The sequence below is a fragment of the Bacillus cereus group sp. MYBK227-1 genome, assembly GCF_051916325.1.
Lineage (GTDB): Bacteria > Bacillota > Bacilli > Bacillales > Bacillaceae_G > Bacillus_A > Bacillus_A cereus.
In genome coordinates this window covers 922,745-980,415 of sequence record NZ_JBQAGK010000002.1, presented here as the reverse complement: position 1 = coordinate 980,415, position 57,671 = coordinate 922,745, and the positions used below count along the sequence as shown (strand labels likewise).

The window sequence follows — 57,671 nt, the reverse complement described above, 5'->3', positions numbered from 1 at the left end:
TCTGATACTCCGGAAGTATGAATACAGTTCCTATTTCATACAAATTTTTAAGTACACCACCTGTACAACTATTAATCAATGTACTTGCTGGACCGATTTCGATTGTTCCAATGATTTTATCGTTACTTGTATCAATTGCTAATAAAAAGTAACGACCTTCTCCGTTACTATCAAAATCACTTTTCAAATACTGCTTTTTTGAGTTAATTTCATTTTCTATGTCATCCAATGATTGTGACAATCCTTCATTTTTGTATGTATTCGTAATAACGATACGGAAAAATAAATATAGTTCATCTACATCATTCAAATTCGGTCTTCTAACTGCAACGTTAATCATGAATTCAATCTCCAATCCTCATTATGCCATTGTTAATACAACACTTTATATAATCTATTCATCATTATTCTGCCAAAACCTGCATAAATCCAACAGTATAGAAAGCTCATTATAGATATTGATAAAATAATTTTTATATCCATAGTTGTATGAACAGCAGGACCAAGTACCGGAAAACGGAAAACATCGAGAACGATCATAATACCAATAAGTAGACAAGTTGCTGAAAAGGAAACAATCCAAATTCTCCTCTTTAATTTTAAAAAAGATACTCCTAAGGCTAGACCTAATAAGCCTGTAGTAAAAGGAAAGACAATTAGTTCACTGGGCTCAATAATAAATAATAGAAAAATAGTAAGAATATAAGAAAGTATTCCCTCACGAATAGAATAGAAAATAGCAAAAAAAATCGGTAATGTCGAAAATGGACTAATGAGCAAACCTATACCAGGAACTAAGTTTCCTGCTGCTTGAAACATGGTGGCCAATGTACTCATCAAAGCTGTAAGTACTAACTTATTCGCAAGGGACAATTTTCTTTTATGAACAAAACTCGTATCATGTTCTATCATCAGTTGATACCAATAACGTACAAACCGATTCATCAATATCTCCCCCTAAAGATGCCTCATTCATTACTTTCTATTTTATTCATACACTAGTGGTTTATGAGCTGCTTTCTACTTGTTATGAATTACTATATAATAAAAGAAAAGGCTTTTAGGGGGATAAATTGTGCGTTTTGAAACAAAATAAATTCCTTGGATTATTAAACTACGAGTGTGTATCGTATCAGGGAATAATTTCAAAAATGGTACCTTTATTAAAATCAGTTACTTTCATAGAACCGTAAACTCCTAAATATAATTTAGTTTGATTCAAATTTGTTCCTAAACTCATATAATAAGCTGCTTGCGTACCAAAATCATAATTGGTTTCAATAGCATGAAAGTCAGCGTGTTTACCGTCTGTACCTGCTCTAGTATAGGCTAAAACACCCTTAATTGGAGACTGAGATTCTCCTTTCTTGGCAAGGTCAGTAAAAACAACGCTACCTGTTAAATTTGGAATTGCATTTCCCATATATGGCTGAACTCCTGTAAGTGAAGTTCCTCCAAACTTATCTGTTCTAGAATCTTTATGAAAATAACTAAGTAGAGGCAGAATACGCTTGACTGAAGTTTGTATTGTTTCATCATAATAAACCATTGTTCTCTCATCCAAAGTCTGATTCTCAGAACAATGTCGTATAAAAGAAGTAGGTAAATCCCCTTCCCATCCTCGCCACCCAAAATTGATAACCCCATCTTGATTGGGAGTTAACCTCATAAAATGCATTTGAACAAGTTCTGTAACCGGTATAGGTTTATATTGAATAAATGAAAAAATAGACTCTACAATATCTTGTCCGACATTTCCGGCGTATTTGATATATTGATTATAAAACCTTTGAAATGAAATGCCGGTTATATTACGTACTCCTTTTGCAATTACTGTAAGTGTTTTTTGTATAGATAAAGGAAGTTCATTAAAGCGTGTAACTACAGGAGGGTTATTTATAAATGTATTTTTACTTACATCGATTTCAATTATTTTACCTGCTATTTCTAAATCATCTTGGCTTAAATTAAATGGATCATAACCTGACCCGCCATCTCCATTTGTAAAAACAAGTTTTCCAGTCTCAGGTGAAAAGTTTAAACTATTGACTCCGTTATGATTAAAAAATGGTCTTCTTACATTCAGTAATGTTCGTCGCTTTTGAGCTTGACCATTAGATTGTAAAGTCCATTCTTCTACTGTATCAATGTGATCATATTGCGTATTTCTATTAACCCACTTTAAATTTAGCGTTTTAGGGTCACAAGGATTCGGTTTAAATTGCTCAGAAAATGCACCTGGCCCTTGAGTTCCAGCTACTGAATAATGAAGATAAAATAACCCATTTTGATAAAATTGTGGATGGAACGCAAGTCCAAGCAATCCTCGTTCATCATAACCGCTACTAGAAACACCTTCTTCAAATGTACCTAATTTAATAATTAGGTGACGAATATCTAAAAATGTCTTTATAACTCCGTCCCCTATGTAAAAAATCTCTCCTAATTGAGTTGCGATAAATAGTCTTTCGGTCGATTCACCTGGAAGTATCGTTGTTTTCAATACAGTTGGTAAATTTACGTTATGAACAATGGGTCGTAAACTAACTTTAACTTTTGGCAATTAACTGTACACCCCTTTTTCTTCTTTTTTATAGAAGAATATGATTAGAGTAGTTCTGTTAGTATCAAATAAGTTATATTCCTTTTTATTACAATTTTGTATATAATATAATTATAAATAATCTGGGGGACGAACTATGATAATCGTACTACAAATCATCTTACCACTAATTTTCGCAGTCTATTTATTTACCCTCTATCGTAAAGGGACGCATGGATCAGCTTCATTCCTTTTCGCAGTCATGATAGGAATTTTCGGTTTAGAGAATATTTTTCAGCATGCTAGTCTAACAGATCATGCTATTTATCCATATTGGGGCAGTTTGAAGGCTGTTGTTATCGTTTTCGCAGTCGTATTTCTATTTAAAAAAGGTGGTTTAACAGGAAAATATTGATTTTTAATGCGTTACATATTTTCTTGTTAAATTGCTTTTATTTTACAAAAGAAAATATGTTTATGTAAAAACAAAAAGGAAGGTGTTAATATGTCCATAAATATTATCTCGATAGTATCTATAATAATTTGGATTGTGTTGATTACAGAACTAATAAAACCTTCAAAAGAACAGAATGGACGAAAAATAGTAATGTTATTAACTGCTGGTTGCGCATCAACATTTATTTTAACAGTTTCATTTATTCAAAATATCTCGTTTTGGAATTGATAGTGATATAACTAACAAAAATATGTATAAATAAAAAGATTAGGATTCACTCCTAATCTTTTTATTTTTTAAGGTAACACCACATGCCCAGCAAGCTAAGGTCTTGGAGTAGCCCCTAAACAAAATTTGAAATTTTTCTAAAGTTATTTATGTGAATTTAACTCGTTTTCAGGAACATATGTGGTCCTTTTACAATTTGAATTTCTTTTTAAGCTTCTTATATTTTCTGTACGAACGTCTAACAATGTTTAACATAAAATACGGTACTTTAATAGGGAAAGGAAATTTATATATGAAAGGAAAATAAAAGGTGAAATATGCCTTTTCTAGGTCTCTCCACTTACTATCTTCTTTTGTTTTTAAGAAATCAGATACATCGACTACATATCCCCTTCCTTTTTCCATCATCACATTTTTCCCGTGAACATCACAAGGAGTTAACCCTTGTTCCCTCGCATACTCTAAAGCCTCATTAATATCAAGTATTACTTGCTTAGGAATTTTAATCCCCTTATGAATAGCATCGTATAAGGTAATTTCTTTTAAACGTTTCAATACTATGAAATTTTCTCCTTTATATATAAGCTTTGAATAAGAAGGATGATCTCCAATTCTTTGGTATACTTCTGACTCTTTTTCAATTCCTTCTCCTTCTCGCACGTAAACTTTCACTACCCAATCTTTGTATTCTTTGTGCATGAATACTGCGGCATAATTACCTGTTCCTAAACACTTCCAAAGTCTAGGAATATCTTTAACTACTACAGGCTCGAATTCATCCTCACTTCTGATACTTACCTCTTTTAATAATTCGTCATTTATCAATCCCACAAAACTATTTATACTCATCATTCCCACTCCGCTTTTGCTAAAAGGGGGCCCACCCACATTTTAACGAAAATATACACTAAGCGAATTTTAGCATAAAACGAGTCATCTTTCTTCTTAAAATAAAAAGCTAACTCGTTTTATTTAAACTGTTAAATACTTAATATTTATTCCGTTATTCATAGCCAAAAACCGTACGATATAAAAATATTTCTAATTATTTTCATTTTTTCAGAGTCAACTGTATAGGGCTTTTCTTAGTACAAATTCTCTTCATTCATTACCCATGCCAAATCTATAAAACATTGTTTAGAAGTGTAGCAAAGGTTTGTTAATGGTTCAATTCTTGTTCTACTACTATCTTTGTTAGCTAAAACTTTTATTGTTTTAATAGTCTTTTGTTTAATTCCCACAATGCTGTTTTGTTGCTATCCCATTTCAAAAACGTTACTGCTTCCTCAAAGCATAACCATTTATAATTGAAGTGTTCTTTAGATAATGATATGTTTTTTGTAGGGACTTTAACTCCAAAAGAAAATTCTTTTATTACATAAACCTCTTCTCCCCAAAGGAATCCTCCAACTACATCTTCTACTGATAGTGAAGACACAGAATCTAATTGTATATATGGACATTCTCTTGTAATACGAGCCTCTTCAAACGCTTCCCGTTTTGCTGATTCAATAGGAATCTCACCGTCTTCTCCGCCACCAGCTATTCCTTGCCAATAACCATAATCACTTCGGTTAAAAATGGCATATTGAATAGAATCGGCAGTTTTTATATAAGGAAATATCAATACTTGATATGGCGCTCTCATTACTTAACCTCCTCTCGAAAATAAGTTTTAAATCAATATGAATAAAGAGCCGCCATCACAATTCTACATTATTAATGCAGGTTTATAATGTCGGCCCTCTATTTTTAAATAATTTTATTTTTCATAAACAGGCTTACTCTTAACAGAGGAAAAACTACTTATTCTCTGTCGAATTTGTTTAGCATGGTTTTTCCTAAATGTTAGCAGTACCCTATATTATTCAATTGCGCCAGCAACATCATAATCATTTAAATCTAATTCAATCGTTTGTCCGAGCGCTAGTTTAGCAAGTTCCGCTCCTAGATATGGACCAGCTGTTAAACCCGAAGCTCCTAATCCATTCGCAACGAGAATTCCTTCAAAGTTAGGTAGCGGTCCGATAACAGGTAAGAATCCTGGTGTAAATGGTCTGAATCCAACTCTCGTTTCAAGCATTGTAGCATTTTCTAAGCCAGGTGCAACTGTTAATGCCTTATGAAATACTTCATGTAAACCACCTGCTGTTACACGATGATCGAAACCAGTATCATTCTCATGTGTTGCACCAATCACGACATGCCCATTGTCAAACGTTAAAATATATTGATCGTTCGGTGGCATAACAACTGGCATATTTTCTGTTGCTGTATTCTCGATTTGCAGATGAACAATTTGTCCTTTTTGGAATGTAACTAAGAAATTAATTCCTAATGGTTTCAAGATTTCATTCGCCCATGCGCCTGCAGTTACAATAACCTTTTCCGCTAAAATTGTTTCATCGTTTACTGTAACTCCCGTAATATGATTTCCTTCACGGACTAATATAGCATCGCCTTTTATGAAAGTTGCACCATGTTTTTTCGCAGCACTTATTAATGCATTGCGTAATAATCTTCCATTTACTCGTGCAGCACCACTAATATGAACAGAACTATATTCGTCTGATAATGCTGGGAATAATTTTTTTGTTTCTTCAGCTGATAAGCGAGTTATTTCACCAATCTCCGGGGCATCTTCACGTCGTTTATAAGCTCGCTCTTCCATTTGATCTAACTTTTTCTCGTCAGTATGTAAACTAATTGCACCTACACAATTATATCCTGTGTCAGTTTCACCGTCTTCTTCTAATTGCTGAATTAACGAAGAATAGTAACGTGCACCGCCTTTAACGATTTTATACCATGCTTTATTACGGCGCTGTGATAGCCATGGACATACAATACCTGCTCCTGCATCGGTTGCTTGCCCTAATTGTTGGCGATCCACGATAGTAACATTCGCACCTGCCTTAGCAAGATGATAAGCAGTAGACGCTCCTAAAATTCCTGATCCAACTACAATATACGATTTCATTTCAAACACCTTTTCTCTTTTGCTAATTATATAAATATAAGAACATTCCTTAGTATAATGGAAGGAATGCTTTTTTCAATGTACTCATCACAATTAATTGTTGCAGCATTGTGACTTCCTTAATCATTATTTTTTCTTCTTACGGAATAATTCAATTGTTTTGTAGCCTTGTGAAAGGATTTCTATCATTTTCTCTAGACGTTTTTCACGTGTTTTTTCTTGTTTCACAGAAAAAAGATTACGTGCCCAATCTTTTTGGTATCCAGGCGTTAAACTTTGATAAAACTTAAGTTCATTCGGATGATTAGCTAATAATGCTTCAACATCTTTAATTCGATCTGCATAATCGGCAACACATTGACTCATAGCAGATGTTTTTGTTGTTTTTTTCTTTTCACGTTTTAAACCAACAACAGTAAAGACTTCATCCATACTTACCATTCGTGCAAATTTAATATCGCTTTCTCCCACATAACCATCTTCTCCAACGTTTAATGCCGGAAACATCTCATCACGGTGAATAAACGTACTATAACGAGCATTACCTTTTTTCGGATATGCGAAGAATACGTAACCTTTTTCAATTAGTAATTCTTCATTACTAATAATAAAATTCGTTTGTTTCACCATTTCATCAAGCGTTTCTACAAATATAAAGATAGCATCGTGTTCTTTTGAGAATGCAGTTTCTTTACCTGTAAAAATGTCATAATCACTTGGTTCGTTAATAACGACCATATTTGTATACTTATTAAGTTTCAATTTATCAATAACTGACATAATAATCTTCCTTTACATTCAAAATTCATTGTACATACTTTTTCGTACTGTTCTAGTGTATTATATGTATTAAGAAAATCAAACTTTAAATCGTATTATTCTGCTGCAAAAGAACATAATTCTTTACTAGATGGGGTGGTTTTATGCCATATGTAATCCGAGATGAAGGGCTAGTTTTACAAGGGGATGATGGAAAAGAACCAATTTTTCATACATATGAAGAAGCTGAGGAAACATTAAAAACATTAACTATACCGCAGTTTCCGAAACATATTAGAAGAAAACCATTTACACCAAAAATAATAAAGATAGCCGCTTCTGAATAAGAACCGGCTATCTTTATTATTCATAACTTAATAGCAAATAAAGTATATAAAAACTCTTTATATTGATCTTCTGTAATTTCACGCTTAGTTTTTTCCCCATGAATAATTTCGGTTAAACTTGTATTCGTTAATGAAATATGGCCAGAGTTCGTCAACTTTACTGCAATTGGTCCTTTATTAAAAATAGACTTCTCATCTTCTATCACTCTTCTTTGAACATCATTTACTACTATCTCATCAATAATATGTTTATAAAAAGCATGACAAACTTTCCATTCTCCAGCAGCATCTATTCTTTCTAAAACATAATTTCCTTTATTCGTATCTTTCCGTCTCACCCGGTACGAACCATTTTTTGAAGAAACCGACTCGCCAGTAAAAGGTACAGGAACAAGAGGTACTAACGAAGCTATACCTATATCAATTAAATACTGTACATTATCATAAGTTAAAATAATTGTTATATGGCCATCCTCAAGTGCCCATGCATTTATATCGTTTTTATACACCGTACCTAATGCCAGTTGTACATCATAGCCACAGTCTCTTAAGAAATAGTAAAAAAGAGTATTTAATTCGTAGCAAAGTCCACCACGGGAACTAGTTAAAATTTTCTTTCGTAAGTTTTCCAGAGAGATTTGATTCGTATTTCGTGCTATAACATCTAAATTCTCAAATGGTATAGTATGCGCAAACGAAAAGAGTATGGTAGGTAATTCTTCAAACGTTACATCATTACGTTTTTTAAGATTTAATCTTGTGAAAAGCTGATCTTGTAAACTTGTCATATTTAGCACCCCTTAAAAATTTATAAGTTTAAATAATATATGCTGATTGTAAATTTTAAGGGGCACTGTAACAATGTACATTTCATTTAACTGTACCGGTACAAAAATTACGATTCACGAGGTAAATTAATAGAAGGCGTCATTACAAATGTCTTTTCTGTAATTGCTTCTTTTTGTGGCAAATCAAAAGCTACGAATATAAATTTAATAGTTTATCTATAGGCAAATTATTACTATCACTTAAATCAACAAAATATTGAAGTTGCCACGTTTGGCTCTTTTTAGCTTGATTACTAACAGTGGTATCCCAAACAGGATAAATCCTCATTGCCATTTTCCCTGTTTGACTTTGTGTTCTCAATATTTTTTCTTTAAGAAGAATCTCTTTAGGAAAAATGAATTGCCCTAGTTTATTATCAGCAATACAAGTGATTACTAATAAATCAGGAGCAGCTTCATAAGAGAAAGCTCTATTTCGCATATTTTCATCTTTCTCCCAAAAAGAAACAAATTGACCAATTTTATTAGGTGTAACTTTTGATTTTCTAAAACGAATGGTTTTGTTATTTAAGTGGAATAAACATCCGGCATATTCTGCGTTTTGCTTTTCTTCTTTTAGATTCGTAATCATTAAGTTGTTAGGTTTGTAAACTATATTATTTAAATTTTGGATTATATTATTAAAATTGTTCAAAAAAACTCCCCCTTTATTCATCTCTTAGTTTACCACAAACATCAGTTCTTCTATATCGTATATAATTATGAACTAAGTGAAATGGGGGAATTTAGCAGGATATAATTATTACTTTAATGTACTTAGTTTTTCAATTGCTTGTTGTTCAGTTGCTAAGTAAAAAATGTCATTTCCTTTATTACATTCATAAATAAAATCTTTTAAGCTTTTACTAGTATACATAGAGAAATCTCCAACAATAGCAATCTTTACCTTATAGTTTATAAACTTTTGAAGGATATCACCCGCAACCCGTGTTTTTAGGTCAAAGAAATCTTCACTTATTAAAGATTTATGGATAATAATATGTTTCGCATCTACCTCATTTTGAACTGTTGCCATAGTATCTAATGCAGACTGAACATCCGATATTAATACCTTATCGTTTCTAATGACCGCAATATTGATTCCATCGATTACTACTTTCTTTATTTCCATAGTCCTCCCCCTTTATAATTTACACAGTATGAGTAAAATTGTTTTACAAAACTTCGTATTAATCATAGATTAAATTAGCCACAGCTATTAAAATGGCCTCTATTTTTTGTTGTAAATATCTATTTTTTATTACTAATACGGTCAATGAAATTAATGATAGTTTCTCTTTTTTTGTATTTTTAAATATATATATATGGAATTACTTTTACTTGTTATAAAAATATTGTGGAGTAACATAACTTAACAAACTATCCAAAGTGTTAATCTCGGCATACGGTTGTATTTTGGTAGTATTCTTGATCTTCTGAGGGTTAAACCACACACCTTTTATATTTACATTTTGAGGACCAGCAATATCCTTTTCTAAGTCATCCCCAACAAATAAAGTATTTTCCGGTTGTAAATTTAACTTATTTAATGCTAGTTCGAATATACGTTTATCAGGTTTACTAAATCCCACTTCTTCAGAAATAATGATTGTTTCAAAATACCTATTTAAATTCGTGTTAAATATTTTAGCTTTTTGCCTCTGAGTTGAGCCATTTGTTATAATTCCAACTTTAAAGTGCTTCTTTATTTGATTTAAGAAATGAATAGTATTTTGGTCTATTGAAAAACATCTAGGGAAATTATTATTCCAAAAATCTTGGATGTAATTGCGTGGCAATCTATACTTCGGCGTGAATTCATCAAACAATGATTCTAAAACTGTCGTTTTATTACTTATGCCATATTCTCTTTTATCGTATTCTTTGAATTTCTGTAACATGTTGCTTTTAGCCGCACCATCTACATTTTCATAACACTTTTCTAAAACAATTAAAAATAATGCCTCTACTGCTTTATCCCTATCAAGTAATGTATCATCTAAATCAAACAGCATCGCTTTATAACCCATCAAATCATTTCACAACCTTTCTAAATCTCTCCAAGTTTGTACCTTTAAACTTTTGGTTTAGCAAGAACATTGTTATGTAGTGATTAACGATTAAATAGAAACTAGATGAAAGAAATCCAAAGTTCTCGGCGCACACTCTAGTATTACGGTAGCTTCTTCTATATTGAAATTCCTTTTCCTCTTTTGGTAAAGAAGCAAAAGTATATTTTCGCGAATTTTAAGAAACTACATACAATTCACGTTATTATACATTAGTTTTTCGTAAATATTAATCGTACATCAATTCATACGATAAGTTTTTTAAAACAATTATTTCTCCATAAAAAAGTAATATAGCTAATAATATTTTTTAGTAGTAAACGTCCTATGAAGTTTACTACTGTATCTCCACATAAACTCCAGATAGTACGGCTATAATGACTACCAGAGGTGATATTATGAAAAACTATCATATTCTCGTGGTAGAGGACGATCAAGAAATTCAGGAATTAATTAAACAATTTTTAATGACACAGCATTATACAGTGGTAGTCGCTTCAGATGGACTAGAGGGTATGACACAATTTAATAAGCAATCATTTGATTTAATTCTTCTAGATGTCATGATGCCCAATCTTAATGGGTTTGAAGTTTCTAAAATGATTCGAAGTCAGTCAAACGTACCAATTATTATGCTAACTGCGTTGGAAGAAGAGGAAGATCAAATGAAAGGATTCGACCTTGGGATCGATGATTATATAACAAAGCCCTTTTCATTTCATGTTTTGATTAGACGAGTCGAAGCTGTACTTAGAAGAAGTTATGATAAAAATGTAAATAATCATTTGATATTTAAAGAAGTGCGTATCGATGTGGATGCATATAGAGTATATGTAAATGACGTTGAAATTATATTAACGACAAAAGAGTTTGAAATTCTACAACTACTATTTCAAAATGAGAGAAAAGTACTTACAAGAGAAAATATCGTAGAGAAGGTTTGGGGGTACGATTATTTTGGAGAAACACGAATAATTGATACACATATTAAAAATCTACGTAAAAAATTAGCTATCCCTTATATTAAAACAATAAAGGGTATTGGTTATAAAATTGATGAATAGTATTGTGAAACTCATGAAGATGAAGCAAATTACTTACAAACTCTTTATGACTACATCTCTCATTTTGTTATCCTTTGCAGTATTGATTTATTTAACTTTATACTTCTTTCTCCCTACGTTTTATGAGCAATATAAAACAGATCAACTTCAAACAGGGATAAACGAAATCATTGATAAATCTAAAAATCTTACGTTTCAAGATGCGATACCACTTTTTGATGAATACGCAAAAAAAAATAATGCGATGCTTTATCTTCAAAATAAAGAAGGAGTAATTATTTACTCTCCTTCATTTTCTTTTATTCAAAGTGGTACGCAAAAAACAGTAGTTACTAAAGCAACACGATTCGAGAATGCAAGTACCCTTAGCAATTCATATAACGCTACGAAACCAATTCAATTTCAAGATGGTAGTTTAACGCTTGTAGTGTTTGCTACATTTCAACCGATTGATGAAGCTTCACAGGTTTTAGTACGCTTTCTCCCCTATATTAGTATCATTGTGCTCGTTATTGGTATAGGGAGTGCTTATTTTTATTCCAGGTTTATTACAAAGCCACTTATTTATATTAATGAAGGTGCACAAAAGATGGCAAATTTAGATTTCTCCGAAAAAATTGAGGTTCGCTCTACAGATGAGTTAGGAGAATTATCTAATAGTTTGAATGACATGTCTATTAACTTGCAACAAGCTATGTTTGATTTAAAAAAAGCAAATGAACAATTAAAAAATGATATTGAAAAAGAAAGAGAAATAGAAACAAAACGCAGAGAGTTTTTTGCGATTGTAGCACATGAATTAAAGTCCCCTCTTACTGTAATGAAAGGATACTTAGAAGGAATGATATACAATATTGGCCCTTATCAAAATCGCGATCAATATTTAAAGAAGAATCATCAAATTATTGAAAGTATGGAACAATTAGTTCGTGAAATTTTAAGCGTATCGAAATTAGAACAACACACCTTCAAACTAAAAGTAGAGAAAGTTAATCTTTCAAAATTAATAGGGACAATTACAAAAGATCTCGAATTTTTTGCTTCTCAAAAAAACATCGAAATAATAAAAGAAATTGATTTTGGCCTTGCTATTTATACAGATTGTGCCCTTTTAGAAAAAGCATGTAAAAATATTGTCCATAATGCGGTTATGTATTCACCACATAATGAAAAAGTCTATATAAAGTTAAGTGAGGATTCTAAACAAAGTCAAATCGAAATGCAAATTATAAATACAGGTGTCAATATTAAAGATGAAGAGATACAACAAATTTTCAAACCATTTTATCGAATTGAAAAATCAAGGAATCGAAATACTGGAGGAAATGGTTTGGGGCTATATATTGTTAAACAAATTCTTGAAACGCTAGATATAAAGTATTCAATAAAAAATATGGAACATAGTGTACAATTTTGCATGAGTATTCCATTATCTAAACACAAAAACAAACAAACTCTCCTTTAAATAGGACGAGTTTGTTTGTTTTTGTGGTAAGTATAAACTTATTAACAGGTTTTTCGTTTAATGATATATATTGCTTCTTAAATGGTAATTATCATAAGTGGTGACAAACTGTATTCAATTTACATATTTATCTTTTACTATAACAGCAAAAACGAAATTCCGCTTAGCAGCAAATTAGATTCTCTTATTTGAGATGCATTTCATCTATGAAACTGAAAAGGAAGATGAAAAATGCATATTTCCCTCCATTTTTCAGATTAATTTAAAATTCTTTTATGGTAAGCTATATGTAAAGATTAAACTTAAAACATAAAGGATGATTCGTATGCAAATAAGGCCACAAGTAAGTGAATATAACTCCTATTATGCAACGTATACCAACTTGGTATCAGACGGAAATATCATACATATTCTAGAACAACAAATGAAGGAAACGAATCTCTTATTAAAGGAAATTTCTGATAGTGAGGGACTTTTCCGGTATGCTCCTACTAAATGGAGTATAAAAGAAGTAATGGGTCATATAGCAGATACAGAACGGATTATGGCGTATCGATTGCTATCTATCGCTCGAGGCGAGACAGCAGAACTTCCAGGCTATAATGATGATATGTATGTTCTTAGAGCTGCTTTTGATAAGCAATCTATGCAAGATCTTCTTGAGAATTTAATAGTTGTTCGCCAATCTACCCTGTATTTACTTAGAAGCTTAGATAAAGAAGCTTGGTCACAAAGAGGAAATGCGAATAATTCTGAAGTTACAGTTCGTGCATTAGCATACATCATTGCTGGTCATGAGCTTCATCATCTTCAAATTATAAAAGAACGTTACCTTGGTTCTGATGTATATCCAGCAACTTAATATTTGAAGAAAAAGAGTCCTATTTATGTAGGGCTCTTTTTCAGAATTTATAACGGATTAGCGCTTAGAACCATGGCAATTAAATGTCTTTATTTATAAAATTCACCACATAATATATATGTTATCCCCTCTTATTCTGTACATAATTTTATTTAGGCTGATATACTATAAACACAATAGTTCTGGAAAGGTGATGATATTATGTATGAACAACAAAATAATAGAGATAGAGATCAAAAAATGATGTTTTCTATGCAAGGAGTTCCCACAAATAAAATTAACATGAATCAATTACCTAAATGGATTAGTATTTTTGGCTATTGTGCCTTTGGTTGGATGATAGTATTTAGTTTAATTATGATTGTAGGTTTGATTCTACAATAACTATACAGATACACAGGTAAATGGGACAGCATTTAGATTATATATCTAGGTATTGTCCCGTTTTTTATGTGTAATTATCCCATGATAGGTAACCAATTATAATAAAAAGAACTTGTAGAATATCCTACAAGTTCTTTTAAAAATATTATTAAAACGGGAACGACAAACTATTTTAACATTCAGTACAGGGAGACCATTTTGATTATGGCTTGATTTTATTATAAATCAAATATAAGCTTTTGAAAGGTCTAGTTTTTGAAAAATATGTGAATTAAACAGCTACGATGTTTATATTAGATTTCATTTATGACTAACTTCTTCTTACTTAAATACACTGCACGATCTGATTTTTTAGCAACCTCCTGTGAGTGAGTCACAACAATAATGCATTTATTCTCTTTATGTGCAAGTTCTTGAAACAGTTCTATTATATCCATTGCGGTTTCCTCGTCGAGGTTTCCTGTCGGCTCATCTGCAATCAGTAAATCAACATTACAAGATAGTGCTCGAGCAATTGCTACACGCTGTTGTTGTCCACCGCTTAGTTGCAATACGTTTCGTTTCGCTTCAAGTTCTGTGAGTCCTACCCTCTTTAATAATTCTAATGCTCTTGCTGTTTTATTTTGCACTTTAACACCTGTAATTTCCATTGCTGTTAAGACATTTTGAAGAGCGGTCATATAGGTAATTAAGTTATAAGATTGGAAAATTACAGATACATTTTGATTACGGTATCGATCCAAACCAATTTTTCTAATATCTTTGCCATTATACAGTACATAACCATTTTTAGGGACATCCAGTCCACAACCTAAGCTCAGAGTTGTGGTTTTACCAGATCCAGATGGTCCTAAAATCGTGTAGAAATGTCCTTTTTGAAAAGAAAAGTTAACATTATCTAGTATCGCTACATTTTTCCCATTACTTTCATAATAATAATCCAAATTTTTAAACTGTAAAATCGTCTCCATATCGAGCCTCCTCATTCATCTTTTAAAAGAATTTGTTTTGGGTTTAAACGTAGAATAGATAATGCTGGAAGAAGCGTTGCTATTATAGCAATACCTAGTCCAATCCCCCCCATTTTCCCTACATCTTCTCCTGTTACACTTACATCAATTTTATCAATTGGATCTTCTTTTTGATTTTGTAGAGTACCACCAGGTCCAGCCATCATTACAGTACCATGTTGCGAGGTATCTGTTTCTTCGCTCGCAGTAGCAATTTCATTCGAAAGTAAATTATCCCCGATATATTGAGAAACTTTAGCTCCTGTTGTTATGGATAATCCAAATGCTAAAATAGCGACACATACTACTTCTACTACGAACTGTGCCATCAGTTTCCACTTTTTCTCTCCAATGGACAATAGAATTCCCATTTCTTTACGACGTCCTTTAATTGATAGCATAATGATTAATCCTAAAATAATCGCACCTGCAATCGATACAATATAAATAATCATTTGAGAAGTCGAAGAGATATTTTCGATAGGACCAATCATTTGCTTGTACAATGAATCATGCGCATCTAATTTATAATAATTAAAATCAATATTAGATTTTTTTGCTTCTTTTTTAAATGCATCAATATATTGTGGGTCATTCAAGAAATACACGACTTGAACACTACTTATACCTTGATCCACTTCTAATTTTTTCATAGTTGAATGTGGCATATATAGTTTATTAGCCGGATCCATTATAGGAGGAGCCTGTTGACTCATTGCTTGCTCATTGGTTTCGTAAATACCGATAATTTCAACCTCAAGGGTTTCCTTCTTATCCCCTGATTGTACTTTAACTTTGTCTCCTACTTTCAAATTGTTTAATTCCGCTAATCGTTTTTCCATTAAAGCTACATTCTGATCCTTCATTTGCTCTGTAATTGGTTTTCCATCAATGATTTTACTTTTTCCGTTTTTAAAGCTTTCTTGTAATGCAGTCTTGCGAACTCCCTCAATCATAAAAGAAGCATTCATATCTATTTCTGTACCAGAGCTTGAACCGCCTCGCACAGCCGCCATTCCCGCTTTACCTTCTTCTTTTCCTTCTGAAGCTCCTACTAGTTTAAGTCCATCAGAAATACCGAAAGTGTTAGCTATGTAATTATAGTCTTTTACATACTTGTACTTTGCTAATTGATCTGTTTCTTTTGTATCGAGCTGCGGCGGATTTGGCATTTCTCCAGTTTCCTTAGCTTTTTGACCTAATTTGTCGAAATCAAGACCTAAAGTAACATCTGCACCAAGTTTTTTTCTTGCAGCATCCGCTGCTTTTTTTGATGCATTTTGGATTGTGAAACCTGAAAGAACCAAATTTGTAACAATCAGAAAAACTGCCATCAAAATTAATGATGTTCCTATCCTTTTTTTCATACTGAGAATTGCTCGTTTCATAAAATTCATTTTTTCTTACCTCCTTGATATCTTGTATTCTATATAGGTTATCTAGAGTTTATATGGAGCTAATCGGTAGTTTAACTAGAGATATAAGGAGTTTATGTGTAGTTATTTACCTGTTTCAGAAAAGCTAGAACACAAATTCAAAAACGCAGCCGTTTTTGAATATTGGTAAGGAGTTATTCCGTTTAATAAATTTATATAAAAGAAAAGGTTAAGATTCATTTAATGTATGTAGCACAAAAAATATTTACTGTGTAATTTCTATACAATAAATATAGAGAAACCTATTTGGATATCTATAATAGGGATTTTAATATAGTTACTGTATCTCATACAAATCACGTCACTTTAAAAGGTGCATCTTTTAATACGAAAATAAGCAATTTAATATTCTCTTATATGAATAAGAATATTAAATTGCTTTTTAGATTTTAGTATAATTTATTTATAGTTTTATTTTATTGCAAGCTTTATAATATGATATGCAAATTTATCACCTACTATTAGGAAAAGAGAATATTTTATAATTAATTTACACCATAAATTTTGTCCATGTTTTAAACAATATGTATTTTGGAGGAGGTTAATTTGATTTTTTCAAAACTCATTGATCGGTACGCCTTATATGATTTACACAAAAAAAGAAGTGTAGCCTTTCAGTATACTTCCCTTTCTAACACTTCATTAAATATAAAGGACATAGAATCTTTTTATAAAGTAAAACCATCACATATTCATTTTGACATTAAGCATTCAAAACAGGAAAAGGAATACATGGCTGGGCAATTCAAATATAAAAGCTCAGTTCAATCCGGTGATTCACGCAACGACTCTGTAACTGGGGAATTATTCTTACATAAAAATGAAAATGCACCTCATATTATCTTTGTTCACGGTTGGAGAATGGATTCTAACGAACGTGTAAAAAAAATATTCCACGACCATATGACCAACCTGAAGTGGAATATGTATTATTTCACTCTACCCTATCATTTTGAAAGAAAACCCGATCAATCCTTATTCAGTGGAGAGTATATGGTAAGTGCAAATATTGAACGAACAGTACAAGCAACTAGACAAGCGATAGCTGATTTACGAGCTTTGATTAAATGGATTAAAGCAAATAAAAATGGTCCCCTGATTCTAATAGGGATTAGTTTAGGCGGATTTATTACTAACTTAACCTCTCTTGTTGAAGAAGAAATTGATGTGTTAGCATCCATTTTCTATGCAAATCGACTTTCTTATTCTATTTGGAATACAATTCCGGGTAAATTTATTAGAGAAGACTTGGAACATCATGGTGTTACGTATGATGATTTAATAGATTATTGGAAAATCACTGAACCGAGTCAAGCATTGCCAAAAGTAAAAAAAGAAAATATTTTATTAATTTCAGGTAAGCATGATCTATATGTGCATTCTGAGGATACAGACTACTTGTGGGAATCTTGGGAAAGACCTCCACGATATATTTATACATGCGGGCATGCCGGGATCGTTCTTAAACGTAAAAAAATTGCAACTGATACTATTGATTTTATTCAAAATCGATTGAACTCCCCACACTTATCAATGTCATGCCTTAAATCGCGAGATTACTAAGTACAAAATCTTATACTTGTATTGTTATATTTTTTACTAGTCACCTTTGTAAATCTTAGCCCCAAGCCTTACACGATTGAAAATAAAATAAATAACTAAGGAACTAATTTACCATATGGAAAAACATTGCTCAGCATTTTCACCAGTGGTCCCTGTATATGAAATATTACATACAAAAATCTTTATGTATTACGTTATTAATTTAAAAATAAATTATTCATCCATTAATCTATACCATCCATATTTACAGTTATGGATACCCTAATTACATATGAAAAAGAGAGAAGAACATTGGTTAGTTCTTCTCTCTTTGTTTATTTTTAAGATAACCATCTATAAAATTTTGCTTTTCATAATTCTTCATGAGTCTAGAAAAGAAATTTTTCTAATGTACATAATTACAACGACATTAAACCTCTTTGCTCTTAAATCCACTACTTGTATTATTGATTGCATGAAACTCCTTCTTGAGAAAGGTTTTAATTTCCGAATATTCTGTTGACCGTTATAACATATCCAATTTACAATTTAATTGTGGTGTTCTTTCACAATTAAACTACTTAGAATACACTTCATTTATTTGAAAACAATTACAAATAGAGGTGCTAAAATGAAAACTAGAGTAAATCCAGAATTATTACAAGGGTTAGAGATGTTTCCGGATCTCGATTTACGCCCAGAAAATTTGCAATCAATCAGAGAAGGAATAGCTCAAATGAGACCACCTACCGTTGTTGATGACTCTCTTTCTTTAACAGATAAAGTCATTGTTGGGCCTGATGATAATCTGTTACCATTACGAATTTATCGTCCAAAATCAAATCATGAATCTTTACCTGTCTTATTATGGATACATGGTGGAGGTTATATCTTAGGGTCTATAGATGATAACGATGATACTTGTATGAGGTTTGCAAAAGAAGCTAGCTGTGTGGTCGTGTCTGTAGACTACCGCTTAGCACCTGAACACCCTTACCCAGCACCAATTGAGGATTGTTATTCAGCTTTAAAATGGATTGCTGATAATGCAAAGTCATTAAACATTGATTCGAATCGAATTGGGGTTGCAGGAGTAAGCGCTGGCGGTGGACTAACAGCAGCATTATCATTATTAGCACGAGATCGAAAATATCCTTCAATTTGTTTACAAATGCCACTATATCCAATGATTGATGACAGAAATGATACACCTTCAGCGAATGAAATTAAAGAGGGATTTGTTTGGAACCAAAAGGCAAATGAAGCTGGCTGGAAAATGTATTTAGGAGAAATGTATGGAACGGATCAAATCCCTGCCTATGCAGCACCTTCTCGAGCTGAGGATTATAGTGACTTACCGTATACTTACACATTTGTTGGTCAATTAGATCCATTCCGCAGCGAAACATTAACCTATGTAAGCAAACTAGCACAAGCTGGTGTTGATGTGGAGTTTCATTTATATCCAAATGCCTATCACTGGTTTGAAGGGTTAAATCCAAATGCCGATGTATCTATTTATGCTGTGAACGAAATAGTACAAGCAATAAAGACTGGTTTCAAACGAGTATCCAAGGTTGAGGCTTAATCCCATTACAAGAGAAACACTTATAAATAGTATATATGTATTTATCATTTAAATATAATAGCCGATTCTAAATAAGAATCGGCTATTAATATGTAAAATCCGCCTAATATATCAAGGTTGAGAAACAGATATAAGATGTTTAGGCGATGTGTTTATTTCCTCTGCTAATGCTTTTATGTTCATCATGATTTGAAGTATTTCTTCTTTTGTTGTTCTTGGGTTGATAGAGCAAAGTCGAATTACTACTTTTTCTTTTAATTTAGTCGTACTTAGCATAGCAAATCCTCTTTGATTAATTTCTTCCACCAATTTTTTGTTTATTTCATGAATTGTATCTGTAGATGTTAGCTCACATGGAATATAACGAAAAGTAACAATTCCTAATTGGGCAGGTGTTACTACTTCCCAATCTTTTTCTTTCCTTAAAAACTCTTCAACTTGTTCAGCTAGCATAATGCCATGATCAATTGCCTCACGAAAAGCTGTAACTCCGAATGCTTTAAAAGAAAGCCATACCTTTAATGCTCTAAATCTACGAGAAAGTTCAATTCCACGCTCCCCAAAATTCACTTTTTCTTCTATATTAGTTTCTGTATCCTTAATATACTCTGGGATCATACGGAATGTTTCACTTAAATATTGGCTATTTCGAATAAGTACACAACCAACATCATAAGGCTGAAAAAGCCATTTATGCGGGTCTAACGTTAAAGAATCGGCACGATGAATTCCACTTAATAACTCCCTTCCTTTTTCACTGAGAATTGCTGCAGCCCCATAAGCCCCATCCACGTGTAGCCATATATCTTCATCACCACATACATCAGCCAATTCATCGAGGGAGTCCACCGCTCCGCAATTCGTTGTCCCTGCATTAGCAATAACACAGAATGGTTTTTTCCCTTTTAATCGATCTTCTTTTATTTGTTTTCTTAAAGTACTAACTGAAATTTTTAAGTCTTCATCTGTCTCAATTCGGCAAATTTGATGCTGTTTAAAACCTAATACTTTAAGTGCTCGATCTACAGAAAAATGAGTTTGGTTAGAAAAATAAACAATCGCATTTTCTATGTCATTATTTAGCTTGACCTGTCTCGCTACAGTAAGTGCAGTCAAATTAGCCATGGAACCACCACTGACAAATAATCCTTCAGCTGAATCAGGGAATCCTAGCATTGATTTTAACCAGTTAATTGTCGTTAATTCAATTTGTTCGGCACCTGCACCTACTATCCAAGCTGTAGGAAATACATTAAACCCACTTGCTAAAAAATCTGCTAATACACCAACATAATTATTAGGACCTGGCACAAAAGCCATAAAATGAGGATGATCCACATGAGTAATTTGATTAAACACATTGTTATTAAGAAAATGAAGTAATTCTTTTGGATTAGATCCGTTTTCCGGAATCGTTTCAATTAGCTTGTCTCTAAAAATATTACTATCAATCGTTTCTGAAACTGGTTTACTTTTTAAATGATTCATATGATCAACAATTAAGTCAACCGCTTGATATCCTAACTGACGCATTTCTTCGGCTGATAACTGTAATTTTTTTGTCATTTGATTTACTCCTATTCTATTTAAAAAGGCGAGTTCTTGCTCGCCTTTTCATTTTTTATAATTTGTAATCACAAATTGTTTGTATTGGATTTTGAAGAATCGTGTTGATTAACCCCTGGATGTGATTTAATATTTCCTGTATTTTCTCTGTTTCATATACCGTTTGATCATATCCAAACTTTATTGTAAGTCTTTCTTCAGGGAAGCACATAATTCCATACTTTACATGTGGCTCATCAACAACTTCGTAATCCGTGATAGCAAAATGTCTGTTTTCATTTGAAGAAAAGATTGCTGGATTAGTTGGATAGTTTTCAAAAACCCAAAGATGGTCAGTCAACTCAGTTTTTAATTCACTTTGCTTTTGTATATCAACAAATGAATAGTATGCATACTCATTACATTTCAATGTCTCTAGTTGTACCTTTTGCAGGAAGTCCACAAAAGATTGCGTTTCTGTCCATGCTAATCGGATAGGCAAAACATTTGTGAACAGACCGAACATATTTTCAATTCCTTCTACTTCGGGAGGTCTGACTGATACTAGGTTAGGCAATACTACTTCTCTCGTTCCGTTGAATTTGCCAAGCAATATTCCCCATACAGCTAGTAATGCCGTATTCATAGTTATATTATTTTTAGTTACAAATGTTTGTAACTGATCAGTCAAATCCTTGTCTAATGTTAAATCCATAAAAGTGAAGTTTAACCCTTCACTTTTAGATGGGACTTTCTTTTTAGGAATACTAATTTTCTGATTGTATCCTGATAAATAATCTCGCCAAAAATGACGTGCTTTCTCATGATCTTGTGCCAAAGTCCAATCTATAAATGTTTCAAAAGGTTTTACCATGGGTAACCCCGCCGTAGTTCCGGCATTTGTAGTTTCGTAGAGCTGGAATAATTCGTCTATCAAAATGCTGACGCTCCAACCATCACATAATAGATGATGGGAACTCCAAATTACTTTATGCTCGTTATTACCTAGTTGGAATATACAGAGACGTGTCATAAGTTCATCATTTTTAAATCCTCGACTTAAATTTTCATTCATCCACTGTTTTAGGAATTCTTGCTGTTCTTGTTTCGTCATCTCAATCAAGTTTTTTATTTCTGAATTTATTTGAACATCATATAGAACAGCTTGCCAAGGTTTTGCTTGTTCATCTTGCACAATTATTGTTCTTAAAGAATCATGACGATCAACTAATTGTTGGAAACACTGAATAAAGAGTTTAATATCCAGCTCCCCCTCAAGTGCCCAAATTGTTTGTTCAAAATATGCATTTGTATCAGGTTCATTCGTAGCATGCTCATAAATAACTTCCTGGAAAGGTGCTAACGGGTAAATACGTTCTATTTTTATATCCGGCATTTTTTCTTGTATTTTGTTAAGTGTATGTTGATTAAGTTGTTTATCTTTAACATTTAGTAATGTAGCTTTATTATCGTTCATTATGTTTACATCATTTGTTTGTGAACTTGAAAACTGGTCTAGCTTTTTAACAAATTGAACCATGTCCCTTAATATAGGAAATGAAAATATATTTTTTGGTTCAAGCTCGAATCCTTGTCGATACAGTCTGACGGACACTTGAATCGCTTTTATCGAATCTCCACCTAAGGCGAAGAAATGATCATTTACTCCAACTTGATCTATTTTGAGTACTTCTTGCCAAATACTAGTTAATATTTTTTCCATTTCAGTTTTTGGGGCAATAAATACTTCATTTTTTTGTTTCTCCGGAGTAGGGAGCGCTTTTCTATCTAATTTCCCGTTTGGAGTCAGGGGTAATTGGTCCAAATAAACAAAATAAGAAGGAATCATATAATCTGGCAAGTGATCTTGCAAATGCTTTCGTAGTTCTGTTGTACTAATATTTTGCTCAGTTACCACATATGCAACTAAAAATTTTATTCCGTTCTCATCTGTTTGATCAATTACGACAGCATGTTCGACTTGTTTATAAGTTAGAAGACAATGAGAGATTTCTTCTAACTCTACTCGATATCCCTGAATTTTCACTTGGTAATCTTGGCGGCCTAAAAATTCAATATATCCCTCAGAATGCATTTTTCCACAATCCCCTGTTTTATATATAAGACCAAAATCAGGATGTGACACAAACGCTTCATTTGTTTTCTTTTCATCATTTAAATATCCTTTAGCAAGGCCCACTCCCCCGATATATAAATCTCCAATTACACCAACAGGGCACATTTTCTTTTCATAGTTCAACACATAATACGTTTGGTTTGCCAAGGGCATCCCGTATGGAATACTATTCCAATGTGATTCCACCTGTTTGACCGGATAATAAATTGACCAAATCGATGCTTCTGTTGCCCCTCCTAGTGAGACTACTTCTGCAATCGGAAAATGTCGTTTTATTTTTTCTGGTAAAGAAAGCGGAATCCAATCTCCACTATGTAAAACTAAACGTAAAGAAGGATATTCAAAATGAGAACCTACTTGCTCCAATGCCAAATCCATGATTGCAGGCACTGTATTCCAAATTGTAATCCCTCTACGTTCGACAGTGCGGATTAATTCTTGCATGTCTCTCGGATCACGAATCATTACTAACATTGCACCTGTGCTTAAAGCTCCGAAAATATCGTATACAGATAGGTCAAAACACATGGAAGAGATACCAATAATACGATCATCTTCATTCACCTCATATTTTTGATTTATGTCTTGAATAGTATTTGTAACCGCTTGGTGAGTAATAATTACTCCTTTTGGTTTTCCTGTACTTCCTGAAGTGTATATAATATAGGCAATATCTTCTGGACCAGCAATAGCGGGCATATCTTCTGTTGTATAAAATGACAAATGATTTTCTTCATAAAGACTAGGTTCTAATAAAAGCTTGCATGAGCTATTTTTTAAAATATATGTTTGGCGATCTAAAGGATGATCGGGATCAATCGGAACATAAGCGGCACCTGATTTTAAAACACCTAACATATTAACAATTGTGTCAACTCGCCTTTTTGCTAAAAGACCCACTTTGTCACCTAGACCAATACCTTGCTCTTTTAAGAAGTGGGCAATTTGATTAGAACGTTTATGAAGTTCCGAGTATGTTAACCATTCTTGTTCAAATACCACTGCTACTTGATCCGGTGTACGTTTTACTTGGTCTGTAAATAATTGATACAGAGTAGTTGAAGGTATTTTTTCTGTTGTTTCATTGTATTGCTTAATTAAAGTTTGATCCGATTCTTTCATCTGCAAAGATGTTATATCGCTTTGTTTCACCAATTGTTCCAATAAGTCAACAAATTGGGAAAACATTGCTTCTATTACATCAACATCAAACAACTCTTCAACATAGTTCCAGCTAATTAATAACTCTCCATTTTTTTCAATTACTACATTATCCAAATACACTTGTGGAGTCCGAGCATGAATATAGCGAAGAGAACCAAGTTGTTCCCAAGAGAAAGCACCTGCACCTGCTAACATCGAGGTGAAAACGATTGGCATAACTGCTTTTGGCGTCATTTGATGATATCGAGTAAAATCTCGAATAAAGTTAACTCCATCGTAATGACGATGTTCAAGGCCATCTAATAAAGTAGCTTGCGTTTCTTTTACTCTAGTAAAGAAAGTTTGCTCTGGTTTTACATCAACATCCAATAAAATAAGTGATGTGAAATCTCCAACAATCTGTTCTACTTCATCATGAACAGGATAACGGTTAAATACAGTCAAGTTAATTGCTAATCGACGTTGATTACTCCAATGTGCCAACACATCACCATATATTGTACAAAGTAGAGCGGAAGGCGTTACCTCTTTCTCTTGTGCTAACTTTCGTAGCTTTGTCCATTTTTTATTATCCAGGATTTTTGTAAGTGATTGGAATTTAGGAGTAGCAATCTCTGCTGGATCCTTTTTTAACAGCAAAGATGGTGCAAACGGAAAGTCAGGAAGCTTACTTGTCCAATAATCTTTTGCTGTTTTATATTCTTCGCTTTGTTCCATTTCATCATAGATAAACATATAATCTTGAAAATCAAAAGATAAAGATTCTAATTTTTGATTTGGTTTATAATAATAATGCAACAAATCCTGTCCAACAATGTTCATGCTTGCTCCGTCCATTAATAAAGCATCGTATCGAAAACATAATAAATACGTGTCTTCTTTTAAAAGAAAAGCTTTCAATTCAAACAAAGGCCATTGCCCCAAAGGGAATACATGGTTAGTCATTCGAGAACGCTCTTCTTGTAAGCGAGCATGTTGATTCCTATCATCTAAATCTATGAGACTCACTATTTCAATCTCGTAATCAGGAACGCTTTGTAATATTTGCTGTTTTCCCTCTGGTAAAATTACAGCTCGCAACATTGGATGACGATGAATTACCTTTTGAAAACTTTTTGAAAGACGATTGATATCCAAAGCTGTTTCATATTCAAAATATGTTTGAGGGGAAATACCACTTAATTCAAACTGTGAATTCCGTCCTATCATATACGCTGTCTGAACTTCTGTTAAGGAAAATGGCTTAGACAAATCTTTAACATGAGTTGGTCTACTTTCAAAGTTTTCCTCTTTATGCTCTAGCTTTACACAAGAACTCAGTTGAGCGATTGTGGGGTGCTTAAAAAAATCTGTTGTACTTATTTTTAAGCCGTCTTTTCTTAATAAATTAATTACCTGAAGTGCTTTAATAGATTCTCCTTTTAATGCAAAAAAATTATCATGAATACCGATTCCCTCGATCTCCATAACTTTTTCCCATGCACGCACTAATTTTTGTTCAATTTCATTGCGCGGAGCAAGGTATGGAATTGATACATAATCCGTTTGTGTTATATCCAACAATCTTTTTCTATCCACTTTTCCATTTGGATTCAATGGAATCTCTTCTAACTGAATCATTTTTTCAGGAATCATAAACTCAGGTAATTTATCACTTAAATATTTTCTGATTTCATCAAAAGACACCTTGTTATCCGATACATAGTAGGCAGCTAATAATTTCCTATTTCCATACACTTGATCAACAACGATAGCCTGGTTTATTTCTGGATATTCCCTTAATTGAGTTTCGATTTCTCTTAATTCAATCCGATACCCCCGAATTTTCACTTGATGATCCATTCTACCTAAATATTCAAGTTCTCCATTAGGCAACCAACGAACGAGATCACCTGTATGATACATCATTTCCCCTGCCGCAAAAGGACTCGGTACAAACTTTTCATCTGTCAGTTTATTTTTACCAAGATACCCTCGTGCTACCGCTACGCCAGCAATGCAGAGTTCACCGGGAATTCCAAATGGTTTTAATTGGCCATACTTATTCAATATATAGGAATGATAATTCGGGTTAGGTTTGCCAATCGTAACTTCTTTGGAAGTGCTCAAGTCTTTTACTGTTGCGCAAATGGTTGTTTCTGTGGGACCATAAATATTTAAAATTGTTGCTTCACTGATACAACGAATTTTTTCAACCAAATCAATGGAAAATGATTCTCCTGCTAATAAAATAGATTTTAAATCTTTTAGAAAAATCGCCCCTTCTGGATCACTCAAAATCACTTCCATTCGCGATGGCGTTGATTCCCATAAATCCACCTTATGTTTTTTGACCAAATGAGCCAATTCTTTTGTTGCAAACTGGTCCTCTGTAGCAATTACTACTTTTGAACCTTGCGTTAAAGGAAGACATATTTCTAACAAGGAAATATCAAAAGATACACTAGCAAGAAACAAGAATGATTGATTAGCTTTTACTTTTTCTCTCATTACATTTAAAAAATGAACTAGCGATTTTTGTTCTATCATTACCCCTTTTGGATTTCCTGTCGATCCTGATGTGTAAATAACATAAGCTAAATCATTAGGATTATGTTCTCGTACTAAATTACTTTCTTCACCTTGAAAAAGATATTCTTTATCAAGATACAGTACTTCACCTGCAAATTGTGGCAATACTTCCTCTGTTCGCTTACTAAGTAAATATTTTGCTTGACTATCTTGTAACATATATTCAATTCGTTCAGTTGGGTAGTTAGGGTCGATTGGTAAATACGCTGCTCCTGCTTTTAAAATCCCCATCATACCAATAATCATTTCTAATGACCGATCTACCATAACGCCAATAATACTTTCTTTTGAAACACCTTTACTTTGAAGAATCGAAGCCAATTGATTCGCTTTCTTATTCAATTCTCTATATGTCAAAGATTGATCATTACAAACAACAGCAATTTGATCTGGAGTTTTTAATACTTGCGCTTCAAACAAATCTTGAAATGATTGAAACAAGTCTATGCCCGTTTGAAAAGTATTCAATCCTTCTAACAACTCTTTTTCTTCTTCTGCAATAATACAAATATCTTTCAATGCCAAATTCGGATTTTGTGAAACTTGCTTTAAAACATAACAATACGAATTGGCAAACTGTTGCAAAGAAGAGAATGAACGGGACTTGCAAGAAATTTGAAATTCACATTCATTATGTATTTCATTCCATTTTCTTCGTATCCATAGGGCTAAATTATTCTCTGCGTATTCTTCTAGCGAATTTTCATTATGTAATCCTTCCATCCCGATTACAATTTGAAAAGGAGTTAAATTGTGTTTAACTAATAATTCAGAGAGCGGATACTCCTGATTTTCATACCCGAATAAAGTCGTTTGTTCAATCTCATTTACTAATTGTTTAAAGGTGTGATGCGGCTGGATTTCACTTCCTAAAGGAATCAACTTATTAAGATTCTCACTTTGTTCAAGATTCTTTTCAATTATAGGAATACCAATAGTAATTCTTTCTTGATCTGTATAATGTGCCAAACAAACCCTTAAAGCGGCTTGAAACCAGCTAAATAATAATAAATCTTGAGACTTACTTATTTTTTGTATACTTTTACTAAATTCTACATTCACTATGACTTGAACGTATTCACAAGGTGTTTCTTTATTTAGTCGGTAATCGCTATTAAATTTAAATACAGAAAAATCGAGAATCTCGGAAGATAATTGCTCCTTCCAAAACGCTTCTACTTCTTTATTTTCATGAATCGAACTTCGATCTTTAATTTGCATTTTTATCTTTATCCCCCTAATATTCATTTCTTCTACTCGTTAATTTTCAAGCCAACTTCAAGCCCATGGAGAAACACTTGATGATTATCCAAACATAAAAATTGCTGAATCTCTTCAAATTTCATATGACCGACTGAACAAACCCCTAAATTTAATGTCTCAGCAACCATATTTAAGGTAGCAGTGATAATGCCTGACTCAATACAAGCAAATAAATATCCATCTGAACCGTATTTCGGGATGGAAGCGTTCGCATTATAAACCAAATAAACTGAGAAGGCAGATTGAGTAAATAAATCCTGATTAATTAACTCATGATCACTTTTGATTACTTGATCAATGTTGTTTACAATCACAAGACTATTTTTTGATGGGTTATAATAATAAAATCCAGCTTTCATATCCTCTATACGTTTTGGTTTTACATAAACAAAGATATCAATGGGATAGAGCCCGCCTGCACTTGCGTAATGATAGTATATTTTTTCTTCCCTAACCTGTTTTAGAGTTGATAAGAATCGGGAAAATTCCGAAAAACTAATATGTTTTTCCATATCAAATTGACGACAAGACCTACGTTCCTTGATTATAGTAGGTAGCTCATTTGTTGTTTCAAGTTGAATTTCGGTCGACCGTGCAGCAACGTGCGTGCGATTTAATTGTTTACTCATATACTTATCTAACTTTTCTTTAGAAAAGCGAATCTGGTTGCTATATGGATTTGAAAAAATCTTTTCTTGTGAAGAAAATACTTCTCTTGGGTGTAATATATTACTTACTAACACACGATTTTTTATCATGAGCTCTATGTTTTTTTGTGTCTCTTCTACATTTCCTAACGAAAAGCGCTCTACTAGTTCACTAATTTTCACACCTTTTTGAGCCATAAAATAAAAATCTGGAAACCACTCAGACAGAATACCTGTAAATCTCATTTCCCCTATCAAAACTTCATTATGCAACTTCTCCCAATGCTTAATCGGAGACCAGTAATAAATTTTCTCGCTCATATAACCCTCCATAAACGTTTAACTTATTTTTGAAATGCAATTTTCTAATTTACAAAAATTTTTTCGGATTCTGCTCCTTGTCTCATAGTGATTATAAATACATGCACTTTAACGAAAATTGAAAATAATGAAATAACTTTTTCTTCATTAAAATTTTTTATTTCATCATAAAAAATGATTTCTTTTTGGATATTTCACATCCTTTCCCATAGTAATCCTATAAGGTATAAACCATTTATAACATTGAGAATATTCATGTATTTCCAATGTGAAATTATTGTAATGGATTGGAGAGCGGTTGAATATAGTTATTAAATCAAATAATGTTGAGAAAGTTTTATTTATTATATCGATAAAATTTTATGATGTAATTTATTACAAATAGATTAAGAAAAGAGTTTTAAATTTTTCTTAATCAGTTAGTGTGAAAATATCACATACTATTACATACAATCGAGTTACTTACATTTCATATTCAAAATAGAGAAAAGACACCTTGAATGGTGTCTTTTCTCTATTTTAATTCCATATACTTTTTACGCCTTTGTTATTTTTAAACGATTTGTAGGAGTTAATACAACTCGAACATCTAGTTCGTTATATGTTCGAATATATAATAAACATTATATGAATTACGAATGTATTTCAGGTAATTTTATAAATAAACTCAAAGATATCTTCTCCTCCTACTGTCATAAAAGAAATAATCTATTGCTTATTTCTTTTATTAAATTGTAATATAATTACAGTATGTGAAATTATATTACATTAACTTTAAAAGCGAAGTGAGAATAATCTTCACTTCGCTTTTTTCATTTGCAATCCTTACTAACTTTGCTCAATTCAGTATTTATTTCCACACTCTTCGCTTTTATTTAATTGGTTTTTCTGATTTTAAAACAATGGAACTTAATGCAGGAACTTTAATTTTATTGTCATGGACAACATAAAGTGGTTTACTTCCCGCCTGCTTGCCATCTACTAGTACTTTCCAAGGCCCTTTCGATAGAAGTGTTATTTCAACAGCTTCTCTATTTGCATTGTGAGCCACTGTAAAGTATTCATGTTTATTCCCCTCTATTATATAAGCTACAGTATTTTTGGGAGCATCAATAAATGATACGTGTGTTTTTATTTGCTCTGCAGATGTCATTCGAAAAGCTGAGTACTTTTTGCGTAATTCTATTAAACCCTTCATATAATCTACTTCATTATTAAACGTTGCACGGCGCAGCCAATCCATCTGGTTAATTGAGTCTGGAGATTTGTAACTATTATGATCACCGTATTTCGTCCGCATAAACTCTTGCCCTGCATGTAAAAATGGAATTCCTTGTGATGTTAATAAAATCGAAGAAGACAATTTGTGCATTTGTGTTCGCACTTCATCGCTGTCACCTGGATTAGTTAACTCAAGTTTATCCCATAATGTATGATTGTCATGTGCTTCCACATAAGTTAGCACCTGTTCCGGATCTTGATAGGTAGACGAATTTGTATCGTAGTCAATACCTGCCGTAATACCTTTTTTAATACGATCTTCCATATTTTCCTTTCCATTTATAAAACCATTTTCTTTTTCCTCAAATACACTACCTTTTAACCCATCACGTATATTATCGTTAAAATGAGCAATCCCTTTCATTTTCTCTGCATTTTTTTGATTTGCTTTCAGCTCAGCTGCAAGAGGTGTATTTAAATCCCATCCTTCTCCGTGTAGTATAATAGAAGGGTCAATTTGATTAACAGCTTTACGTATTTCATTCATCGTTTCATAATCATGAATACCCATTAAATCAAAACGGAATCCATCTAAATTGTATTCTTTTGCCCAATATGTGACGGAATCTATCATAAATTTCCTCATCATTTTTCTTTCTGAAGCAGTATCATTTCCTACTCCAGTTCCATTTGCAAATGTTCCATCTTCATTGTAACGATAATAATAACCTGGAACTAACTTATGGAAATTAGATTCAGCAGCGTTATACATATGGTTATATACTACATCCATCACCACTCGAAGATTATTATCATGTAGTGTTTGAACCATTTGCTTTAATTCAGTTATTCGCACAGTTGGCTCATAAGGATTTGTAGAATAGGAGCCTTCTGGAACGTTGAAATTTTTAGGATCATATCCCCAGTTATATTGCGGTTCATTTAAAGTCTCTTCATTTACAGAAGCATAATCAAATATCGGTAAAAACTGAACGTGAGTAACACCGAGATCCTTTATATGATCAAGTCCTGTTTTTACACCTTCTGGCCCTTTTGTTCCTTTTTCTGTTACACCTAAATACTTCCCTTTCTGTTTAATACCACTTTCAGGTTGAATGGAAAGATCGCGTACATGTAACTCATAAATAATAGCATCTTCCGGATTTTTAAATTTTGGCTTTTTGTTTGCTTTCCATTTTTTCGGATTTGTTTCTTCTAAATTAACGACTGCACCTTTATCCCCATTTACAGAAGCAGCACGCACATATGGATCAACCGCTTCAGTCCACTTATCACCAATTTTGACCTTATACGTATAAAAGAGCCCTGTTTGGTTCCCCTTTAGTTCTGATGTCCAAGTTCCCTTTTCACCTTGTTGCATGTTTATTTCAGCACCTATTTTATCGCTCCATTTTTTATATGTAACTAACTTCGCTTCGCTTGCAGTAGGAGCCCATAAACGGAACTTTGTATGTTGCGGAGTATATGTATTTCCTAAATCGTTACCACCATAATAAAATAAATTATCAAATTCTTCGCTACGAATGACTTTACCAATTTCAGTATTCGTATCAGCTAAGTTTTCTATTTTAACTTTGTATGTTTGTTTTAAATCAATTTTCTGTTCCGTAATTATTTTGACCTTATTAGTAATATCGCCACTGTTTATATCATAAGGAGTAATATTCTTAATTTTAATGCCTTCAATTTCAATTTTCTTTTCCTTAATATTAAACGGGACATTAGTCGTTACAGTAATTTCATGGAAACTATCAATAGTTGCTTTTTGAATTGAGAGATCCGATGAAGGCTTAGAGTTATATACTTTTTCATCACCCGAAAGGATCCATACTTCAGCACGACCGTCCTTTATATTTTCAATCCAACGATCCCCACCATCTTTTTCCCATTCATTTGTTCGAACTATAAATCCTACACGATTATAGTCACCGTCTATTTTTATCTTAGCGTATTTTCCAAATTCATCTTCACCAGTAAATTGATAAGATGTACCATTTGCATTTTCTCCCCATAACCAAAGATTCCAGTCTTTTGTATTTCCAAGCTTTTCTTTGTAATGAATGATAATTTCAGTTGTTTTCGAATTTGAAACTGCCTTCACACTCTGAAAGGAGAAAACAGATGATAACATAACGATTAAAGTAAGTAATAAAACTGTTTTGTTAATTAATCTTTTTGTAATTTGCATCACATACACCCTTTCTTCAAATATTACTAACGATTTATTATGCTTACACTGAATAACACTGCTTAAATTAATCTAGAAATCTCTTTTACTTCACCTCCATATCGGCTATTTTCACGTATGTATTTCAATGACCTTTTAATACGAAAACGTTTGCATTAGTACTTAAAAAAATAGATTTGTTTATGCCTTCATATATTTGTAAATACTAAAAGATCAGGGAAAACATTTTAAAGCAATCGTTTGTTATCGCTTTCATTTTATAGACTTTCTATCAAGAGGTCAATATATTATTAATTTTCTGTTTTTATATATTTTAAACCTTATTTATTTGTCACAACTTCTTACAGATAAAGTGCCTCATTATTGCTTAGTCAGTTTATTTTCAACGATACATTGCCACGTAAAAAACAGCTAATATCCTTAAAATGACATTAGCTGTTTTTCATAATGTATTAATATATGAATGATAACTATATTTCTAAATTACTTAATTTTTGCTGCATCAAATGCTTTTTGAACTGCTTGAACTTCAGCTGTATTCGCACCATATTTATTAGTTGCCACTCGAATACATGCTGATCTCAATTCTTTGAAATTAGAAGTCATGTTTAACTCATCTGTATTTGCATAATAGAAAATATCAAACATTTTATCTTCACCAATTCCTTTAACAGTTACTCCGTTATGAGTTCCGCCTTTTGCAATCAGATACGCAACTTTATTAATAATACTTGAATTAAAATGAACACCGCCTTGATCCCATCCATTAAAATCGTTAAATTCACTGTAATCATCTGGATAAGGCACTCCAAGTGAAGATGGAACAGAAGCTGGGTTTTCCATATCACGGAAAACAGATCCCGTTTGTTCTCCCATTGTCCAGTTAAAGTTTCCATTATTTACGTATTTCTCAATAGATGTTCCCATAATATCAGATAGCGCCTCATTAATCGCACCGGATTCCCCGTAATATTCAAGATTAGATTCGCTAGAAGTAACAGCATGTGTAAATTCATGTCCAGCTACGTCATATGCTTTAACAATAGGATCGCCATATACAAGCATACTTCCATTATTAGCACTTAATGCATTCTGCCAATTTTTCGGATCATTCGTCTCTTCAGAATCCCAAGCGTGTACAACTGAAACTACCTTTTGTCCCTTATTATCAAAGCTATTACGCTTGTATTTATCTTTATAAAAATCAAATACTTTTGTTGCTAAGTAATGAGCACTTACTGCTTTTGGATCGTTAAATGTTGCCGAAGTACTTGTCGCTAATGTACCAGGATAATAGCTTTCTTCTTTAGTAATATCTCTGTAATTCACATCATATGTTTCAATGCCTTGCCCTCTTGTATAATCAGCAAGAGCATATTTGCCATTACTTTGTTTAGAGATACCAAATGAACGATTAATACCTAAATCATCTTTTCCTGTTCCGGTTAATGATGTAAGACTGCTTTGTTTACTTTTCTTTAAAGCTCCAACTAGTTTGTCACTGGCCTTTAAGTTAGATTCTTGTACCATATTTTTTAACATATCACCATTTTGTGCATTTACTAAATAAGTACCAGAAACATAGTTTGGTGTTGCAGCTTCGAAGGTAACTTGGTATGCATTGCTAGCTTGTCCATTATTTTCATCAACAAAAATAACCTCTTTAACTTCTGGCTCAGAAATAAACTTGATATCGTTCCCGTATTTCGTATAAATATATTGTTTTGCTTCATCTTTTGATAGATTAATAGGTTTTTTCAATTCTTCTTGTTTTAAATTTTGCGCGCTATCACCTGAAACACTTTTAATAACACCCTTATTATCTACGTGTGCAGTTAATTGATGTCCATATACTTCTTTTCCTTCGTATGTTTGCTGCATACGCACAAGTGTAGTTCCATCATACGAACCACGTTTTTGAAGGACTTTATAATCTACTCCTGCTTCTCCATTGACTTGTTTTTGGGACAGAGCTTGTTCTGTTTTCTCCTTAAGTGCATCCTTTACTACATTTTCTGGTGCCTTTTGTGACGGCTGTGTAAGTTCACCCGAACGGAACGATTCCTCCTGAATTTGAACTTGTAGTTGATCTGTTTCCTCTGCATGACCTACCCCATATGGTGCCACAGCTGTTAAAGCTAATCCTGTTGTTAATGCTACCTTAGTTAATGTCTTTTTGTTTTTCATTATTTCACCTCGTATAATTTTTGAAATAGAAAGCTTGTACAAAGTATACTGTCTATTAATGTCTAAAAAAAGAGAAAATACACAATTTACGTAACATTATGCAAAATTACATAAATTGTAGTCAATATTATAAATAATGAACGGAACACATATGTACATTAATTTGAATAAAAGAGAGTCCTTATAGGTGCTCACCCAATTGGTTAGTTATTAATTATCTATATTCATTGTAATAAAAGTATACTTACCTCTAAATAACAACATAAAAACCCACTCTTTACTATTGTAAGAGTGGGTTTAATGTTATTAAAATAACAATTACTATAAGAAATTTTATAATTTATATTCTTTTAGTAATCCTACTAAGTTTTTTGTAAAATTCACCTTTTGTCTTTACATGATTAAACTGATTTGGATTAATATTTGCTTTTTGTGAGAGTAATATAATCTCTTCTTTTGAAATTGAGTCTTTCGTATTTATAGATGCTATATTTGTGTATTTTCCGTCTTCTGTTTTTGGAATTTCTAAAATCCCTTTATTCACAAGATCAACTACCGCCTTATGCTCTGAAGAATGTAAATCTACACCAGTAATTTTCCAATTATGCATAACTTTTGGTGTGTATACACCGTTCTTTACCTCTTTTAAATATGTAATAGCAAGGTTACGAATGGTTCCGCCTGTTTCTCCAAATGCATTCTCTTGTTTAGATGACCAAATTTGTTCAAACTTACGCCCCTCTAAAGCTCCACCTTTTGCCTGAAGAGCCTCCATTCTATATGCATTCATTCCCAACGTCATAACATCGCTCATTTTGATTGGTTTGTTTGTACGAATAGAGCGTAAATTTGTAATTCTGCTTCCATATGGTTTTGTTAAGTCAATTTCGTATTTTACGCCTCCAAAGAAATCGTTCGTACTGTATTTAGATGCACGGCGGGTTTTATCAAAGCTAACGGTTACATCTCCGGCACGAGATGAGTTAAAATATCCTGCTGCCCATTCCATATAGTCTTTTAAATCTTTTCCAGAAATCTTATATACTGTAATTTCTCCCAAGGCATATTGGTAATTGTACGCAATATCTTTTTTCTTAATAGGGCCTGTATCTAAACGGGCATAATCATTATCAATTTGATGGGCTACTACATCTGCTTTACTGTAGTAGAGCATAACTTCATGAAAGAAATCTGATAAAGGTGTTTCTTGAATCTGAACACTTGGAATACCCTTTATTTCATTTTCAGGAACAAGATTTCTACCCTTTAATTGAGCGACTACAACATTTGCATCTCCTCTCGCATATTCGTGAAAAGGTGTTAATGTTTCTTCAAGTGTAGGATCGGATAATATCGTTGTCCCATCAGCATTTTTTACAGGTATAGCGGTAGCAGTTTTATTTTTTAAAGCCAACTTCCCATCTTGCTTTGTAAAAGTAAGGTCAATACGTGAAATATGTGTTCCATATTTATCTGGTTCTGTAATAATTACGCCATTTACAACTTCTTTTTTTACAAGTTTATGCATATGAGCCGCAAAAATAGCACTTAGTTCCGGACAAGCATTTGCAATATCTTGAACACCAGTACCAGGGATACCATTCTCATTTTCTAGTCCCATATGCATAACTCCTACCATTACATCTACTTTACCTTCTAATTCCTTAATTGCCTTTTTCGTCTCTTCTACCGGATTTTTCACCACTAAACCATTTAAGTGATCTGTCCCTTTTTCAAAATCACTAATCATTGGTGTATTCATACCAATAATCCCAACTTTAATTCCACCTTTTTCTACAATTGTATATGCAGGAAGAAAGCGCTCTCCATTTTCCTTATAAATATTTCCTGCTAACGTTTTTCCCTTATATTGCTCACTAACTTTTTTCAATGTATCTAATCCAAAGTTGAATTCATGATTTCCAAATGCCCAGGCATCATATCCCATTGTATTCATCGCTACCATCATTGGCGATTGTGGCTTATCGTTGAATAATTCTACTGAGTTTCCTTGAATTGTATCCCCGGCATCTACTAATATGGTATTTGGATTTTCTTGACGGACCTTCTTTATAACCGTATAAAGCTGCGTCAAACTTCCACTCATATTTGCTCCATCAAGCGCATAATCCCAAGGCATAAATCTACCATGAATATCTGCAGTACCTAACAATGTAATATTAACTTCAGATTCCTCAGCCTTAGAGATAGATGGTTTGACTATTACTGCCGTTCCAAGCAGTAATAAAATTACAAAGTAACATACATAGTTCTTCCATTTCATTTTTTGCATAATAATAATATTTCTCCCCTTTTTGTACTTTCATAAAGTTGCTTGAACTTTAAAAATGTAACTTATTATTCAGGAAACTTCAACTACAAAAGATAATTTTGAAGGTGGTTCTGTTGCAAAAATAAAGAGAATAAATTGCATACATCCCCTAACAGAATGGTATTTTATCATTTCCTGACAGAATACACCTTCCTTAAGGATGTGAAGTGTACTTTCAAAATAAGGACATATCATTCATCACCATTTCAATTTATTAAAACGGGCATATACAATATGTTATGATGATTATTTTTTGAATTTTGTTGCTGATTTATTTCCTTCTAAATAAAAACACTTTCAAAAAAAAATAACCCCGCTCTTCATTTAAGACGGGGTTACACTTATACAGAAAATCGGGTAGTTTCATATTTTCTTAAGTTTATTGGTTACTTTCAACTAATTTCATTCTACTTTTGTTTTCTTCTGAATCAATATGAATCAACCGTTTCCCCTGTTTATAATACGTATCAATAAATAGGGAATAATTTTTACTTTTCAATTTCACAAAGCAATTTTATCTCTTTTATTTGTGAAATATGACGCTGTTCATGTAAATAGATCAATTCTATCCACTGATCAAGGGATAATTCTCCAAGAGCTGGATGCATCACTGATTTTTTCGCTAATATAGACTCATCTTCTATTGTACTCAGGAAACGCATCAATTCTTTTCTTGATTCGTTTAGCATATTGAGCATTTGCTCCACTTCAAATGGTTCTATACTTGGTTCAATCATTTCTGGAGCTATAAACTTTTTCGTTCTATCTAATAAAATAGTGTGAATTTCTTTACGCTCATTTTGGGTACTATCTAACTTTTTTAACCCTGAGGAAATAACTGTTATCACTCTCTCATCTAATAAAACTAAATGATGACAAACTTGTGCAATACTCCATTTATCCTTATCTGGTTTCCTATTAAATTGAGCATCACTCAACAAAGTAATTTCCTCAAATAATTGATCTCTCGTTTCATAAAACTTGTCATTTACAAATGTATCCATGTGGATTCTCCTTTCATTGCAACCTACATACTTAAATTTCTACGCTAGAGATATTATCTTCAAAAAAAGTTTTTCTTTCACTACTATTCCAATTTTATTTTAAAGCCACAAATGAACTTATTTGTTTTTTTATATCTTTTTAATTGGCACAAATAAATCAACCTTTAACTTTCCGTCTAGATCTTCAGCAACATTATTTAAGCAAAACTCTAAATTATCTCTATCATAATCTGCATCATACTCACTATTTGGTAGCCACTCTACATACATGTATTGATACGCTTCACTTAATTTATGAGGTTCATCATAGAACTGGTATAGACCATATGTACCTCCATCTAATTTTTTAAATTGCACATCATGATACTTTTCTTTATCGAAGTTTTCAGGAATCGTAACACATGCATCATGCCGGCACTTATGACTTGCAACAAGTTCAGGATTATCCAATGATATTCCGATAAATGATTGCTCTGGTGGATACAGTTTATTTTCAATTGACCAATTCAGTAACTTTCCCCAGTGATCTTGCGGTTCAAAGTAGCTACCAGTTCGTCTTATATACGCTACTTCTAATGGTGGTAATTTTTTTATAACAACTTTCATTTATATCTTCTCCCCTATAAATATGTACACTGTTTAATTAGCTTTCTTTAACATTTATTCCTTCTTAAATAAAAAGAATTCTCTAATCATATAAAGTGAAACTTTAATCAGCGGGAGATGAATTTGAATTGAAATATAATTGATTACTATTACTACTAAAGTAGTATGTACTTTCATACTTTTATTTGATTTTACATTCTTTTTAAATCGATATATTAATTGTAAGAAAATAAAAAGGTGGAGGATTTTAATTGATTAAAGGAATATACGAAGCGCATTTACCATTGAGTAATTTACAACAATCTATCGAATTTTATGAAAAACTAGGGTTGAAGTTAGCCTGGAGCGATGAATCAACAGCATTCTTTTGGATTGAGGAAGGGAAAAGTTGGCTAGGATTATGGGCGGGCTCTGAATACGAAACAAAATATCATCCTTCTTTACGTCATATTGCATTTAGAGTTTCCTATGAGGATTTAAAAGAATCATTACATTGGTTACACTCACTTCAAATTAAAGCTGTTCCGTTTGGGAGTAATGAATCTATTGAACCCTTTGTCCGTCCACATCAAGGTAATGCATCTGTTTATTTTATTGATCCAGATGGTAATAGCTTAGAACTTATTTGTCATATTGTTGTACCTAACGCACTAAAACATATAACTGATAAATTATCCTTTAAAGATTGGGAGACGCTATTAGCTGACACATTTGAATGAATATTAGTTATAAATCATAATGGCTCGCTTTTATTTTTATAACATGTATAACAATCTTGAATAATAATGTCCTATCAATTTATCATTAAATAAATGTAAAAAATGACCCTATTTATTCATTTTTAATGCGTATGTATGTACATTTGTTAATTTATTCGATATATTATGGGTATTGAATGATTACGTAAAGTGTATAGGTCGCTTATATAACACCTTATATTTTTATATCCGTGAAAACTACAAAGTGTATGAAAATCCATTTGTCAAATGAATTTAGTGCGGAAGGAGGTTTGTGGTTACTTCATAGGGTATAATAATCAGTTTTTTACTGATAAAAATATAGGAGGCGACATAATGTTTCGTACGATTTCAAATTTCATGAGAGTAGCTGAGATAAGAAGGAAAATCCTTTTTACACTAGCGATGTTAATCGTTTTTCGAATTGGCACGTTTATTCCAGTTCCTCATACTAACGCAGAGGTATTAAAAGTACAAGATCAAGCTAACGTTCTAGGTATGTTAAACGTATTTGGTGGAGGAGCATTGCAACATTTCTCAATCTTTGCTGTAGGTATTACACCATATATTACAGCTTCCATCATAGTACAATTACTACAAATGGATGTTATACCTAAGTTTTCGGAATGGGCAAAGCAAGGAGAAATGGGCCGTAAGAAATCAGCTCAATTCACTCGATACTTTACAATCATTCTCGCATTCATACAGGCCATCGGAATGTCTTATGGCTTTAATAATATAGCAGGTGGACAATTAATAACAGATCAAAGCTGGACTACATACTTATTTATTGCGACAGTTTTAACTGCAGGTACTGCATTTTTACTTTGGTTAGGCGAACAAATTACCGCTAACGGAGTTGGTAATGGTATTTCGATGATTATCTTCGCAGGTCTCGTTGCCGCGATTCCAAATGTTGCAAATCAAATTTATTTACAACAATTCCAAAATGCTGGCGATCAGCTATTTATGCACATAATAAAAATTGTTTTAATTGGACTCGTAATTTTAGCGATAGTTGTTGGTGTTATTTACATTCAACAAGCTGTACGTAAAATACCGATCCAATATGCAAAAGCTGTTTCAGGAAACAATCAATATCAAGGAGCAAAAAACACTCATTTACCGCTTAAAGTAAATAGTGCTGGTGTTATACCAGTTATCTTTGCTTCTGCATTTTTAATGACGCCGCGTACAATTGCGCAGCTCTTCCCTGATTCAAGCGTATCAAAATGGTTAGTTGCAAATCTTGATTTCGCACATCCAATTGGAATGACACTTTATGTCGGTCTTATCGTTGCTTTCACATACTTCTACGCATTTATTCAAGTAAATCCTGAACAAATGGCTGAGAATTTGAAAAAGCAAAATGGATATGTTCCTGGTATTCGTCCTGGTAAAGCAACTGAACAATATGTAACTAAAATTTTATACCGTTTAACATTTATTGGTGCAATTTTCTTAGGTGCAATTTCTATATTACCGCTCGTATTCACGAAAATTGCTACGTTACCACCTTCTGCTCAAATTGGTGGTACAAGCTTACTTATCATTGTCGGTGTAGCACTAGAAACTATGAAGACGTTAGAAAGCCAGCTTGTAAAACGTCATTATAAAGGCTTTATTAAAAAAGTGAATTAATTATCAAAAACACAGTTGGTTATTTTTCCAACTGTGTTTTTGATTTTATCAGTCCTGTAATATACAGGGCTGTTGCTTTATTAAACTACATCTCCTTCTCTAATAACCGCCCTTTTTTGAAATAAGTCCGTAGTGTTGAACGATTGGCCAAAAATACACCAATCAATATAAGACAAGCCCCCATTCCCATTGTAGGATTTAAAGGCTCTCCTAAAATGATATATCCCACAATTATTGCAATTAATGGTGATACATATAACCACGTCGATGGAAATACTGGATTTGTTTTTGATAAGAGCCAGTAATATAATCCGTGTCCACCAATCGATCCGATAAATATGAGATATAAAATAGGCCATTGCACACTCCATGAAGTTAATACGGTTACATTTGGTTGTTCTACAATAATAGATGCGATGAGTAGTAAAATCCCTCCATAAAACATTTGAATACCGTTAATAAGAAATGGTGATACATTTGATAAATCTGACAGTATTTCTTTTGAACGAATAGAGCCTATTCCGTAAAATAGCTCCCCTATAACTAAAACAATACAAGCAATACTCCATATGAAACTTACTTGTTGATGCATTCCTGGTAAAGAAACAAATATAACACCTATTAGTGCAATAACTAAAGCAACGAGTTGTTCCTTTTGTAATTTCTCCCTATTCCTCTTTGCTTGTATTAATAAAATCATCATTGGTCCCGTAGCAGAAAGAACAGCAGCTAATCCCGAAGAAATATATTGTTCTGACCAATATAAACTTGCGAATGTCATAAATGTTAAACAAAATCCAGCATACATAATACGTTTTGAAAATATATGTGGCATAATTTCTTTTCGCTTTAATTTAAAAATAATCATAAGGATTATACCCGCTAAAAAGAAACGAATTCCTGCTGAAAACAACGGTGGCGCTCCTGCTTCAATTCCAATTTTAATCGTTAAAAATGTTGTCCCGAAAATAATACATACTAAAATGTAATTAAAAATGACCATTTTACTTCCTCCTTTTTACTCTTAAAATGAGTATAGAGGCTATGGTGTATAACAGTGTATCGGTACATATAACAGTTACTTCAAGTTGTAGTTGATTCCCTATATATTTTTCGCTTTAATTAAATTAAAAAGAGAAATAGGTGAACCTATGAAGATTGTATTGCGTAAAGAATCAAACATACCGTATTACAAGCAAATATATATGCAAATTGTTGAAAGAGTACAAAGTGGTATGCTTTCACATGGTGAATCCCTTCCTTCTTTACGTTGTATGGCCACAGATTTACAAATCAATGTATTAACTGTTCGTAAAGCTTATAAACAGTTAGAAACGAAAGGGTATATACGCATCGAACAAGGAAAAGGTGCTTACATATATAAACGTGTAAAGAAAGATTTCAAACCGATACCGTATAAATGGCAACAATCAAGATCTATTAATGTTATGCGTTCTCAATATGCAATGAATAAACACCGTAAATATTATGATTTTTCACAAGCAATTCTGTATCCCCGTCTGTTACCAAATCCATTTTTGGCAGACGAAATGCATAAATTGCTGGATAAAAATCCGATGTTGTTAGCAACTTATGGGCCAGTTCAAGGCGATTATGAATTGCGAGTTGAAATAGCAAATTACTTAAATGAACACCAGAAATTAGTGACGGACCCATCTCAATTATTAATTACAAGCGGAGCACAACAAGGAATTGATTTAATTGCTCAAACATTATTAAAACCTGGAGATACTGTATTAGTAGAAAGTCCGTGTTACAGTGCCGCGCTTGATGTTTTCATCAATAAAGGTGTTCAAATCATTCCTGTTTCTCTTGATAATCATGGAGTTCGCTCCGACTTAATTGATGATATTTGTCAAAGTAAAAATCCCGTTTTATTGTATACGAATCCGACCTTCCAAAACCCGACAGGTACAGTAATGAGTAAAGAACGAAGAATGGAACTTATAGAACTAGCGGGGCTATATCAATTTTTTATCATTGAAGATGATTCTTTCGGAGAAATATATTTTGAAGATGCTATAATCCCGCCCCCAATCAAAAGTTTTGATAAGGATGGCCACGTAATATATATAAAAGGATTTAGTAAAACGTTAGCACCAGGACTGCGTATCGCGGCGCTTATTGCCGATGGTCCTATTTTTGAATGGCTATATGCAGTAAAAGGTTCAATGGATATCGGTAGTCCTTTATTAACACAAAAGGCACTTCTACCGTTTTTACGTGCAGAACGTATGAAAAACCATTTAGAAAAATTACGTACAGCTTTACAAATGAGACGTGATTTAACAATTGATATATTATCGCCATTAAAAGAACTACACTTTGAAATACCAAATGGAGGTTTTAATTTATGGGTGACACTACCTGATTCGATAGATCCCTTTACCTTATTACAAAAAGCAAATGAAGTAGATGTCTCTTTTTTACCAGGAACAGCTTGTCTATTAAACTACGAAACAAATGATAACCAATTAAGAATTAGCTATTCAATGTTAAACGAGAAAGATATGGAAATTGGATTAGAGAAATTACATGATACAATACGAAAAAGTATTTGTTAGAAGCAATATCACATTAGCCAACAATAAATAATGCCCGCAAATGAAAATGTATAGTATGGGATATTATCTATTGTTGAGCTTTTTCGTTATTCAAATCTAGTTACTCTATAAGCTGTAATCTTTATTATCATTCCACTTTAACTACAATCTTTCCTCTAACATGTTGTCCTTCACTCAAAATATGAGCTTCTCGAACTCCTGCTTCATTAAATGGCACCACTTTACTTATGATTGGTTTGATTTTTCCGTTTACAATTAAAGCTGATAATTCTTCTAATTGTTTTCCATTTGGTTTTAGCCATAAAAATCCTGATTTTATTCCTTCTACTTTTTGTAGTGGTTCATGAACAATGGAAACTAGAACACCACCAGGTTTAATAATTCGAAAACTTTTTTCTTGCACTTCGCCACCTATTGTATCTAACACAATATCAAAATCTGATACTAGTTCTTCAAATTTATCTTTTTTATAATCAATAACGAGATCCGCTCCTAAAGACTGTAAAAATTCTTTATTTTTACTACTAGCAGTCGTGGCAACAAAAGCTCCAAATGATTTTGCGATTTGGATTGCCAAACTTCCAACGCCACCAGCTCCAGCATGAATGAATACACGGTCATTCTCTTTTATTTTTGCGTAATCTACAAGACTTTGCCACGCTGTAAGTCCTGCAAGAGGAATAGAAGCTGCTTCTTCGTAACTAATATTATTAGGCATATGTGATACTAAATCTAATTGTACTGCAATGAATTCAGCATAAGAGCCGCTTCCTATATTTTCAGGTTTCGTAAACACTTTATCTCCTATATTGAAACACTCTACATCTTCTCCAACTTCTTCAATAACTCCAGCTACATCTAATCCTAAAGTGATTGGAAATGAAAAGCGTAACTGTTCTTGTAAGTCACCTTTTCTTATTTTCCAATCAACTGGATTAACAGATGTTGCATAAATACGTATTAATACCTCATTATTCTTAACAACCGGTTTTAAAACTTGTCTTTCTTTTAATTCTTCAACACTGCCATATCGATCAATAACGATTGCTTTCATTTCCTCTCCTCCTTGCTGTTTATTTTAATAACATACAATTATTTCTCAAAATTTTTTGCCTTGAATTACCATATACTTATTTTTGGGGGTAATTATGCAAAAAGCATTATAAAGTGAAACTTTAATCATTCCTCACCCCAATCGGGCTCTTACTGCCCGGCAAATAGCGGGATGAATTTCAAAAAGAATCTTACACACATCTTAGAATTATTCAAAACTGTATTATTAATTAAATTCAAAAGAAATGGGGCTAACGTTATGAGTGAAAAGATATTTAAAATAAACGGTATTGATATATGTACAGAAAGCTTCGGTAACTCTAATGATCCCGCTATTTTATTAATTATGGGAGCTACTTGTTCAATGATATATTGGGATGAAGAATTTTGTGAACAGTTGGCGAACACAGGAAAATTTGTTATTCGCTTTGATAATCGCGATGTTGGACGCTCTGTTACATATGAACCTGGCACTTCAAATTATTCAGTAACAGATATGGCTGAAGATGCAATCGGAGTATTAGACGCTTATCATATTGATAAAGCCCATCTTTTTGGTATGTCATTAGGTGGTATGATTGCTCAAATTGCCGCTGTAAAACATCCCGAAAGAATTTTGACGCTAACTTTACTAGCGACTAGTGTAATAGGATCTGATAATAATACTCGCGATTTACCCCCAATGGATGAAAGGATTTTAACACATCATGTAAAGAGCGCAAGTATAGATTGGACAAATAAAAATGATGTGGCAGAATATTTAGTTTCAGGATCTCGTCTATTATGTGGATCAGAACGAATATTTGATGAAAATAGAGTTTATACACAAGTAAAACAAGAAATAGAACGCGCAAACAATTTATTAAGTATGTTTAATCACGCTTTACTTCAAGGTGATGATGCATATGAAGGTGTACTTCACTCCATACAAGCACCAACATTGGTTATTCACGGAACAGACGATACAGCACTCCCATTTGAACATGGCCTCGCACTAATTGATGAAATTCCAAACTCAGTACTATTAACTCTTAAAGGGGCAGGCCATGAAAACCATCCAGATGACTGGGAAAGCATAATTAACGCTGTTTCTAAATATACATCTAAAATTTAGATAAATAACTAATGGAAGGGGGCACAAATTGTGCCCCCTTCTAGTTACAAACAAAAACCCATCACTGTATTCGTATGTATAGTGATGGGGACTTTTTATATTTTTCTATGTTTAAAAAAATGGACAATCTAATTGATCAACAGATTCCCATAATTTTTTTTTTGCATTTTCGGTGGATGTATTTGTGTCTAGTGTCATGTTTTTAAAAGGGTTTACTTCGACTTTTAATAAGGATGAAGGCTCCACATATAATGAGAAAACATGGCTGCTTGGTAAAGCTTTTGAAACGTCAATATCTCCAACTTGTTTAAATAGTTGCTGCGCAGCAAAAAAGAAGAAATTAGTTGGATTTGATTGTTTATTCAGCCACGCAAGCATTTCAGGTGATACCGATTTATGAATATTGATTTTTACTCGATCACCACGTTTATATCGCCTAGATCGCATACTTCCACCAACTAACTTATCGTTAAGTTTGTAAATCCTAACTCTTTTTGCTTATGCTCTCTATATTTTGGCGAACAAGTATAAACTAATAATCCTCGTGCATTTGTAAATAACGGATTATCTACAAAGATTACATTTTTGAGTCGTCCTTTTTGCTTTAAAATCATTTTTAAACTATTTTTAATAATTACTGCACCCCCGCCATAAATAAACACGTATGGATCGTCTTTCATATCATCAATTTTATTTATAATATCTGTTGCAACACGTGCTGCTAAACCTAATAGCGCTGGCTGTGATTCCTCAACTAATAAGGTATTTCTCGGATGCTTATCATTTAAATAAATTTGATTGAATTCTGTAATACTATCAATCGTTTTAGTTGGATACTTTCGGTTCCATCTCGTAATGATTTGTAGTAACGTCTCTTTTACACCATAAGATAAACCTTTACTTAGTTGCGGACGGAAATTCACCCCTAATGAAACGACTTCTTCTGTCGTCCCTGCACCAATATCAAAAGAGAGTAGAGTTTTATCTACAAAATCAATTTCAGAAACTTGATTTTGCTCACATTCTATTTTATGTTTCACAACATTTCCTTCTTCATCGTATACAATGCCCCACGTACCAGAAGCGCCCTCAGGCAGGCATTTACAATACTCAATTGAAACATTAATTGTCACATCGCGTCCGTTCGGATAATGGAAAATAACCTTATGATTTCCCATATAACGTTTTGCATTTTCAGCAGCTATTTCTTGTGTAATAAGCTGCATAGGAAGAGCGACAGATAAATCATAACGAATATTAATATGGCTAGAAGTTGGACTTTGACGCATAGCGCTTACCGCCAAACCTGATAGTATTGTAATAACCATTAACTCATCCGTTGACTTATTCGATTTCTTCTCTACCTCAGTACCTTTTAATTGATCTTGAATAACTTTTTCTCCAACGATATATCGTACATTATTTAGCATTAACGATGGCGAACTTATAGTCACATCAATGTGGTTTTCTAATTCAGATAATGAAACATCTACCTCATCTAAGAGTCCTGTAGGCTCACCTATATATAAAGAATAAATACTCGGAATAAAAATAGGGTCTTGCCCTTTCACCATTAACTTCAAACCGTTGTTTCCTGCATCTGCACCAGCTTTTAAAAGTATAGACATAACTACCCCCTAAATTAATCTGACATCCCTTCCAAATATATGCGAGCCCATTCTTTTACATTCAAATGTATTGTAATTTTTTATTTATCATAAAAACAAAATATTGCATACTTACATATTGTGTGTAAAAAATATTTGACATGACACTTTTCCAATTTTATACTTATATTTGTAAAGAGTTTTTTACAATCGAGGGGGCAATTATTTATTGAATACTAAAAAAACTATTTTTATAATCATTGTTTTAGCATTAATTGCAATACTAGTACATGGCACATATAAATACATAACTGAAGGTTCTATTTTAGGTGGTACGATTTTTGCTATTTCGTTAATACTTAGTAATTTAATTAATCACATTACTTGGGGAGATCCCCACGGTGTGTCAGAAGAAAGTCAAGATGAGATGGGACAACAAATTACATATAAAAGCTTTAAAATTGCGTATTTTGTGCTTGTAGTTGTAATGTTCCTTTTATTAATCTTCTCCGAAGGATTTTCTATGGGGGCTAATTTAGATGGAGTAAAAAACCTCCCCCTGTTCATCGCAATTTGCTCTTCATTCTTTATTTATCCTATTGTCGAACTCATAGTTGCAAAACAATATAAGTAAAAAGATGAGGTTTTCTACATGTAGAAAACCTCATCTTTTTATATTTACATACTCTCTACAATTGCTTTTAATTTATTCACAGTCCGCCAATTCCTAACTGTAGCTGGTGTATGTAACTTCTGAAACTGGTTCATTAATTTAGAATTTCGAATGCTATTTTTGAAAAATAAATAAACGACCTTCTCATCTATATAGCAATCTTCAAGTTCACTTTTAAATGTAAGCAATTGACTACTCTCTTCTTCAGAAAGTACATTAGCTAAAAAAGCAATATGAACACTTTCTCCTTCTAACAATGAATGAACTTCATATGGACATTGTTTAATAATATTTATAAATTCATCATGTGTTCTTAGCATGACTGGAACATCGAAATCAAATTCTTTTTTTATTTCAGATTGTATTTGGTCCTTTAGAAAGTTTATACCTTCCTCAGATTCGAACACAATATTACCACTTTGTATATATGTTTTCACTTGTTTTAACCCTATTGATTCAAACACTCGTTTTAAATCAGCCATTTTGATTACTTTATGGCCACCGACATTGATTCCTCTTAGTAATGCAATATAAAATGTCATATTATCCCCCCCACAGTAAAATGAACTTATCAATTGAATCGGTTTTCCCACTCATATTTCTCGGATATTTGTTTTAATTCTTCTAACATATCATGAATAGATAATACCTCAAATAAAATAATAGATTCACTTGAAAAATGGTGATGATAATGATTTGGTTTATAATCTTTTAAATCATTTTTATAACTCCAAAATTGCTTGTCTAATTCAGCAATAAGTTTGAAATGTTCCTCATCAATTTCATTACAACGGTTTCTCAATATAGCAATTATAGAATGAATTGTTCGTTGTAATATTTCTCTTTCACTTTGTGACCAGTCACAAGTCTCAATTGATACCCGAGCTAAATTATCTATATGGTAAATGATTTGCTGTAATATATGAAGTTGCTTCTGCATCGTTAAAAAGCTTCTCATTTCCTTCTTTGTATGTTGATGATATTTCCAATCTTTCTGCTCATATTGAACAAATTGTATCGCCTTATGCAATAATAAAGTCAATTTAGATAAATCCTGAGCAGTCTCCTTTTTCACACCTTTTCCTGCAACTAATGCAGTAATCCATTCTTCCATAATATTTGCTGTTTTAGCAAATAGATCCTCTGTACATCCAAAAATCATTTTCGTGTAGTGGGGTGGAAAAATGAAAAAATTCACTAAAGTAGATACTATAATACCAGTAGATGTAGTAGCTAAACGAATTAAAAATGCAGTAAAATAATGATTTGCCGTAATTGGAATCATTGCTACGGCAGTTAAAGTTGCAACTAAAGTTCCCGCATGTAACCTTAGTTTTTGACATGTAACGATCGTAAACATTGCAGCTAATGCATAAGAAATTGCTTGGTGGCGTAGGAAAAATGTGAAAGTCATGGCATATGCCGATCCAATTGTTGAGGCCGAAAAGCGAATAAGTCCTTTTTTTATTGAGTCTGTTGCAGTTGGTTCAATTGTAACAATTGCTGTTATTACAGCAAAAATAGTTGGGATGTTAAAAAAATCACAAACTAACACTGTAAGAAAAACTGCAATTCCAGTTTTAATCACTCTTCCTCCAACGATATTCCATTTTCTATCTTGATTCATTTTTTATATCCTTCATTCCTGTTTCATTTTATATACATATATTATATATTGTTAAAATAAAAAAACCTACTACTTGAATATTCAAGAGTAAGTTTTCTATCTCATTATTTCATTATAGATAAATGCATTATTATTTGTTGGCCAATTGGTCCCATTCTTCTAAAACCTCTATCTTGGAAACCAACTTTTGCATATAAATTTTGTGCAGGAATATTTCTTTCATTCACAGCAAGTACAACTTCATTTTTTATTGGAAAATAACATTTTACAAACTCTTCTAATAATATCAATGACTTTTTAGCGAATCCTTTTCTTTGTCTATTGTGATTAATAGAAAATGACGTTAAAAGTAAAGCATCCTCATTATCTGTGAACTCCTTTACTCTATCTCCCGTTTCCAATGCGAAAAGACCCACCGGTACCCCATTGTGATCTAAAATAACAATCACATTTTTTGTATGATCACTTTTTGCTTTCTCCAGTAATGCGCTTGGATCTGATGTAAACTGAACTTGTTCACTTGGTAAAGTAAATGTTTGTATAACTTCTTTATATTTCTCCTTATACGGAGCTAATTGAATTTCCCCTGTGTGTATGTTCATGCTAAACTCTCCCATTTTTTAGCTTATTAACTTATACCTTGCTGTGCTTTTGAATGCACTCTTCCATCTAAAAAGGTAATTTCAACAAATGAATTTGGATCGTTCCCTTTCCAAGCAAAAATTTGTTTAATTTGTGTAGAATGCTCTACCCCTTCTTCTATAAGTAAATCTCCTTCAAAACCAATTAAATCTTTCACTTCTGTATAAATCATTCCTTCATTTATACTCGAGAAATGATTTATATTGATAGACTCTTTCTGTTGCCTTTCCATCACAGTAGAAGAAGTTGCTGTTTGGTTTTTCACTTCTTTTCTCTGTTCACACGCTGTCATACTGAAACCTAAGCATAAACTAAACAATATACATGCGCTTTTTTTCATCATAACAGTTGTCCCTCCCATGATAATTAAACCATATATTCCCTTAAAAATAAACTGAATATTTAATATTGCATTTAAAAACCTCGTACAATTAAGTACGAGGCTAATTTCAATTATTCAAATGATTATTTGATTGATCATCCTGTTCTTTTCTTAACTCTTGTTCTTCATCTTTTGGTAATTGTTTATCATTATCTTTAATTGGATTCGTTTCTCTATTTTCTATCATATCATTTGGAACTTGTGGCATTACTCGGCCCACAATAGCGGCTAATTCATCTAGTATACCTTCACCTGTTTTTCCTTTTTTAATTTGCTTTCCGATTTGTTTGAGGCGTTCATACGTATCAACATCTGCTACAACGACTGCATTAGCACCGTCAGGGTCATTTTTTAAACTTTCTGCAACAGAGTATTTAATTGATTCAACTCGAGTTCGATCAAGTTTTGCTTTTACATCAATACCTACAATAGCATATTTTCCAACAACGACCGCTGTTGCATCATTCACACCTGGCACACTTGCTGCTAAAGATGCTAAATGATCTGCTGCTTTTTCATTTGGCTTATTTGATTTATTCGTATAATTAACATTTTTCATTGAAACATTTTTTTGTTCCGGCTTTTCGTTTGGATTGTCTTTTTTTCCAATACTGCATCCAGTTATAACGAAGCAAAGCATCAATATATATATTAGAGTTTTCATTATTTTCACCACTTCACTATTAAGGTTTAATCATAAATTTTTTCAACAGCTTGCATTTTCTTTACCTTTTCCTCGGCCCCGCTATTAGCATTAATGAATATTTGGTACGTATCTTTTCCTAAAGTGCCTACAAATTCATAGCAAAGCACTTCATTATGCAAATCATTGACTACTAAAGCTTTACGTTCTTCCATGACTTTTACATCCGGATTGATTTTCTTTCTTGCTTCTGCTGCAGTTAGCTTTGCCGATGGAACTGTTCGCTTTTGATGTGACGCTAAGTATTCTTTTGCGGAGAACCCAACGATAGAACCATCATCTAAAGCAATTTTCATTTGGATTGCTTCTGGATAAATTCGTACTCCATTTTCATTTACTACATACGTAAATACACCAACATTATCATATTGAGAGCTATCATAAAGCTCCATATTATTAAACTTATGGTCCTTTAAAAATTTCAAACCTTTACTACCTGCATCGTTTAAACTAATTTTCTGTTCTTTAATTTCGCGGTTATTCATAACCCAAATTGGATATCCGCCTTTTCCGGTAATATCCATATAGAACTCATTGTTCGTTGCTTCATCTTTAATTTTCACACTATAGAAGGATTCTTTCGCACCTTTTCCGCTTTTCTCAACATCTACTTTTTCATTTCCTTTTAAATTCAAAAACGATTTGGCAATTTTCGCCGCTTCATCTTTAGAAATTGCCTTTCCTTCCGCTTCAAATCCACCTTTTTTATTTTTTTGCGCACTTGTAAAGGTCGGTCCGAAGTTTGTAGAAGAATATGATGTTACGTTTTTCTCTACAGTTTTCAATCCATCAATAATTGTGTTATCTGCTGGATCGCGATTTGATGCAAGTGCCATTTCTACATCCATCCAGCGTAAATTATTTTTCAAAACAAGATGTTGTACTTTTCTTAGTTCATCTTGTATATTTCCTGCATTTGAATATAAAGTTTGTAGCGTTTTATATTCTTGCTCATTTAACGGCTCTTTTTCTAAATCACGAATGGCTGCACGGTAACTGAAATCACCGATATTCGCTAAAAATTCTTCCGTTTTATTAAATGGCATTAATGTTAAAGGTAGTTGTCCTACATCTGAGCGAGCTTCAGATGTTAGACGCCATACATCCGCTAATGCAGGTGATAAAGATGATCGTGAATTCATCGCAAGTGTTGTGCCAATTTTATCGTGTAATAAATCGACTTCGTATGCTAAATCATGGAATGCACGTTGATAGCTATTTTCCGCTCGAATTAAAACCGCATTTTTCTCTTGGTGCTCTTTATAGCCCCAATAGCCTGTTCCTACTACACCGACTGTTAATAATACAATGATAATACCTCGTAACATTGTCCCACCTCCGCTCTATTTACAGAAAATATGTTTACCGATTTTTTTAATTTGTGGACGAGTCCAAATCCATTTACTAGTCGCAGTATCTGGATTGAAATAATATAAAGCATTTCCTGTTGGATCCCATCCGTTAATCGCATCTAAAACTGCTTTTTTTGCTGTTTCATTTGGTGTTAAATATATTTGTCCATCGGCTACCGCTGTAAATGCTCTAGGTTCAAAGATTACACCTGAAACAGTATTTGGGAATGACGCACTTGTAACACGGTTCAAAATAACAGCAGCTACTGCAACTTGTCCTAAATACGGTTCACCACGTGATTCTCCGTATACTGCGTTTGCCATCAGCTGAATATCATTTTGAGAATAACCGTTCGGAACATTTGTCCCTTTATTTTGAGGTGGTTTATTCTCTTGTGCAGTGCCACCACTATTTCCTTTATTCGTTGTCGTTCCTTTATTAGCAGTTGATTTGTCATACTTCGTTGCCTTCACGAGCATTTGCTTCGTTTTAGCTCCAGCTAAACCATCAACGGGTAATCCAAATTTCTCTTGAAAATTCCGAAGTGCCCAATATGTACCCCATCCGAAAACACCATCTACTTTTCCCGTATAAAATCCGTTATATTTTAAACGAGATTGCAGTTCAATGACATCTTCGCCCGATGCTCCTCTTTGAATGACTTGATTAGAAAATGCTTCTACATTCTTTAGTTGTATACTACTGACCATTAAAGACAGTCCTATGAACGCAAGTAAAACCGCTATTTTAAACATAGCTTTTTGGCGCATAATTTTCCCTCCTTAATTATGTAAATGATTTCTTGGTTATGTTTTGTAAAAGCCTCGCTTTTATGTAAAGAAGACAAAAAAATCCAAACTAATATCGTAGAAAGAAAATGTAAACAATATAAAAAAAGGATAAAAGGAGTTCATCATGAAGAATTTGTTAAAGCGTGTCGCACTCGTCCTTCTGTTCCTAACAACATGTTCAAATGTATATACAGGCTCATCAATTGTTCATGCGCAGCCGCCGTATGCAAAATGGGGTAAGCTTGCTGTAGAGAAAACGAAAGAACAGTACCCAAAAGCAGAGATTATTGATTACCTTCATATAGGTAGAAAACCAAAAACCGTTCAAATAACAGTTGAAAAATTCAAATTGTGGCTACGTGAAGACGGAAAAGAATATGGTGTTTTTGTTGATGTGGAATTTGAAACCAAGACGGAGAAATTTATTAAAATGTCGTTTCAGAAGACGAGTAGATAAAATGAAAGAAACCCGGCTATTTAGATTCATAACAGCCGGGTTTCTTTCATTTCTAAAATTCTTTTCTAAAATATCGATTCCCTAAAAATCTTACCAATATACAAATAGTGCCAATTACAACTGCTATCCCTATACTGTATAAAAGTACTCTACCATATCCACCTATTCTCGGATCTAAAAATGGATAAGGATACCAATTCACGATTGGACCACGAATTAAGCTATATACAACGTAAAAAAACGGGAATAAGAGCCAACTTGAAGCTTGTTTCCAAGTGATTTTCTTATTTGGTGGATTTAATATCCAATCTAAAAGCATAGCAATTGGCATGATATAATGTAACACCGTATTTACCCATGGTATTGCCGTTTGAAGTGATTCTTCTAACCCTCTTAATAATAAAAAATAAATGAGTCCAGTCGTAAGTATGTATACCGTTGCTGCACCACGAAGTATACTAAACTGTTCTGATCGACCAAATGTAGCTGTTCCGATACTACTTAAAAGGAGAATACATGCAACTAAAATGTTACTTTCGATCGTGAAGAAACTAAAAAAGTTAACTGGATTGAACGGTTTCACTTGTGCCCGTATTATAAATTGCGTAATGATTGCACTAAATGCTAGAAGGCTTAAACATAGTCTAAATAAAGATAAAATTTTTTCATCCTTCATACATTCCCTCCTTTTCTTATATATAATTAGAATTTCCCTGTACATGCTCAATAAATAATTTTAACGGAACGAGCCCACGTTTTGGCATATGACTACTTATAATAGATACTACTTCTAATTGAGGAATGATAACGATGTATTGTCCGCCGTATCCCATAGCGAAATATATACAATACGGTATGTGAAATCTTTCGTTATGTAATACCCACCAGTGATATCCATATGCGCCGACATGTTCATATGTTTCAAATTGCGCCCTACTTGACTCTTTTAACCATTTCGCTGATACAATTTCTTTTCCATTCCAATATCCATTTTGCAAACATAATTTTCCTAATTTTAATAAATCGGTAGATTTCATTTTCATACCGAAGCCACCTACATATATACCCTGCGGATCTTGTTGCCACTCGTATTCGTTAATTTTCAATGGATCAAATAAATATTTCTTTGCAAACCACTCTGTCGACATTCCAGTAGCTTCTTGAATAATATAGCTCAGTAAATGAGAAGAACCTGAATTATAATTCATTTTTGTAGCAGGTTCTTCAATTATTGGCTTTTCTAATATGTACTGTACCCAGTTCTCTGATTCTACAAAGTCATTTGGGAATACTACTCCATTCCCAAACTCTTTCCAGTCCTCACCAGTAGTCATTGTTAATAAGTGATATAGCGTTAAATCATGTTTTTCCCCAGGTACATTTTCAATCCACTCTGTAATTGATGTATGTATATCATTTATATAGCCCTTATCAATTGCAATACCAATTAATAAAGATACGATACTTTTTGTAATCGAATTTATTTTATATAAGTTATTTGCACATTCGGGTGTTTTATAATACTCAGTTGTTAATTCCCCTTTTTGATAAACAAGAAATGTATTCACTTTTTTCTTTTCGAATTTATTTTCTAGTTGCTTGAAATCCAAAAACTTTACCTCCATTTAAATAGTTACTCCATTTATTATATCTTGTTCCTTCATTTTAAACATAATTGTGCTCAAATAAAAATAAACCTGTCAGCCATAATGAACTGACAGGTTTATTTTTATAATTTCGTACGAACATTCCAAAGCTCTGGGAAGAATTGTTGATCAAGTACTCGCTTTAAATAAGAAACACCGGAGGATCCACCTGTACCCATTTTATGTCCAATAATTCTTTCTACTGTTTTCATATGACGGAAACGCCATTGTTGTAGCCAGTCTTCAATATCAATCAATTTTTCAGCAAGCTGATATAAATTCCAATATTTTTTCACATCCGCATACACTTCCAACCATGCTGCTTCTACTGTTGCATCTTCTTCATAAGGCTGCGTAATATCACGGTTTAATACATCTTTATGAATAGGGAATCCTTCTTTTACTAATGCTTGAATCGCGACATCATATAGACTTGGTGCATGTAGCGCTTTATGAAGTCGTGCATGTAATTCTGGATCCTTTTCATAAATTTTTAATGCGTGTGGCGTTTTATAGCCAAGTGCATACTCAATCATACGATATTGATACGATTGAAAACCTGAAGCTTGACCGAGTGAATCACGAAACTCAATATATTCTGATGGTGTTAATGTCGCAAGAATATCCCAAGATTGAATAATTTGAGACTGAATTTTTGATACACGTGCTAACATTTTAAAAGCTGGTTGTAATTTATCTTGTTTAATAGATTCAATCGCCGCATTTAGCTCATGTAAAATGAGCTTCATCCAAAGCTCACTTGCTTGGTGAATAACGATAAATAACATTTCATCATGATGGTCCGATAATCTTTTTTGAGAAGATAGTAAACTATCTAATTGTAAATACTCCCCATACGTCATATTCTCTTTAAAATCCGTATGAATCCCTTTTTCCATAATTACTTTTTCATTTTCTTTCATATTAGCCAAACGCCCCTTTTATATGATTCTACTTATATTGGTCTAATAACGGCTCGAACTGGACTTCCATCTGCATCAGTTAATGCAAGTGGTAATGCAATAAGTTCATAATCACCGTCTGCTACATGATCTAGTACGACATTTTCTAAAATATGAATTCCATGTTTAAATAATTGATGATGCGCTGCTAATTCTTTATCATCTAGCGGATCAACTGATGGTACATCTACTCCGATTAAACGAATACCTTTCTCTGAAAGAAACGACGCTATGTCTGCACGTAAATGAGGGATCACCTCTGGAAATTCTTCAGCTTTCCCATGTGAAGATGTACGTAATAATAATCGTTCTACACCTTCTAAATGAAAGCTTTCTAATTCCTTTTTCCCGATGCTTTCAAGATTAGAAACGTCAATAATCCGTGCTGGGCCAACATAAACTTGAACATCTAAATCCAATACTTTCTTTCCATCATTATCAAAATGAAATGGTGCATCAATATGAGTGCCTGTATGAATACTCATCGTTAACTTTCCGACATTTACTGAGCCACTTTCTTCTTTTGACCATGAAACTTCATACGAGAACGGTGTGTCTCCTGGCCACGTTGCAATATTATTATTTAGCGGTTGTGAAATATCAATCCACTCTGATGTTTTCATATTTATGCCACAACCTCTCGCTTATTTTCAAACTGCTTATACTCTTCATTTTTCATAATTTTCTTTAATATTTGTACAGATTTCCACACTTCTTCGTATGTGTTATATAAAGCGACCGGCGCCAGTCTCACCCCATTTGGCGCTCTAAAATCTGGAATTACTCCATTTGCTTTTAGTGCTTTACATATACGTGCTGCTTCTGCATGCTCTAAATAAATGTGTCCGCCTCGTTTTTCATCCTCTAATGGATTTCCAATTGTAAATTCGAAATCTTTTAATTCATGTCCAATTAAATTCAGCATGTATCT

At 32.9% G+C, this 57,671-nt stretch carries 52 protein-coding genes (2 of these 52 running past the window's edge); 15 read left to right on the top strand and 37 right to left on the bottom strand.

The features are described 5' to 3' along the window. The 3 genes from ACTFRM_RS12095 to ACTFRM_RS12085 all read right to left on the bottom strand — a co-directional run. A protein-coding gene (locus ACTFRM_RS12095; protein ID WP_000611233.1) for a GNAT family N-acetyltransferase crosses the window boundary here: on the bottom strand, nucleotides 1-340 show its 5' portion. 224 nt of this gene lie to the left of the window's left edge; the window shows 340 of its 564 coding nt (coding positions 1-340); the start codon lies at nucleotides 338-340; its stop codon lies off the left edge, out of view. 32 nt (nucleotides 341-372) lie between these two features. Continuing rightward, entirely contained in the window at nucleotides 373-945 is a 573-nt protein-coding gene (locus ACTFRM_RS12090) for a hypothetical protein (protein WP_440043322.1), read from the bottom strand. Nucleotides 946-1,132: 187 nt separating this feature from the next. Further along, the gene (locus ACTFRM_RS12085) at nucleotides 1,133-2,563 is read right to left on the bottom strand and encodes a PQQ-dependent sugar dehydrogenase (protein ID WP_322372880.1); all 1,431 of its coding nucleotides are present in this window, start codon (nucleotides 2,561-2,563) and stop codon (nucleotides 1,133-1,135) included. A 136-nt stretch (nucleotides 2,564-2,699) separates the two neighbouring features. On the opposite strand from ACTFRM_RS12085, the gene ACTFRM_RS12080 reads away from it, so the two are divergent. Further along, on the top strand, nucleotides 2,700-2,957 hold the full coding sequence (locus tag ACTFRM_RS12080; protein ID WP_322372881.1) for a hypothetical protein: 258 nt from the start codon (nucleotides 2,700-2,702) through the stop codon (nucleotides 2,955-2,957). Nucleotides 2,958-3,047: 90 nt separating this feature from the next. Next, nucleotides 3,048-3,227 carry a hypothetical protein gene (locus tag ACTFRM_RS12075; protein WP_000026320.1) on the top strand — a complete coding sequence of 60 codons (180 nt, stop codon included), beginning with the start codon at nucleotides 3,048-3,050 and terminating at the stop codon, nucleotides 3,225-3,227. A 189-nt stretch (nucleotides 3,228-3,416) separates the two neighbouring features. Here ACTFRM_RS12075 and ACTFRM_RS12070 read toward each other — a convergent pair whose 3' ends face one another. The 4 genes from ACTFRM_RS12070 to ACTFRM_RS12055 all read right to left on the bottom strand — a co-directional run bounded on the left by ACTFRM_RS12070 (nucleotide 3,417) and on the right by ACTFRM_RS12055 (nucleotide 6,987). Then, entirely contained in the window at nucleotides 3,417-4,076 is a 660-nt protein-coding gene (locus ACTFRM_RS12070) for a serine/threonine protein kinase (protein WP_322372882.1), read from the bottom strand. A 358-nt stretch (nucleotides 4,077-4,434) separates the two neighbouring features. Further along, a complete protein-coding gene (locus ACTFRM_RS12065) occupies nucleotides 4,435-4,875 on the bottom strand; it encodes an NUDIX hydrolase (protein ID WP_001202590.1) in 441 nt (146 codons plus the stop codon). A gap of 216 nt (nucleotides 4,876-5,091) precedes the next feature. Further along, complete coding sequence (locus ACTFRM_RS12060) at nucleotides 5,092-6,207, bottom strand: NAD(P)/FAD-dependent oxidoreductase (RefSeq protein WP_322372883.1); 1,116 nt, start codon at nucleotides 6,205-6,207, stop codon at nucleotides 5,092-5,094. 126 nt (nucleotides 6,208-6,333) lie between these two features. Continuing rightward, on the bottom strand, nucleotides 6,334-6,987 hold the full coding sequence (locus ACTFRM_RS12055; RefSeq protein WP_000110844.1) for a YdeI/OmpD-associated family protein: 654 nt from the start codon (nucleotides 6,985-6,987) through the stop codon (nucleotides 6,334-6,336). A 143-nt stretch (nucleotides 6,988-7,130) separates the two neighbouring features. Here ACTFRM_RS12055 and ACTFRM_RS12050 point away from each other — a divergent pair, with 143 nt between their 5' ends. After that, nucleotides 7,131-7,313 carry a hypothetical protein gene (locus ACTFRM_RS12050; RefSeq protein ID WP_001147158.1) on the top strand — a complete coding sequence of 61 codons (183 nt, stop codon included), beginning with the start codon at nucleotides 7,131-7,133 and terminating at the stop codon, nucleotides 7,311-7,313. Between the two features lie 20 nt (nucleotides 7,314-7,333). On the opposite strand, the gene ACTFRM_RS12045 is transcribed toward ACTFRM_RS12050, so the two are convergent. The 4 genes from ACTFRM_RS12045 to ACTFRM_RS12030 all read right to left on the bottom strand — a co-directional run bounded on the left by ACTFRM_RS12045 (nucleotide 7,334) and on the right by ACTFRM_RS12030 (nucleotide 10,170). Then, a complete protein-coding gene (locus ACTFRM_RS12045; protein WP_074555084.1) occupies nucleotides 7,334-8,101 on the bottom strand; it encodes an arylamine N-acetyltransferase family protein in 768 nt (255 codons plus the stop codon). Nucleotides 8,102-8,291: 190 nt separating this feature from the next. Further along, nucleotides 8,292-8,795, bottom strand: a complete 504-nt coding sequence (locus tag ACTFRM_RS12040) for a MepB family protein (protein ID WP_001058863.1) — start codon at nucleotides 8,793-8,795, stop codon at nucleotides 8,292-8,294. A 108-nt stretch (nucleotides 8,796-8,903) separates the two neighbouring features. After that, a complete protein-coding gene (locus tag ACTFRM_RS12035; protein ID WP_322372884.1) occupies nucleotides 8,904-9,272 on the bottom strand; it encodes a DUF4180 domain-containing protein in 369 nt (122 codons plus the stop codon). A 205-nt stretch (nucleotides 9,273-9,477) separates the two neighbouring features. Next, entirely contained in the window at nucleotides 9,478-10,170 is a 693-nt protein-coding gene (locus tag ACTFRM_RS12030) for an HAD-IA family hydrolase (RefSeq protein ID WP_000540709.1), read from the bottom strand. Nucleotides 10,171-10,607: 437 nt separating this feature from the next. On the opposite strand from ACTFRM_RS12030, the gene ACTFRM_RS12025 reads away from it, so the two are divergent. From ACTFRM_RS12025 to ACTFRM_RS12010, 4 genes are all read left to right on the top strand, one after another. Beyond that, complete coding sequence (locus ACTFRM_RS12025) at nucleotides 10,608-11,273, top strand: response regulator transcription factor (protein WP_000800727.1); 666 nt, start codon at nucleotides 10,608-10,610, stop codon at nucleotides 11,271-11,273. A 13-nt stretch (nucleotides 11,274-11,286) separates the two neighbouring features. After that, nucleotides 11,287-12,738 (top strand): sensor histidine kinase, encoded by a 1,452-nt coding sequence (locus ACTFRM_RS12020; protein ID WP_033695141.1) that lies wholly within the window; start codon nucleotides 11,287-11,289, stop codon nucleotides 12,736-12,738. A 325-nt stretch (nucleotides 12,739-13,063) separates the two neighbouring features. After that, nucleotides 13,064-13,600: a DinB family protein gene (locus tag ACTFRM_RS12015; RefSeq protein ID WP_001167132.1), complete on the top strand. Its 537-nt coding sequence runs from the start codon at nucleotides 13,064-13,066 to the stop codon at nucleotides 13,598-13,600. A gap of 201 nt (nucleotides 13,601-13,801) precedes the next feature. Then, complete coding sequence (locus ACTFRM_RS12010) at nucleotides 13,802-13,984, top strand: hypothetical protein (protein WP_000273239.1); 183 nt, start codon at nucleotides 13,802-13,804, stop codon at nucleotides 13,982-13,984. 293 nt (nucleotides 13,985-14,277) lie between these two features. Here the strand turns inward: ACTFRM_RS12010 and ACTFRM_RS12005 are convergent, their stop codons facing one another. Together ACTFRM_RS12005 and ACTFRM_RS12000 are read right to left on the bottom strand one after the other, a co-directional pair. Continuing rightward, nucleotides 14,278-14,955, bottom strand: coding sequence for an ABC transporter ATP-binding protein (locus ACTFRM_RS12005; protein WP_000447856.1), 678 nt, complete (start codon nucleotides 14,953-14,955; stop codon nucleotides 14,278-14,280). Nucleotides 14,956-14,966: 11 nt separating this feature from the next. Beyond that, entirely contained in the window at nucleotides 14,967-16,391 is a 1,425-nt protein-coding gene (locus tag ACTFRM_RS12000; protein WP_059303761.1) for an ABC transporter permease, read from the bottom strand. 585 nt (nucleotides 16,392-16,976) lie between these two features. Between ACTFRM_RS12000 and ACTFRM_RS11995 the strand changes: the two genes are divergently transcribed. Both ACTFRM_RS11995 and ACTFRM_RS11990 read left to right on the top strand, forming a co-directional pair. Further along, entirely contained in the window at nucleotides 16,977-17,993 is a 1,017-nt protein-coding gene (locus ACTFRM_RS11995; RefSeq protein ID WP_121868263.1) for an alpha/beta hydrolase, read from the top strand. A 610-nt stretch (nucleotides 17,994-18,603) separates the two neighbouring features. Beyond that, on the top strand, nucleotides 18,604-19,560 hold the full coding sequence (locus ACTFRM_RS11990) for an alpha/beta hydrolase (protein WP_000857937.1): 957 nt from the start codon (nucleotides 18,604-18,606) through the stop codon (nucleotides 19,558-19,560). A 111-nt stretch (nucleotides 19,561-19,671) separates the two neighbouring features. On the opposite strand, the gene ACTFRM_RS11985 is transcribed toward ACTFRM_RS11990, so the two are convergent. The 8 genes from ACTFRM_RS11985 to ACTFRM_RS11950 all read right to left on the bottom strand — a co-directional run bounded on the left by ACTFRM_RS11985 (nucleotide 19,672) and on the right by ACTFRM_RS11950 (nucleotide 38,767). Continuing rightward, nucleotides 19,672-21,126, bottom strand: a complete 1,455-nt coding sequence (locus ACTFRM_RS11985; protein WP_000162820.1) for a pyridoxal phosphate-dependent decarboxylase family protein — start codon at nucleotides 21,124-21,126, stop codon at nucleotides 19,672-19,674. 55 nt (nucleotides 21,127-21,181) lie between these two features. Then, nucleotides 21,182-28,198: a non-ribosomal peptide synthetase gene (locus tag ACTFRM_RS11980; RefSeq protein ID WP_322372886.1), complete on the bottom strand. Its 7,017-nt coding sequence runs from the start codon at nucleotides 28,196-28,198 to the stop codon at nucleotides 21,182-21,184. A 32-nt stretch (nucleotides 28,199-28,230) separates the two neighbouring features. Then, nucleotides 28,231-29,208, bottom strand: a complete 978-nt coding sequence (locus tag ACTFRM_RS11975; RefSeq protein ID WP_001290968.1) for a SagB/ThcOx family dehydrogenase — start codon at nucleotides 29,206-29,208, stop codon at nucleotides 28,231-28,233. 871 nt (nucleotides 29,209-30,079) lie between these two features. Next, nucleotides 30,080-32,638, bottom strand: a complete 2,559-nt coding sequence (gene pulA / locus ACTFRM_RS11970; RefSeq protein WP_324656385.1) for a type I pullulanase — start codon at nucleotides 32,636-32,638, stop codon at nucleotides 30,080-30,082. Nucleotides 32,639-33,121: 483 nt separating this feature from the next. Continuing rightward, a complete protein-coding gene (locus ACTFRM_RS11965) occupies nucleotides 33,122-34,825 on the bottom strand; it encodes a M4 family metallopeptidase (RefSeq protein WP_000791447.1) in 1,704 nt (567 codons plus the stop codon). Nucleotides 34,826-35,165: 340 nt separating this feature from the next. After that, complete coding sequence (locus ACTFRM_RS11960; RefSeq protein ID WP_001171090.1) at nucleotides 35,166-37,118, bottom strand: bifunctional metallophosphatase/5'-nucleotidase; 1,953 nt, start codon at nucleotides 37,116-37,118, stop codon at nucleotides 35,166-35,168. Between the two features lie 527 nt (nucleotides 37,119-37,645). Beyond that, nucleotides 37,646-38,161 (bottom strand): DinB family protein, encoded by a 516-nt coding sequence (locus ACTFRM_RS11955; RefSeq protein WP_000379366.1) that lies wholly within the window; start codon nucleotides 38,159-38,161, stop codon nucleotides 37,646-37,648. 129 nt (nucleotides 38,162-38,290) lie between these two features. Beyond that, nucleotides 38,291-38,767 carry an AraC family transcriptional regulator gene (locus tag ACTFRM_RS11950; RefSeq protein WP_000869612.1) on the bottom strand — a complete coding sequence of 159 codons (477 nt, stop codon included), beginning with the start codon at nucleotides 38,765-38,767 and terminating at the stop codon, nucleotides 38,291-38,293. A 251-nt stretch (nucleotides 38,768-39,018) separates the two neighbouring features. Between ACTFRM_RS11950 and ACTFRM_RS11945 the strand changes: the two genes are divergently transcribed. After that, on the top strand, nucleotides 39,019-39,486 hold the full coding sequence (locus ACTFRM_RS11945; RefSeq protein WP_440043320.1) for a VOC family protein: 468 nt from the start codon (nucleotides 39,019-39,021) through the stop codon (nucleotides 39,484-39,486). Between the two features lie 354 nt (nucleotides 39,487-39,840). Continuing rightward, entirely contained in the window at nucleotides 39,841-41,145 is a 1,305-nt protein-coding gene (gene secY, locus ACTFRM_RS11940; RefSeq protein ID WP_000490135.1) for a preprotein translocase subunit SecY, read from the top strand. Nucleotides 41,146-41,230: 85 nt separating this feature from the next. Here secY and ACTFRM_RS11935 read toward each other — a convergent pair whose 3' ends face one another. Further along, entirely contained in the window at nucleotides 41,231-42,148 is a 918-nt protein-coding gene (locus ACTFRM_RS11935; RefSeq protein WP_000234337.1) for a DMT family transporter, read from the bottom strand. Between the two features lie 148 nt (nucleotides 42,149-42,296). Here ACTFRM_RS11935 and pdxR point away from each other — a divergent pair, with 148 nt between their 5' ends. Next, nucleotides 42,297-43,730: a MocR-like pyridoxine biosynthesis transcription factor PdxR gene (gene pdxR, locus ACTFRM_RS11930; RefSeq protein WP_000706780.1), complete on the top strand. Its 1,434-nt coding sequence runs from the start codon at nucleotides 42,297-42,299 to the stop codon at nucleotides 43,728-43,730. 127 nt (nucleotides 43,731-43,857) lie between these two features. Here the strand turns inward: pdxR and ACTFRM_RS11925 are convergent, their stop codons facing one another. Continuing rightward, complete coding sequence (locus tag ACTFRM_RS11925; protein ID WP_000644580.1) at nucleotides 43,858-44,784, bottom strand: NADP-dependent oxidoreductase; 927 nt, start codon at nucleotides 44,782-44,784, stop codon at nucleotides 43,858-43,860. Between the two features lie 258 nt (nucleotides 44,785-45,042). Between ACTFRM_RS11925 and ACTFRM_RS11920 the strand changes: the two genes are divergently transcribed. Continuing rightward, on the top strand, nucleotides 45,043-45,897 hold the full coding sequence (locus tag ACTFRM_RS11920; protein ID WP_059303756.1) for an alpha/beta fold hydrolase: 855 nt from the start codon (nucleotides 45,043-45,045) through the stop codon (nucleotides 45,895-45,897). Between the two features lie 111 nt (nucleotides 45,898-46,008). Here ACTFRM_RS11920 and ACTFRM_RS11915 read toward each other — a convergent pair whose 3' ends face one another. Together ACTFRM_RS11915 and ACTFRM_RS11910 are read right to left on the bottom strand one after the other, a co-directional pair. Beyond that, entirely contained in the window at nucleotides 46,009-46,344 is a 336-nt protein-coding gene (locus ACTFRM_RS11915) for a hypothetical protein (protein ID WP_001257760.1), read from the bottom strand. Nucleotides 46,345-46,355: 11 nt separating this feature from the next. After that, nucleotides 46,356-47,525, bottom strand: coding sequence for a ParM/StbA family protein (locus tag ACTFRM_RS11910; protein ID WP_000025622.1), 1,170 nt, complete (start codon nucleotides 47,523-47,525; stop codon nucleotides 46,356-46,358). Nucleotides 47,526-47,733: 208 nt separating this feature from the next. On the opposite strand from ACTFRM_RS11910, the gene ACTFRM_RS11905 reads away from it, so the two are divergent. After that, nucleotides 47,734-48,138 carry a hypothetical protein gene (locus ACTFRM_RS11905; RefSeq protein ID WP_001093141.1) on the top strand — a complete coding sequence of 135 codons (405 nt, stop codon included), beginning with the start codon at nucleotides 47,734-47,736 and terminating at the stop codon, nucleotides 48,136-48,138. A gap of 44 nt (nucleotides 48,139-48,182) precedes the next feature. Here the strand turns inward: ACTFRM_RS11905 and ACTFRM_RS11900 are convergent, their stop codons facing one another. The 7 genes from ACTFRM_RS11900 to sleB form a co-directional block, all read right to left on the bottom strand. Continuing rightward, nucleotides 48,183-48,719, bottom strand: a complete 537-nt coding sequence (locus ACTFRM_RS11900) for a DUF1697 domain-containing protein (RefSeq protein ID WP_000145145.1) — start codon at nucleotides 48,717-48,719, stop codon at nucleotides 48,183-48,185. A gap of 29 nt (nucleotides 48,720-48,748) precedes the next feature. After that, complete coding sequence (locus ACTFRM_RS11895; RefSeq protein ID WP_322372890.1) at nucleotides 48,749-49,804, bottom strand: aromatic acid exporter family protein; 1,056 nt, start codon at nucleotides 49,802-49,804, stop codon at nucleotides 48,749-48,751. Between the two features lie 104 nt (nucleotides 49,805-49,908). Next, nucleotides 49,909-50,421, bottom strand: coding sequence for a GNAT family N-acetyltransferase (locus ACTFRM_RS11890; RefSeq protein WP_322372891.1), 513 nt, complete (start codon nucleotides 50,419-50,421; stop codon nucleotides 49,909-49,911). A gap of 11 nt (nucleotides 50,422-50,432) precedes the next feature. Then, nucleotides 50,433-50,789 carry a hypothetical protein gene (locus tag ACTFRM_RS11885; protein WP_322372892.1) on the bottom strand — a complete coding sequence of 119 codons (357 nt, stop codon included), beginning with the start codon at nucleotides 50,787-50,789 and terminating at the stop codon, nucleotides 50,433-50,435. Between the two features lie 106 nt (nucleotides 50,790-50,895). Next, nucleotides 50,896-51,492, bottom strand: a complete 597-nt coding sequence (locus ACTFRM_RS11880; RefSeq protein WP_322372893.1) for a YhcN/YlaJ family sporulation lipoprotein — start codon at nucleotides 51,490-51,492, stop codon at nucleotides 50,896-50,898. A gap of 26 nt (nucleotides 51,493-51,518) precedes the next feature. After that, a complete protein-coding gene (ypeB, locus tag ACTFRM_RS11875) occupies nucleotides 51,519-52,859 on the bottom strand; it encodes a germination protein YpeB (protein ID WP_322372894.1) in 1,341 nt (446 codons plus the stop codon). Between the two features lie 15 nt (nucleotides 52,860-52,874). Continuing rightward, on the bottom strand, nucleotides 52,875-53,654 hold the full coding sequence (gene sleB, locus ACTFRM_RS11870) for a spore cortex-lytic enzyme (protein WP_001249063.1): 780 nt from the start codon (nucleotides 53,652-53,654) through the stop codon (nucleotides 52,875-52,877). A gap of 145 nt (nucleotides 53,655-53,799) precedes the next feature. Between sleB and ACTFRM_RS11865 the strand changes: the two genes are divergently transcribed. Then, nucleotides 53,800-54,132, top strand: coding sequence for a DUF3889 domain-containing protein (locus tag ACTFRM_RS11865; protein ID WP_000793373.1), 333 nt, complete (start codon nucleotides 53,800-53,802; stop codon nucleotides 54,130-54,132). A 52-nt stretch (nucleotides 54,133-54,184) separates the two neighbouring features. Here the strand turns inward: ACTFRM_RS11865 and ACTFRM_RS11860 are convergent, their stop codons facing one another. The 5 genes from ACTFRM_RS11860 to kynU all read right to left on the bottom strand — a co-directional run. Continuing rightward, nucleotides 54,185-54,808 (bottom strand): Pr6Pr family membrane protein, encoded by a 624-nt coding sequence (locus ACTFRM_RS11860; protein WP_000650957.1) that lies wholly within the window; start codon nucleotides 54,806-54,808, stop codon nucleotides 54,185-54,187. 16 nt (nucleotides 54,809-54,824) lie between these two features. After that, nucleotides 54,825-55,742: a serine hydrolase domain-containing protein gene (locus ACTFRM_RS11855; RefSeq protein WP_322372895.1), complete on the bottom strand. Its 918-nt coding sequence runs from the start codon at nucleotides 55,740-55,742 to the stop codon at nucleotides 54,825-54,827. 119 nt (nucleotides 55,743-55,861) lie between these two features. Then, nucleotides 55,862-56,701 carry a tryptophan 2,3-dioxygenase gene (kynA, locus tag ACTFRM_RS11850; protein ID WP_000661957.1) on the bottom strand — a complete coding sequence of 280 codons (840 nt, stop codon included), beginning with the start codon at nucleotides 56,699-56,701 and terminating at the stop codon, nucleotides 55,862-55,864. Nucleotides 56,702-56,733: 32 nt separating this feature from the next. Next, nucleotides 56,734-57,363, bottom strand: a complete 630-nt coding sequence (gene kynB / locus ACTFRM_RS11845; protein ID WP_000858074.1) for an arylformamidase — start codon at nucleotides 57,361-57,363, stop codon at nucleotides 56,734-56,736. A 2-nt stretch (nucleotides 57,364-57,365) separates the two neighbouring features. Continuing rightward, nucleotides 57,366-57,671: the 3' end of a kynureninase gene (gene kynU, locus ACTFRM_RS11840; RefSeq protein ID WP_000276302.1), read on the bottom strand. It continues 981 nt past the right edge of the window; only the last 306 of its 1,287 coding nucleotides appear in the window; its start codon lies beyond the right edge, outside the window; it ends in the stop codon at nucleotides 57,366-57,368.

Bases quoted from the DNA above. Each gene is read 5' to 3' on its own strand.
- ACTFRM_RS11990 (WP_000857937.1), top strand. From the start codon at position 18,604: ATGAAAACTAGAGTAAATCCAGAATTATTACAAGGGTTAGAGATGTTT.
- ACTFRM_RS12065 (WP_001202590.1), bottom strand. From the start codon at position 4,875: ATGAGAGCGCCATATCAAGTATTGATATTTCCTTATATAAAAACTGCC.
- kynB (WP_000858074.1), bottom strand. From the start codon at position 57,363: ATGAAAACATCAGAGTGGATTGATATTTCACAACCGCTAAATAATAAT.
- ACTFRM_RS12010 (WP_000273239.1), top strand. From the start codon at position 13,802: ATGTATGAACAACAAAATAATAGAGATAGAGATCAAAAAATGATGTTT.
- ACTFRM_RS12080 (WP_322372881.1), top strand. From the start codon at position 2,700: ATGATAATCGTACTACAAATCATCTTACCACTAATTTTCGCAGTCTAT.
- ACTFRM_RS12045 (WP_074555084.1), bottom strand. From the start codon at position 8,101: ATGACAAGTTTACAAGATCAGCTTTTCACAAGATTAAATCTTAAAAAA.
- ACTFRM_RS12070 (WP_322372882.1), bottom strand. From the start codon at position 4,076: ATGAGTATAAATAGTTTTGTGGGATTGATAAATGACGAATTATTAAAA.
- ACTFRM_RS11865 (WP_000793373.1), top strand. From the start codon at position 53,800: ATGAAGAATTTGTTAAAGCGTGTCGCACTCGTCCTTCTGTTCCTAACA.
- ACTFRM_RS11985 (WP_000162820.1), bottom strand. From the start codon at position 21,126: ATGACAAAAAAATTACAGTTATCAGCCGAAGAAATGCGTCAGTTAGGA.
- ACTFRM_RS12075 (WP_000026320.1), top strand. From the start codon at position 3,048: ATGTCCATAAATATTATCTCGATAGTATCTATAATAATTTGGATTGTG.
- ACTFRM_RS11980 (WP_322372886.1), bottom strand. From the start codon at position 28,198: ATGCAAATTAAAGATCGAAGTTCGATTCATGAAAATAAAGAAGTAGAA.
- ACTFRM_RS11925 (WP_000644580.1), bottom strand. From the start codon at position 44,784: ATGAAAGCAATCGTTATTGATCGATATGGCAGTGTTGAAGAATTAAAA.
- pdxR (WP_000706780.1), top strand. From the start codon at position 42,297: ATGAAGATTGTATTGCGTAAAGAATCAAACATACCGTATTACAAGCAA.
- ACTFRM_RS12025 (WP_000800727.1), top strand. From the start codon at position 10,608: ATGAAAAACTATCATATTCTCGTGGTAGAGGACGATCAAGAAATTCAG.
- ACTFRM_RS11955 (WP_000379366.1), bottom strand. From the start codon at position 38,161: ATGGATACATTTGTAAATGACAAGTTTTATGAAACGAGAGATCAATTA.
- ACTFRM_RS11975 (WP_001290968.1), bottom strand. From the start codon at position 29,208: ATGAGCGAGAAAATTTATTACTGGTCTCCGATTAAGCATTGGGAGAAG.
- pulA (WP_324656385.1), bottom strand. From the start codon at position 32,638: ATGCAAATTACAAAAAGATTAATTAACAAAACAGTTTTATTACTTACT.
- ACTFRM_RS11860 (WP_000650957.1), bottom strand. From the start codon at position 54,808: ATGAAGGATGAAAAAATTTTATCTTTATTTAGACTATGTTTAAGCCTT.
- ACTFRM_RS12005 (WP_000447856.1), bottom strand. From the start codon at position 14,955: ATGGAGACGATTTTACAGTTTAAAAATTTGGATTATTATTATGAAAGT.
- ACTFRM_RS11960 (WP_001171090.1), bottom strand. From the start codon at position 37,118: ATGCAAAAAATGAAATGGAAGAACTATGTATGTTACTTTGTAATTTTA.
- ACTFRM_RS11965 (WP_000791447.1), bottom strand. From the start codon at position 34,825: ATGAAAAACAAAAAGACATTAACTAAGGTAGCATTAACAACAGGATTA.
- secY (WP_000490135.1), top strand. From the start codon at position 39,841: ATGTTTCGTACGATTTCAAATTTCATGAGAGTAGCTGAGATAAGAAGG.
- ACTFRM_RS12015 (WP_001167132.1), top strand. From the start codon at position 13,064: ATGCAAATAAGGCCACAAGTAAGTGAATATAACTCCTATTATGCAACG.
- ACTFRM_RS11935 (WP_000234337.1), bottom strand. From the start codon at position 42,148: ATGGTCATTTTTAATTACATTTTAGTATGTATTATTTTCGGGACAACA.
- ACTFRM_RS12035 (WP_322372884.1), bottom strand. From the start codon at position 9,272: ATGGAAATAAAGAAAGTAGTAATCGATGGAATCAATATTGCGGTCATT.
- ACTFRM_RS11910 (WP_000025622.1), bottom strand. From the start codon at position 47,525: ATGTCTATACTTTTAAAAGCTGGTGCAGATGCAGGAAACAACGGTTTG.
- ACTFRM_RS12050 (WP_001147158.1), top strand. From the start codon at position 7,131: ATGCCATATGTAATCCGAGATGAAGGGCTAGTTTTACAAGGGGATGAT.
- ACTFRM_RS11885 (WP_322372892.1), bottom strand. From the start codon at position 50,789: ATGATGAAAAAAAGCGCATGTATATTGTTTAGTTTATGCTTAGGTTTC.
- ACTFRM_RS11920 (WP_059303756.1), top strand. From the start codon at position 45,043: ATGAGTGAAAAGATATTTAAAATAAACGGTATTGATATATGTACAGAA.
- ACTFRM_RS11895 (WP_322372890.1), bottom strand. From the start codon at position 49,804: ATGAATCAAGATAGAAAATGGAATATCGTTGGAGGAAGAGTGATTAAA.
- ACTFRM_RS12090 (WP_440043322.1), bottom strand. From the start codon at position 945: ATGAATCGGTTTGTACGTTATTGGTATCAACTGATGATAGAACATGAT.
- ypeB (WP_322372894.1), bottom strand. From the start codon at position 52,859: ATGTTACGAGGTATTATCATTGTATTATTAACAGTCGGTGTAGTAGGA.
- ACTFRM_RS11890 (WP_322372891.1), bottom strand. From the start codon at position 50,421: ATGGGAGAGTTTAGCATGAACATACACACAGGGGAAATTCAATTAGCT.
- sleB (WP_001249063.1), bottom strand. From the start codon at position 53,654: ATGCGCCAAAAAGCTATGTTTAAAATAGCGGTTTTACTTGCGTTCATA.
- ACTFRM_RS11900 (WP_000145145.1), bottom strand. From the start codon at position 48,719: ATGACATTTTATATTGCATTACTAAGAGGAATCAATGTCGGTGGCCAT.
- ACTFRM_RS12055 (WP_000110844.1), bottom strand. From the start codon at position 6,987: ATGTCAGTTATTGATAAATTGAAACTTAATAAGTATACAAATATGGTC.
- ACTFRM_RS12030 (WP_000540709.1), bottom strand. From the start codon at position 10,170: ATGGGTTATAAAGCGATGCTGTTTGATTTAGATGATACATTACTTGAT.
- ACTFRM_RS11880 (WP_322372893.1), bottom strand. From the start codon at position 51,492: ATGAAAACTCTAATATATATATTGATGCTTTGCTTCGTTATAACTGGA.
- ACTFRM_RS12020 (WP_033695141.1), top strand. From the start codon at position 11,287: ATGAAGATGAAGCAAATTACTTACAAACTCTTTATGACTACATCTCTC.
- kynA (WP_000661957.1), bottom strand. From the start codon at position 56,701: ATGAAAGAAAATGAAAAAGTAATTATGGAAAAAGGGATTCATACGGAT.
- ACTFRM_RS12000 (WP_059303761.1), bottom strand. From the start codon at position 16,391: ATGAATTTTATGAAACGAGCAATTCTCAGTATGAAAAAAAGGATAGGA.
- ACTFRM_RS11915 (WP_001257760.1), bottom strand. From the start codon at position 46,344: ATGCGATCTAGGCGATATAAACGTGGTGATCGAGTAAAAATCAATATT.
- ACTFRM_RS12060 (WP_322372883.1), bottom strand. From the start codon at position 6,207: ATGAAATCGTATATTGTAGTTGGATCAGGAATTTTAGGAGCGTCTACT.
- ACTFRM_RS11950 (WP_000869612.1), bottom strand. From the start codon at position 38,767: ATGAAAGTTGTTATAAAAAAATTACCACCATTAGAAGTAGCGTATATA.